The following is a 55370-nucleotide window of genomic DNA, read 5'->3' as shown; positions in this document are numbered from 1 at the left end:
GCCGGCGTCCAGCCCGCGCACCTTCTCGCGGAAGGCGGCCTCCAGGCCGTCCAGGCTTTCCACCAGCGGCAGCGCCATGTCGTACAGCAGCTGGCCCTCGCGGCTGGGCGCCAACCGCCGGCCGGAGCGTTCGAACAGCACCACCCCCAGGTCACGCTCCAGCGCCTGCAATTGCAGGGTCACCGCCGGCTGGCTCACATATAGCGCCTCAGCGGCGCGTGAGACAGAGCCCAGTCGCACGGTCTGGCAGAACGCCCGCAGCGGCTTGAGGCGGTCGGATTTGTAGGAAAACCGCGGGGTTGGCGCCATGGCTTTAGGGCTTAGCGACTAACTATAAGTTAGGCTTATTTACAGCATTGATAAAACTGCTTTGTCAAATAGATTGCCGAGGCGCAGGTTGGAGCTCCGGATCACACCAGGATTCCCCCAATGTCTGCCACCGCCGCTTCCGCCCGTCCCGCCGCCGCTCACCGTGCCACCCCCGGCGTGTCGCTGACCACCCAGCTGGCGGGCCAGGCCGAGCTGCTCCCCGCTGCCGCGCTGGCCCTGCTGGTGTCGCTGCACCGGGCGATCGAACCCGGCCGCCAGCAGCGGCTGGCGCAGCGTCGCAGCCGCCAGGCCGCGTTCGACGCCGGCCAGTTGCCCGACTTCCGCACCGACACCCGTACCATCCGCGCCGGCGACTGGCGCGTGGCCGAACTACCGGCCGCCCTGCAGGACCGCCGGGTCGAAATCACCGGCCCCACCGATCCGAAGATGGTCATCAACGCGCTGAACTCCGGCGCCGAGGTGTTCATGGCCGACTTCGAAGATTCCACCGCGCCTACCTGGCGCAACCTGCTGACCGGGCAGCGCACGTTGGCGGCGGCGGTGCGCGGCGAGCTCACATTCGATGCGCCCAACGGCAAGCACTACGCGCTGCGTCCGGAACACGAACGTGCGGTGCTGATCGTGCGCCCGCGTGGCTGGCACCTGGACGAAAAGCACGTGTTGATCGATGGCCAGCCGATGGCCGGCGGCTTGTTCGATGCGGCGCTGTTCGCCTTCCACAACGCACGTACGCTGATGGCCAAGGACCGCGGCCCGTATCTGTATCTGCCCAAGTTGCAGAGCATGGAAGAAGCCGCGCTGTGGGAGACCGCGCTGGCGCATATCGAAGCGATGCTCGGCCTGCCGCACGGGCAGATCAAGGTCACCGTGCTGATCGAAACGCTGCCGGCGGTGTTCGAGATGGACGAGATCCTGCACGCCTTGCGCGCACGCATCGTCGGGCTCAATTGCGGCCGTTGGGACTACATCTTTTCGTACCTGAAGACCTTTCGCGCACATCCGGACCGCGTGTTGCCCGAGCGTGGCCAGGTCACCATGACCCAGCCGTTTCTCAAGGCGTATTCGGAACTGCTGATCAAGACCTGCCATCGTCGCGGCGCGCATGCAATGGGCGGCATGGCCGCGCAGATTCCAATCAACCACGACGAGGCCGCCAACGAACAGGCCATGGCGCGCGTGCGTGCCGACAAGCTGCGCGAGGTCAGTGCCGGCCATGACGGCACCTGGGTGGCGCACCCGGCACTGATTCCGGTGGCGATGGCGGTGTTCGACGAGCACATGCCCACCGCGCATCAACACCATGTGCTGCGTAACGATGTGCAGATCACCTCTGAGATGTTGATTGCCACACCGCCCGGCAGCATCACCCGCGCCGGTTTCGAGGGCAATGTCGAGGTCTGCGTGCGTTACCTGGCCGCGTGGCTGGACGGCAATGGCTGCGTGCCCATCCATAACCTGATGGAAGATGCGGCCACTGCGGAAATCAGCCGCGCGCAGCTGTGGCAATGGCTGCATCACGGCCGCCATCTCGATGACGGCACCGCCATCGACCAGCACCTGCTCGACACCACTCTGCGGCAGTTGCCGGCGCGCCTGGGCACCACTGCTGGCATGCCGGGCGGCGCACGTATCGCCGAGGCCATCGGCTTGCTCGACCAACTGAGCCGCGCCGAGGAATTGGCCGACTTCCTCACGGTTCCAGCGTATCGCCTGATCGACTGACCGCCGCGCGCATGCGCCGGCTACGGCAGGCGCATGCGCAGGCACGCACACCGATGCACCCGAGAACACCCGCGTTGCAGCTGCGTGCTGCGCGCAACGGCAACGCCTTGCCTGCAATCACGCAGCACCGCACCACATCACACCGCCCAACACCGCTGCATTTGCCCCATCCCTGCCCGAGGAGACGCACGATGAGCACACCGCTGCAGACCGCCGAACAGATTCAGCATGACTGGGCCACCCACCCGCGCTGGGCTGGCATCACCCGCAATTACAGCGCCGCCGATGTGGTGCGCCTGCGCGGCACCGTGCACGTCGAGCATTCGCTGGCACGGCTGGGCGCGGACAAACTCTGGACATCGCTGCATGTCATGCCCTTCGTCAACGCCTTGGGCGCGCTCACCGGCAACCAGGCGATGCAGCAGGTCAAGGCCGGCTTGAAGGCGATCTATCTCTCCGGTTGGCAGGTGGCGGCCGACGCCAATCTGGCCGGGCAGATGTATCCAGACCAATCGCTGTACCCGGCCGATTCGGTGCCGGCGGTGGTCAAGCGCATCAACAACACCTTGCTGCGCGCCGATCAGTTGCACCATGCCGAAGGCGATGATGCGATCGACTTCCTGCAGCCGATCGTGGCCGACGCCGAAGCCGGTTTCGGTGGCGTGCTCAATGCCTTCGAACTGATGAAGGCGATGATCGAAGCTGGCGCAGCCGGCGTGCATTTCGAGGACCAGCTGGCCTCGGTGAAAAAATGCGGACACATGGGTGGCAAGGTGTTGGTGCCCACCCGCGAGGCGATCGAGAAATTGAATGCCGCGCGGCTGGCTGCCGATGTGCTGGGCGTGCCCACCGTCTTGATCGCACGCACCGACGCCGAAGCCGCCGACCTGATCACCAGCGACGTGGACGACAACGACCGCGGTTTCACCACCGGCGAGCGCACTGTGGAAGGCTTCTTCAAGACCCGCAACGGCCTGGACCAGGCCATCAGCCGCGGCCTGGCCTATGCGCCGTACGCGGATGTGATCTGGTGCGAAACCGGCAAGCCGGACCTGGAGTTTGCCCGCGCCTTTGCGCAAGCCATCCATGCCAAGTTCCCCGGCAAGCTGCTGGCTTATAACTGCTCGCCCAGCTTCAACTGGAAGAAGAACCTGGACGACGCCACCATCGCCAGGTTCCAGACCGAACTGGCCAGCTATGGCTACAAGTTCCAGTTCATCACCCTGGCCGGCTTCCACGCGCTGAATTACGGTATGTTCCACCTCGCCCACGGCTATGCGCGCAGCCAGATGAGCGCCTTTGTCGAGTTGCAGCAAGCCGAGTTCGCGGCCGCAGAGCGAGGCTTCACTGCGGTCAAGCACCAGCGCGAGGTGGGCACCGGCTACTTCGATGCAGTGACGCAGGTGATCCAGCAGGGGCAGTCCTCGACCACCGCGTTGCGTGGCTCCACCGAAGAAGCACAGTTTCACGGCGAGAAGGCGGCTTAGCCTGCAGCGGGCCGCCAGCGTGCCGACCCCGGGAGGGGGAAGGGTCCGGGAAACCGGACCCTTTTTTTGCGCTGAAAACCCGTCATTTCGTCTCTTTGCCGGTGAGAACAAGTGTGATCTGGTGCTGAACAAAACCCTCATGTACGATTCGACGACGGGCCGGCGCTGCAGGTCGGCCTAAGGGATCTGGATGACCTGCCATACCTCCAACGGCGCCGTCGAACCGACTGGAAGCGTTGCCAAAACGCTGTCCGACGGGCTGCATGCCTTGATGACCGCTGAAGAACTCGCGTTTTTCGCGCGTTTCGGCCGTATGCGCGAGATCGCTGCAGGCCAGGCCTTGTTCGAACGCGGCGCGGTGGGCACGCAGATGTTCATCGTGGTCACCGGCCAGATCGACCTGGATTTCGGCGAAGACCTGATGCTCAAGCATCTGGGCCCGGGCGAGTTCTTTGGCGAGCTCGGCCTGCTGATCGGCGACCACGCCCGCAGTGCCGGCGCCAGCGCTTCGGTCGACAGCCGCCTGATCGAACTGGCACATGACGATTTCCAGCGCCTGGTCGATCACGACCCGTCGATGGTGGCGCATTTCCTGCGCCGCTCCATCGTGCGCGTGGTCAATAACGAACAATTGCTGATCCGCCAGCTGCGCCGCCGCAACCACGACCTGGAAGCGGCGCTGGACAATCTCTACGTCACCTCGCATCAGCTCAACCACACCGAAGAACTCAGCCGCACCGACGAGCTCACCGGCCTGCACAACCGCCGCGGCCTCGCCCTGCATCTGCAGGAATGTCGCCGCGGTGGCGGCGCGCCGGGCGTGGGCCTGATCCTGATCGACTGCGACCGCTTCAAGCACATCAACGACGAGTACGGCCACCTGGCCGGCGACCGCGTGCTGCAGAACGTTGCACACGCGCTGCGCTCGGTGATCGCCGAAGGCGACCTGGTCTGCCGCCTGGGCGGTGACGAATTCTGCGTGCTGGTGGCGCAAGGCTCGATCGAGCTGGTGCAACACATGGGCGAATGCATCGTCAACGCAGTGCAGGCGCGCCAGGCCAGCAGCCCGGATGGCTGCCACAGTTGCTCGGTGAGCGTGGGCGTCTGCAGCATCGACGCCAGCACCTCCTACAACGACTGGTATACGCGCGCAGACACTGCGCTATACCAGGCCAAGCGCCAGGGCGGCAACAGCCTGTGCGTCTATGAAGCCTTGCCGTTGGACAACAGCTAAGCGATGACCACCCGCAGCCACGCACGCAAGGAGGCGTCGTCGGAAGCGATCCAGGCACCGCGTCTACGCACCCTGTTGTTGACCGACCTGTGCGATTCCACCGCGCTGGTCGAACGCATCGGCGACAACGCCGCTGCCGCACTGTTCCGCGAGCACGACCATCTGGTGGTCAAGCTGCAGCAGCACTGGCGCGGGCGATTGATCGACCGCTCCGATGGCTTGCTGCTGTTGTTCGATCGCCCGATCGACGGCCTGGGCTTTGCGCTGGACTACGCGCGCGGCCTCAAGCTGCTGGGCGAGACGCGCGACCTGGTCGTGCGTGCGCGCCAGGGCCTGCATGTGGGCGAAGTGCTCACCTGGCGCAATAGCGATGAAGCGGTGAGCATTGGCGCCAAACCGCTGGAAGTGGAAGGCCTGGCCAAGCCCACCGCAGCCCGCCTGATGTCGATGGCCCGGCCCGGGCAAATCCTGCTCTCGGCGGTGGCCGAATCACTCACCCACCGCGCCGCCCGCGAACTCGGCACGCCCAGCGAGCGCCTGCTGTGGAAATCCCACGGCCGCTGGCGCTTCAAGGGCATGCCCACGCCGATGGAGATCTACGAAGTCGGCGAAGTCGGCCTCACGCCGCTGCGCGCGCCGAAAAGCTCTGTCAAGGCGTGGCGGGATATTCCGTTGTGGCGGCGGCCGGCGGCGTTGGCGACCGAGGTCGCCTTGGTCCTGCTGACCGCCGGCATCCTGTGGGTCTTCGGGCGCCCGGAGCCTGCCATTGCCTTCGGCGAGCGTGACTGGGTGGTGGTCGGTGACCTGCATAACCTCACCGACAGCGCCATGTTGGATGAGCCCCTGCAACAAGCGTTGCGGCTCAGTCTGCAGCAGTCCAAGCACGTCAACCTCGTTTCCGAGAAGCGCGCGCACGATATGTTGCAGCTGATGCGACAAAGTGACCGCGCCACCATCGACCGCGCGCGTGGGGCGCAGATTGCGCTGCGCTCCGGCGCCAAGGCGCTGATATTGCCCAGCGTGGCCGATGTCGGCGGAAACCTGCGTGTCACTGTCGAAGTGGTCGATCCGGTCACGCAGGCGACGGTGTACATGTACAACGCGGAGGGCCGCGGCCAGCGCTCCCTGTTGTCGTCAATCGATACCGTCAGCTCCAACCTACGCGCCGGCCTCGGCGAAACGCTTGCCTCCATCAAGGTGAATTCTGCCCCGCTGCCGCGCGTGTCTACCGCAAACATAGATGCGTTGAATGCTTACGCACTGGCCCAGCGCGAATTCGGTACCGGGCATTATCTGCGTGCGCGCGACTACTACCTGCGGGCAGTCGAGCTTGACCCGACCTTTGCCCTGGCCAACGTCGGCGTGGCGCGCTGTAACTACTACCTGGAAAACCCGTCGCTCGGATTGCCCTACCTGGAGAAGGCTTTCAGCTTCAGGGCCAAGCTGCCTCCACGCGAGCAGGTCTATCTGGATGCCTGGTACGCGCAGATCAAGGATCCGAGCAACGCTTACGAAAAATGGATGCAGATGTCCAATCTGTATCCAGATGATTTCGCCGCCGCCGAAAACACTGCATACGCCCTTGAAGTGCGCAACCGCTACAGCGAAGCGCTCGTCTATGCCAAGAATGCAGCCGCATCCCGCTACGATTTCGATCCGTTGTCGTTGGAGATTGTGGGTCGAATGCAGTTGGCGTTAGGCAAGAATACCGAAGCGCTGGCAACGTTCCGCTCTGCCCGGACATCCGGTCTGGCATCGGCAGCGGTGTGGGAGGCGGTGACCCTGGCAGTGTTGGGTGATTTCCCGGCGGCACATGCGATCTGGCCCGACGAGAAACGTCTGGACGTTGCCTATTTCGATCATGTGTCCATCTATATCGATGAAGGGCGCAGTGACAAGGCGCTGCCTGAGATACAGCGGCTTTCCCAAGGCATCGCGCAGACATCCACACGCTACAGCCAATCGTTGGTCGCGAAGGCCGCCACGCAATATGCACAGGGCAAGCACGCCGACGCGCTTGCAACGATCGAGGCGACCGTGCCGATGGCCTTGTCGAGCATTGCAACAAGCGCCGATGCTTTTAGTCAGCGCTCCAATGCGGTGGTTGCCGGGTCTCTGGCGCTATTGGGTCAGCGACTGGGGCAGGGTGACACGGCGAAGGCTGTGCTCCAGACCATCATGGACAAGCCAGAGCTGGCCAAGATGCCGGCCGTGGCCGAGCTGCTCGTGCTTCTGCAGGCGCGGATGGCCCTTCTGGAGGGGCGCGCCGCTGAAACCGTCCAACTACTGAAGCCACGCCTGGATGGTCACGAGTTGTACCAATATCACGTCGTCCTCAAAGAGGCGTACACGTCCCTGGGCGACCAACGCGCGGCGGCCAATGAATCCAGATGGTTGAAAAATGCACACGGCCGCGCCTACGCCGAGTTCGGTGGATGCGGTTGGTGCCAGCAACCGATGAATGTCTTCGATGCGATGACCGCGAGCGGCAAATGAGTCAGTGCCTCATTTGCCGCAGCACGCTTATTTCTTGAGCTGGGGCGACGACCCGGACGGAACATTCAGCCGGATCGGCTGCATGCTGACCGAGGACGTCAGGTTGGCGTGGATGTCATCGCGCGCCTGTGCGATTGCGGCTTTGTCCGCCAGCGTTTCCACCTTGAGCTGGGCGGCGAGCAATTCGGCCTCCTCGGCGGGGTGACCCACTTGTATCAGTGCAGCCTTCGGGTCGTTCTTGAACAGATCGCGGAATTCGTCATCGGTTGCCAAAAGATCCAGCAGCTTGTGTGCGGCGTCCGGTTGCAGCGGGGCGGGGCGTTTATCGTTCTCGGTCATGCGCTTCAACAGTAGGGAGCCTTCAAGAAATCTAAGTCCAGACCGCTAGAAGATCAATCTAAAGATGAGTCCATGAGCATGCGGGTGAGGCGTTGCGCGGCTGTCTATCTCGAGCCGAGGGAATCGGTGGAGATCGATCTTCTCGATTTATGTGCAGGAGGCTCTGGTGCCGCGCGGGCACGGCGATGGGTGGCGCTTGCCCCGCATCTGGATGCGGAGTGTGTCTTGACCGAGGCGGAGGTGCTTGTATTGGGGCGCCTGAGCCCGAGCAACTGGCAGGAGGCCGGCGCTGCTGATGACGCGTCCGCTGTGCTGTCGCTACTGGACAAGGGCTTGCTGTTGGAAGATGGCGCGGGCGCGCATCCTGCACATCATCGCGATGCCGTTCAACGCAAGAGCCAATGGCATCCGCTGGCTGCGACCTATCATGCCTTTACGCGCTGGAACGATGTGGACTGTGCACAGGCAGCCAAGGATGCCGGGGCTGACACCGCCACCGGGTTGCTGCGGACCTTTGGTCCGCCGCCGCCTGAGCAGATTCTGCGGGGGGCGACTACCGCGATTTCGCTCGCGCGTGCCGATGACCACAGCTATCTGGATACCGTGCTCCGTCAGCGCACCACGTGCAGGAATTTCGACACTGATGCCCGCATGGCGTCCGCGGTGTTTGCCCGCATCATCGAGCGGACCTTTGCGGCCAATGCGGTGCTGGAAGCGGATGCGCAGACCGTCTTCCTCAAGCGCTCAAGCCCGTCGGGAGGCGGCCTGCATCCGCTGGATGCCTATCTGCTGATCAGGAACGTGGAAGGTCTTGAGGACGGTGTTTACCACTATCTGCCGATTGAGCACGCCGTCGAGCCGCTGCGTGTCGATGTCGGGAATCTGCAGGATGTTGCGCTTGCCATCCTGGCCGGGCAGGACTGGTTCGCCAACGCGCAGGTGATCGTGGCGCTCTGCCCGCGTTACTACCGCAACTTCTGGAAGTACCGCATGCATGCAAAAGCGTATCGCGCGCTTGCGCTGGAGGCGGGCCACTTCTCGCAAACGCTGTACATGGCAGCGACAGACATGGGGCTGGGCGCGTTCGTCACCTGCGCGATCAACGAGGTCCAGGTGGAGGCACTACTCGGCCTGGAGCCCATCATGGAAGGTGTCCTGGCGCTCTGTGGTTTTGGTGTGCGTGGCGATGTCATGCAAACCATGGAGCTGGACCCAAACAACGAAGTGTGGGCGACCAGTTAGTCAACTGATCCATGCGAGATACATTGCCGCGCCTGGGAAGCAGCGCTCTTCGGTGGCGATGTGCTCGCTGATAGTGCGCGGGTGGTTGGCTGCACTCCATCGGTCGTTGTCTGCCCAACACGAGTCAGGTCACGTGGGCGCATGGCTCACGTTGTTTGCACGCGGCGGCCTTCGTCGCAACCTTGGCGTGCACGTGAAGCGACGGGTCTTTCCTCGTGGCTGCAGTGCGTTCGGCGCTGAGGCCGAACGCACTGTGTGGCCAGCCAATCCCATGCTTGGCCATTGGATGGCTGCGGCAGACCTACTTCCGAATCGCCTGCGTATGCGTCTCCAACGCATCGGCCAGGCCAGTGATGCGGTCTGCGCCCTCGGGCACGGTGATGCTGGAGCCTTCGAAGTCCGCACCGATGGGTTGGGCGCGGCCGCCCAGGCATTGGCTCAGGAACCCTTCGGTCACTGCGTTGAACGCCTTGCTGTTTTCCGGGCGCTGGAAGCCGTGGCCCTCATCGGGGAACAGCACGTAGGTCACCGGGATGTTCTTGGCCTTCATTGCGTTGACGATCTGGTCGCTTTCGGCCTGTTTGACGCGCGGGTCGTTGGCGCCCTGGCCAATCAGCAGCGGTTTGCTGATCTTGTCGACGTGGCTGAGCGGCGAGCGTTCGGTGAGCCACTGCTTGCCGGCGGCGGTAGCCGGGTCGCCCATGCGCTTGGTCAGTTGCTTGTAGAAGCTGGCCCAATAGGGCGGCACGGTGCCGAGCAAGGTGTTGAGGTTGGCCGGGCCCACGATGTCCACGCCGCACTTGAACGCGTCCGGAGTGAAGGTCATGCCCACCAGCGTCGCGTACCCGCCGTAGCTACCGCCCATGATGGCGACGTCCTGCGGCGTGGTGACGCCCTGCTTGACCGCCCACTGCACGGCGTCGAGCAGGTCGTCGTGCATCTTGCCGGCCCACTCGCCGTTGCCGGCGTTGGTGAACGCCTTGCCGAAGCCGGTGGAGCCGCGGAAGTTCACCGACAGCACCGCGTAGCCGCGGTTGGCCAGCCATTGCTCGTACGCGCCATAGCCATAACTGTCGCGCGACCACGGGCCGCCGTGCACGAACAGCACCAACGGCACTGCTTTATCGGCCTTGCCATCATGGTTGCTGTCGGCCTCGGCCGGTAGCGACAGGTAGCTGACCAGTTTCAGGCCGTCGCGTGCGGCAATCTCCTGCGGCCACATCGGTACCAGTGGTTTGCCCTCCAGCGCCGGGCGCGCGGAGAACAGCTTGGTGAGCTTGCCGCCATCGGCACGGTCGTAGCGGTAGTAGGTCAGCGGGGTTTCGGCGGCCGAATAGGCGACGATCCAGGTGCGGTCATCGAGCGTGCGTGCGGCAATGCCGGCATCGCCTGGGCCGAGTGATTTGAGCTTCTGCAGGTCGGCGGCGATGCTGGTGTCCAGCGTCTTCCACTCTTCGCGCAGATAGTCGGTGGACACGGCCTGCACCACACCGGTCTTGGGGTCGTTCAAGGTGCTGCCGGCATCGGCGCGCGCGTCTTCGAACAGCAGCGTGCGTGCATTGCTGGCGGTGTCGATCGCGTACAGCGCGGCGGTATCGCGGTTACGCGAGTCCAGCATGTAGAGCGTCTTGCCGTCATCGGTGAGGCCGGCCGGCGCGGTGTTGGTGACATCCTCGAACGGGATGCGGTCCACGCTCTTCCAACCCTTGCCCTCGGGCACCAGTAACTCGCGGCCGGCGTCATCGGTGGCGCGGGTGGCGTAGCGCAGCTGGTAATTGCCATCGAGCAGGTAGCTGTCCAGGCTGTCGGTGTTCTTCTGCACCAGGGTGCGTGTGCCCGAGGCCAGGTCGACCTTGTACAGGTCGTGCCATTTGGCATCCCGATCGTTCATGCCGACCATGATCGCGTCCGGATGCTGGTCGCTGATGCCGTAGACCTCGGCATTGGTCTTCTTGAACGGGGTGAGGTCCTTGCTGCTGCCATCGCTGAGATTGACCGCGTAGAGGTGGAAGTCCTCATCGCCGCCGGTGTCGCGCAGATAGAGCAACGTGTCGCTGTGATAGGTCCAGTAGTAACTGCGGATGCCGCGTGCGGTGTCCTTGGTGATGGCGCGCGCCTTGTCCGGCGCGTCGACCGGCGCCACCCAGACGTTGAGCACGCCATCCAGTGGCGCGACCCAGCTGAGATATTTGCCATCGGGGCTGATGCGCACGCTGGCGCGCTCGGGATTGCCGAACAGGGCGTCGCGCGGGATCAATTCGGGCGCTGTGGCCGGCGCAGTCGCTGCCGGTGTCGCAGCGGGGGCGGCGGCGTCAGCGGTGTTGGCGGGCGCGGATTTGTCGCTGCAGGCGCTGAGCGCCAGGAGCAGGCTGGATGCGAGAAGCAGGCGTTGCATGAAAGCCTCCGGAGGGAACCTCGGCCAATCCAGCCGAAGCAGCCACGCTAGAGGCAGCGGCCGCCCCGGGGAACGTGCCGTTGGTCACGCTGGCGGATGCAACTACGCAGATGCGGACACGAATTCCACTAACGCGACACCGTCTGCGACCAGGTCGCCTTCGGCCACCAGATAGGCCTGCACGGTGCCGTCGGCAGGTGCATGCAGGGTGTGCTCCATCTTCATGGCTTCCAGCACCACCAGGGCCTGGCCACGGCGGACCGGCTCGCCGAGCGGCGCAACCAGCGCGACCACGCGGCCTGGCATGGGTGCGGTCAGGCCGCCTTCGGCCTGCGCCGGTTGCTCGGCTTCGATCAGGGCATCGTGATGCTGGAAATGCGCGCGCTGCGCGCCACTGAGCACGGTGATGGCAGCGCCATCGCGCAGTATCTGCGCGCGCCATTGGCGGCCATCCATGTCCACACGCAGGTGCTCGCCGTGCGCGTGATAGCGCAGCGTGTGGGTTTGATCGGCACTGTCCACCTGCCAGCCATCGGCGGTGGGCCGCACCGCCAGTGTGCGGCGCTCGCCTGCGGCCTCCAGCACCAGCGTACGCGCGGCATGTGCGCCGATGCGCCAGCCATCCGCGAGTTGCCACGGCGAGAACGGGTCGGCTGGGTCGGCGGCGGCGTGCGGTGCGGCTTCGGCCAGCAGCACGGCGGCCAGGCACCACCATGCCATGGGCGGCGGCTGCGGCGCGGGAAACAGCGCCGCCTGCTCGCGTTCGATCAGGGCAGTGTCCAGGTCGGCAGTCGCAAACGCCTGCGTGCTGACCAGCCGCGCCAGGAACGCGCTGTTGGTGGTCACGCCGATCGCATGGCAGTGCGCCAATGCGTCGCGCATGCGCGCCAGCGCGGCGGGGCGGTCGTGATCCCAGACGATCAGCTTGGCGATCATCGGGTCGTAGTACGGGCTGATGGTGTCGCCCTGTTCCACACCGGCATCGATGCGCACATGCGCGCTCGCGGCCGGCAGGCGCAGTTGCCGCAAGGTGCCGGTGGAAGGCAGGAAGCCGCGGTCGGCATCTTCTGCGTACAGGCGCGCTTCCAGAGCATGACCATGGATGCGCAATTCGTCCTGGCGCTTGGGCAGCGGCAGGCCGGCGGCCACGCACAGCTGCCAGTCCACCAAATCGGTGCCGGTGATCAGCTCGGTGACCGGGTGCTCCACCTGCAGCCGGGTGTTCATTTCCATGAAATAAAAATCGCCGTCCGGCCCGGCGATGAATTCCACCGTGCCGGCGCCCACGTAGCCCACCGCCCGTGCGGCATCCACTGCCGCCTTGCCCATCGCCGCGCGGCGCTGTTCGGTCATGCCGGGTGCGGGGGCTTCTTCCAGCACTTTTTGGTGGCGGCGTTGCACCGAGCAGTCGCGTTCGAACAGATGCACCACCGCGCCATGGGTATCGGCGAACACCTGGATCTCGATGTGCCGCGGGCGCTCGACGTATTTTTCCACCAGCACATGCGCATTGCCGAACGCCGATTGCGCTTCGCGCTGACAGCTGGCCAACGCGTCTTCGAATGCTGCGCTGGCATCCACGCGGCGCATGCCCTTGCCGCCACCGCCGGCGCTGGCCTTGATCAGCACCGGGTAGCCGATCGCATCGGCCTGTGCGCGCAGAAACGCAGGTGCCTGCTCGTCGCCGTGATAGCCCGGCGTCAGTGGCACGCCGGCGCGCTGCATCAGCGCCTTGGCAGCGCTCTTGTCGCCCATCGCGCGGATTGCCTGCGCGGGCGGGCCGATGAACACCACCCCTGCCTGCGCGCAGGCGTCGGCAAACCCGGCGTTTTCCGATAGAAACCCGTAGCCGGGATGGATCGCCTGCGCACCGCTGCCGCGTGCCGCGGCAAGGATGGCGTCGCCGCGCAGGTAGCTTTGCTGCGCCGGTGAGGCACCAATATGGATCGCTTCATCTGCCAGGCGCACGTGGCGCGCGTCGCGGTCGGCATCCGAATACACCGCCACGGTGGCGATGCCCAGGCGGCGGCAGGTGGCGATGACGCGGCAGGCGATTTCACCGCGATTGGCGATCAGCACCTTGTCAAAATACGGCTGGCCTTTGCCAGTGATGGAGGCGTGCTGGGGCGTGTCGTGCTGGGTCATGGCAAAGCTCTCTGCACGCCGCCGTGGTGGCGGGTGGAAGGACGAAGAAGAAACAACCGCTGCGGCAGGTCACTGCCCATCACGGCGCACCCCAAAGCTGCATCGTTGCACTGCACTGCACTGCGCCGGCACGACGCTGTGGTGCGCACGCACGTGGCGCGCTGCGGCCCCACAGCCGAAAACACTCCTGCGTGTATCCACGCGCATCGTGTCGTTTCGGCGAGGCCGGCGCGCCGCATCTGCATCACATCCGGAACACGCCGAAGCGCGTGGCTTCGATCGGCGCATTCAAGGCGGCCGACAACCCCAGGCCCAGCACGCGACGGGTATCGGCCGGGTCGATGATGCCGTCGTCCCACAGGCGCGCGCTGGCGTAATACGGGTGGCCTTGCTGTTCGAACTGCGCACGGATCGGCGACTTGAAGGCCTCTTCGTCGTCGCCCGACCATGCGCCGCCCTTGGCTTCGATGCCATCGCGCCGCACGGTTGCCAACACGCTGGCAGCCTGTTCGCCACCCATCACGCCGATCCGCGCATTCGGCCACATCCATAAAAAGTTGGGCGAATACGCGCGGCCGCACATGCCGTAATTGCCGGCGCCGAACGAGCCGCCAATCACCACGGTGAACTTGGGCACCTTGGCGCAGGCCACGGCCATCACCAGCTTGGCGCCATCCTTGGCGATGCCGCCGTGCTCGTATTTGCGGCCCACCATGAAGCCGGTGATGTTCTGCAGGAACACCAGTGGAATGCCGCGCTGCGTGCATATTTCGATAAAATGCGCACCCTTGAGCGCAGACTCGGAAAACAGGATGCCGTTATTGGCGATGATGCCAATCGGGTATCCATGCAGGTGCGCAAACCCGGTCACCAGGGTGCTGCCGTAGCGCGGCTTGAATTCGTCCAGGCGCGAATCGTCGACGATGCGCGCGATCACTTCGCGCACGTCGTAGGGCTTGCGTGTATCGGCGGGAATCACGCCATACAGCTCGTCGGCGGCATGCCGCGGCGGCAGCGGTGCCTGCACTGCCATGGTGAGCGCCGGCTTGCGCCAGTTGAGTTGCGCAATGATCGCGCGCACCCGCGCCAGGGCCTGCAGATCGTTGTCGGCGAAATGGTCGGCCACCCCGGAAATGCGTGTGTGCACATCCGCACCGCCCAATTCTTCAGCGCTGACTTCTTCACCAGTGGCGGCTTTGACCAGGGGCGGGCCGCCGAGGAAGATGGTGCCCTGCTCGCGCACGATCACCGTTTCATCGCTCATCGCCGGCACGTACGCGCCGCCAGCGGTGCACGAGCCCATCACGCAGGCGATCTGCGGGATGCCTTGCGCAGATAGATTGGCCTGGTTGTAGAAGATGCGGCCGAAGTGATCGCGGTCCGGGAAGACCTCGTCCTGCAGCGGCAGGAACGCACCGCCGGAGTCGACCAGATAGATGCACGGCAGCCGGTTCTGCTGCGCGATCTCTTGCGCGCGCAGATGTTTCTTCACCGTCATCGGGTAATAGGTGCCGCCCTTGACGGTGGCATCGTTGGCAACGATCACACATTCCACGCCGGACACGCGGCCGATGCCGGCCACCACGCCGGCGCAGGGCACCTGATCGTCGTACATGCCATGCGCAGCCAGCGGCGCAATTTCCAGCAGGGCACTGCCCGGATCCAGCAATGCATCGATGCGCGCACGCACCAGCAATTTGCCGCGCGCGGTGTGCTTGGCACGGGCCGCCTCGCTGCCACCCAGCGCGGTGAGCGCCAGCGTGGCACGCAAGTCCTCGACCACCGCGCGCATCGCTGCCGCGTTGTGCTGGAAGCTCTCGCCGCCCACCTGCAGCTGGCTGTTGATCACACTCATGATGGCTCCGTCAGGCAGTGCGTTCGAACAACTCGCGGCCGATCAGCATGCGCCGGATTTCCGAAGTGCCGGCGCCAATCTCGTACAGCTTGGCATCGCGCCACAGCCGCCCGGTGGGGTACTCGTTGATGTAGCCGTTGCCGCCCAGCACCTGGATCGCCTGGCCGGTGAGCCAGGTGGCCTTCTCGGCGGCATACAGAATCGCGCCAGCCGCATCCTGGCGCGTGGTGCGGCCCGCATCGCAGGCGCGTGCCACGGCATAGACATACGCACGGCACGCGTTGAGCCCCACGTACATGTCGGCCAGCTTGGCCTGCATCAGCTGGAAGGTGCCGATCGGCTCGCCAAACTGCTTGCGCTCGTGCACGTACGGCAGCACCACGTCCATGGCCGCGGCCATCAACCCGAGCGGGCCGCCGGCCAGCACCACGCGTTCGAAATCCAGCCCGGACATCAACACGCGCACGCCGCCGTTGAGCGTGCCCAGCACGTTCTCGGCCGGCACTTCGCAATCGGTGAACACCAGCTCGCAGGTGTTGGAGCCGCGCATGCCGAGCTTGTCGAGCTTCTGCGCGGTGGAAAACCCGTGCATGCCCTTTTCAACGATGAAGGCGGTGATGCCGCGCGCACCGGCGCTGGGGTCGGTCTTGGCGTACACCACCAGCACATCGGCATCGGGGCCGTTGGTGATCCACATCTTGCTGCCGTTGAGTACAAAGCGGTCGCCGCGTGCTTCGGCGCGCAGCTTCATCGACACCACGTCCGAGCCCGAACCGGCCTCGCTCATCGCCAGTGCGCCGACGTGCTCACCGGTGCACAGCTTGGGCAGGTAGCGCTGTTTCTGTTCGTGGGTGGCGTTCTTGCGCAGCTGGTTGAGGCACAGGTTGGAGTGCGCGCCGTAGGACAGCCCGATCGCGCCGCCGGCGCGCGAAATTTCTTCCATCGCCACGACGTGCGCCAGGTAGCCCATGCCGCTGCCGCCGTATGCTTCTTCCACGGTCAGGCCCAGCAGGCCCTGCTCACCGAACAGCCGCCACAGCTGCGCGGGGAAGACGTTGTCGTGATCGGCCGCCGCGGCGAGCGGGGCGATATGGTGGCTGGCGAAGGCGGCCACGCTTTCGCGCAGCAGATCGATGTCTTCGCCAAGCTCGAAATTCAAGGACGGCACATGCATGAAACGGCTCCGCTAAGGATCGGGACGTGCCGGTGGGAGCGGGCAGGGCCGCGCGGCGTGGTGACCAGCGTAACGGTCCTGATCGAAGAAGTGAACTAAAATTCAACTATTGAACTCGAACTCATCTCATGGCTTATCGACGCTCCGCCCTGATGGAAGAACGCCTGGCCGGCAACCGCGAACGCATCCTGCAGGCGGCCCGTGCCCTGATTGCCGAGGGCGGTTACCGCAATGCGCCGGTCACCGCCGTGGCCGCGGCTGCCGGGGTTTCCACCGGGCAGATTTACCGGCATTTCCCCTCCAAAGCCGACTTGTTCGTGGAAGTTTTGAATGCCGCCGTCCAGCATGAAATGGGCATCCTGCGCGCCATCAGCGCCGAGCCGGTGAGTGCGGCCGAGCGCCTGCGCAAGGCGATCGCCGCCTTCGTGCGGCGCGCGCTGGCCGGCCCGGCGCTGGCCTATGCCTTCATCGCCGAGCCGGTGGAGGGCGAAGTGGATGCCGAGCGCATCCGCGGTCGGCGCCTGTTTGGCGAGGTCTTTCGCCAGTTGCTGGCCGAAGGCGTGGCGGCCGGCGAGTTTCCCGAGCAATCGCTGGACGCCGCCGCTGCCTGCATCGTCGGCGCCTTCACCGAGGCGCTGGTCGGCCCGGTGGCGCCCAGCCGGCACGACCCGCAGCAGGGCGAGCAACTGGTGGAAGCCATCTGCGGTTTCTGCCTGCGGGCCGTGGGAGCGCGCGGGCCGGGCTGACAGCGCACTAACTGTGCCGCGGCTGTGCTTCACCAGTGCGGTTTGCTGTGCATATACTGTGCACTCACTTTGCCGGAGCCGCGCGATGGTCGCTGTCCTCAACCCCCTGGCCCTGACCGAACGCCTACGCGTGCCGGACCGGACCATCCTCTCGCCATCGGCGATGGCCGGCCTGCTGGATCTCTCCCAACAGGAACTGGCCGAACTCGCCGGGGTGCACCGCAACAGCCTGCGGGTGCACCCGGAAAGCCCCCGCGTGCAGGACTTGCTACGCAATCTCTCGCGCCTGCTGGTGGCAATGGCGCAGATCCAGCCCGATGAGCGCCAACTGGTGTTTCACTTGAAAAATACCCCGATCCCGGCGTTCGAATTCGCCACCTTGCTGGAGGTGGTCAAGCAGGGCCGCACCGACGATGCGCTGACCTATCTGCGCACCGTGGCTGCCGGAGCGGCTGGTTGAAGCTGAGCGCCCCGGCGCAGTGCACGTTGTATCGCGCGTTCACCCCGCGCTGGGCGGCCGAGCCGCTGAGTGGCGCCGGCGCGGCGCGCTCGGGTGGACGCTTCAACCGCTTTGGCCAGCCGGCGCTGTATCTGTCGCTGCACCTGGACACCGCCGCCGCCGAGTACGCCCAGGCCGCATCGTTCCTGCCGCCCTTCACCCTGGTGAGCTATCGCGCCGACCTGCCGGCACTGGCCGATGTGCGGCTGCTCGACGCGAGCTGGGATGCGCTGTGGGCCGACTGGACCGATGACTGGCGCAAGGCGCTGGTCAACAAGGTCGAACCGGTCAGCTGGGTGCTGGGCGACCTGCTGCGCGAGGCGGCGATTCCCGGGGTGATCTTTGCCAGCATGGCGCAGCCTGGCGGCGTCAACGTGGCGCTGTTCCTGGACATGCTGCAGCCCGAGCAGGTGTTGCACGTGCTCGACGATGGCCGGCTGCCGCGTGATGGGCGCAGCTGGGCAGATCCGGCGGCGGAACATTCCCCGGAATAACCCGGCGCTCGGCCCTGCCCGCTGATCGATACTGGGTGCGGAACAGGTTATGGATTATTTGGCGACATGAGCCTGGTGTGGTTCGACCAAGCCTCTCGGCAACGCGGCACTGCCATACCGCCCGGCGACGTCGTGCTGAGACGCGGCACTGCATGCAGTGCGCCATGGCCTAACCACTACGCGCCTTTGCCGAGCCAAGGTGTGGCCTGCACGATCGCCATGGCCGTGACGCCTGTGCCATTCGAAGTCACCCAGGCTTTCGCAACCGCCGCTCTGCTGCAGCAGCGCCACGCGTCAGTGCAGCAGCGCGAACGCCATCCCGGCGACGACAGGTGCAGCAATGGCTGCCGGCAAGATCAGGCCGCGCCGGTACGGCAGCAACCACAGCGACAATACCGCCGCGCCTGCAGTCAGCGTGCCCAGCCATAGCACGCTGCCGATGCCCCAGCCTTGCGCCGACACCGCCAGCGCAAAGGTGATCAGCAACAGCAGCCATCCCAGCGCGCGCAACTGACGTGAGCGGGTCATGCCCAGCGCGCGCCCACGCACCTCGTGCTGGTGTTTTTCCATCGCCAGGCACAAGGCCGCGAAGCCGGAAAAATTCAAGGCCAGCAACAGCAGTACGCTCATGCGCCTTCCTGCACCGGCAAGGCGTTTTGCGGCGCAGGCGTGGCTTGCGCGCGGGCCTTGCGTGCCGCGGCGGATTGCGGCGCCTTCCAGTGCTGCAGGCGCCAGCCCGCGATGCCCAGGCACACGCCCAGGCCCAGGCACACCAGATCCACGCCGGCCAATGCCCATTGGCCGGCCGGCACGGTCACGCCCAGGTGCAGGTCGGTGGTCAGCGCGTTGAGCAGCGGCACCAACGCGAACAAGCCTGCGCCCAGGTATAGCTGCCAGCTCCACATCGCACGCCGCGGCCACACGAAGGCGGCGAGCAAGGCGCCACCCCAGGCGGCGAAGAACAGATGTGCTTCCATTGCTGCACGCGCTTCCAGCGCCACCGGCACCAGCCGGTTGGCCCAGAAAAACGCGGCGAACGCGATTGGCAGGCCGGCCACCGTGCCGATGTTGAGCGCGTCCACCAGGCGCAGCCCGAACCCGATGCGTCCGGCCTTGGCATGCTTGGGGCGTTCTTTCACGGCCCACATCACCACGCCGCTGGCCACCATCAGGCAGCCAAGCAGGCCGGAGCCGAAGAACAGCGCGCGCATCCAGCCACCGGCGAAATGAGCGATATGCAGGCCCACCATCACGCCGCGGGCCTGGCTGGCGCCGCCGGGCGCACCGCTGTACTGCAGGCGTTGCCCGCTGACGGCGTCATAGAGGATGGACGGCGCATCGTTGGATAGGTCGTCCGCCCGCTGGGTTACGCCCACCGCCGCATGCGCATCGTTGGGCAGCGATACCGCCACCGTGCCCACATCGTCGCCACGCCAGTCGCTGCGCGCGCGCGCCACAAACTCCTCCAGCGGCCGCATGCGCGCCGGCGTGCCTGCCGCGGTGCGCGTGTCCGCGACGCGATTGGCGGACTCTTCGTAGAACCGCATTTCGTTGTCGGGGTACTGCGCCTTGATGCCCCACGGCAGGTACATGAACATCAAGGTCACGATGCCGGTGTAGGTGATCATCGCGTGGTATGGCAACGCGGTCACCGCGCTGACGTTATGAAAATCCAGCCACGAACGCAGGCCTTTGCCCGGGCGGAAGGTAAAGAAATCCTTGAAGATCTTTTTGTGGGTGATCACGCCGCTGATGATCGCCACCAGCATGAACATCGCGCAGAAGCCGACGATGTAACGCGCCCACACCACCGGCAGGTAATGCAGGTCGAAATGCAGCCGGTAGAAGAAATCCCCGCCCAGCGTGTCGCGCGCGCTGATCGGGTTGCCGGTGGCCGGGTCGATGATGGCGTTGCCATACAGCTCGCGCCGGCTGAGCGTCTTGCCCGGCGGCGGCGCGGGATTCTGCCAATACATGGTCACCACCGGCGTGCGCGCATCCGGCAGCGTGATGTTCCAGCTTTGCGCATCGGGCGCGTGCGTTTGCAGATAGCGCTCGGCGCTGCGCATTGCCACCGCGCTGCTGACCGTGGTGGTGGGCAGTTCCGGGCGCATCCAGCGGCTGAGTTCGTCGCGGTAATAACTCGCGGTACCGCCCATGAAGATCAGCAGCAACACCCAGCCCACCAGCAGCCCGGTCCAGGTGTGCAGCCATGCCATCGATTGGCGAAACCCCTGCTTCATGCCGCGCCCCGTTGCAGCCACGCAGCGGCTGCGAACATGGCCACGGCCGGCACGCCGATGCCGACCCAGGCGCGCAGCACGGTGGCAGTGGCAAACGCCCACAGCGGCGCGCAGGCACACACCACGATGCCCACCAGCATGCTGGTCAGCACCGCCTCGCTGCGCGGCATCGGCAGCACCACTGCGAGCAGCAGGTTGGTCGCGCTGGCCAGCGCATAGCCACCGCCGATTGCGGCCACGCTGCGCCCAAGCACACCCAGCCAGGGGCGCTTGAACCAGGGAGCGGGCAGGGGCGAAGCCATGGACATGCACAGGACGGTGGCCGGATTACTCGGCCAGGAAGGTCAGCGTGGTGATGTGGTGCACCACCGACACCGGCTTGCCGGCGATCTCACGCTTCACCGGCTCCTTGTTGGTCACCACCATGATGTGGCGGCCCGCACGCAGCGTCGGCAGCGTCACCTGGCCCTGTGCATCGGAGGTCAGCGTCTTCTGCCACTTCTGCGGGTCGATCAGGGTGACCTCGGCCTTGGGCAGCGGCTTGTTGCGATACATCACCGTGAACGTCTTGCCGTTGGCGGTGGTGGGCACCAGCTCGAAGTCGAGTTTGGCGCTGGTGCTGCTGCGGCCGGCGCGCGCGTAGTAGCTCACCGTCTCGAAGGTCTCGCCTTCGCCCTTCCACGGCTCGAACACCGCATCGTCCTTCAGCCAGGCATCGCCGGCGCCGGACAGCGGCGCGGTCAGGTACTCACTGCCGCGCTGCAGGGCACCGGCCTTGCCGGCGGCGCCGAACACGGTCGGCTTGACCACGCGCTTGATTTCGTCCTGGCCATGGTCGAGGGTTTCCTGCGCCGGCTCACCGAAATAGATGCGGACCGGGCCGCTGCCGTCGCGCTCGATCCAGATCTCGTGGGCCTGCGCGGGGGACAGGCTGAGGCTGGCCGCGGCCAGGCAGGACAGCAGGAAGGATTTCATCGGACACCTCTTCGAACGCGGGAGTGAGCGCGCTAACCGCGCCATCAGTGGATGGGAATGATACGCAATTCCCGCAACCGAGACCAATGCACATGCGGCGCTGCGGCATTTTTCGAGCGGCCGCGAGCGTGTCGCAACCTTGGATGCAACGCGTGCCCAGTCATTGCAAGGGGTGTTGCACAGAGCGCGACGCCGGGCGCGCAGAGCGGCGCAAACTGTGCTCTATACTCCGGCGCTAGCAGAGGTCTTCGACCAACAGCCAGGGGTGAGCGCGTGCGGAATTACGACCTCGAGTTCCTGAAAAAATTCTCGATGGTGATTGGCTTGCTGGTAGTGATCACTCTGGGCTTGATCGCCCTGGCGGCCTATCTGCAACGTGCAGTCCCCGATGAAGTGTCGCCCACGGCCGCAAAGCGCCTGCAGCAACGCATTGCGCCGGCCGGCGCAGTCTATGCAGGAACCACTGGCGCCGCGGCGCAGGCCGCCGCCCAGGCTGCGGCACTGGCCAAGGCCTCGTCGCAATCCGCCTACGGTGGCAGCACCGACGGCAAGACCATCTTTGACAACCTGTGCACCGCCTGCCACACCACCGGCGTGGGCAAGGCGCCGACGCTGGACCACTCGCATTGGGACGCGCGCATTGCGCAGGGCAAGGACACGCTCTACAAGCACGCGATCGAGGGCTATACCGGCCCGGATGGCGGCATCATGCCGGCCAAGGGCGGCAACCCCGCGCTCACCGAAGAACAAGTGCGCGCCACCGTGGACTGGATGCTGTCCAACCTGAAATAGGGGCGTTCCGCGGCGAAGCGCCACGTGGCATCGCGCGCAGCATGCTTGGGCTAACGACAGCGGGTGCGTAACATTCGCTGCGGCGGTATGCGCACGCCGCGATGGCTGGCCCACTGGGTCATCTTGCCCCTGCCGTTGTCCTGCCTGCGCCGCCGTCCTGGCGGCGTTTGTGTTTGTCTTCCCTTGAACGTGTGGAGTGTCTCGATGCTGCGTTGTCCGCTTGTCGTGCTCGGCCTGATCGGCCTGCTGGCGCCCGTGTTGTGCCGCGCCGCCGAAGGCGCGCCACAGCGCCTGACCATTGCCGACGTGCAGGGCGAGGACACCCGCAGCCCGTTCGACGGCCGCCTGGTCGAGGTGGAAGGCATCGTGACCGCCGATACGCGCGTGGGTCTGGCGGGCCTGTTCGTGCAACAGCCCGGCACCGAGCCGCGGCGCTCGCACGGGGTGTTCGTGACCGGCGCTGGCGACGCGCAGGTGGCAGTGGGCGACCGCGTGCGGATCGTGGGCACGGTGCGCGAGGTCGGTGCCGGCGGCGACGCCAGCCTGACCACGCTGCAGGCCACCACGCTCGAGGTGCTGGCCAGCAATCAGCCGGTGCCGGTGCGCATGCTCAGCGGGCCGCCGGCCAATTGGGAAGCACTGGAAGGCGAGCACGTGCGCCTGGCCGCGGTCACGCTCAATGGCAGCGACCGCCTGGCCAGCAACGGCGAGCTGATCGCCGCCTTCGGTGGCCGGTTGTGGCAGCCCAGCGAAGTGGCCGCGGCCGGCACGCCCGCCTTCGCGCAGACCGAAGCCGACAACGCGCGCCGCCGGGTGTTGCTGGACGACGCGCGCAACGGCCGCACGCCGAAGGCCGTGTCCTACCTGCCGGCCGAGGCGAACTTACGTGTGGGCAGCCTGCTCAGGCAGGTCGATGGCATCGTCGATCAGCGCTACGACGGCCAGTACCGCATCCAGGTGCTGGCGCCGCTGACGCTGCCTGCACTGCCTGCGCCGGTGGCACCGCAGGTGGGCGGCGATCTGCGCATCGCCTCGTTCAACCTGGAGAACTTCTTCAACGGCAACGGGCGCGGCGGCGGCTTCCCGACCAAGCGCGGGGCGCGCACGCACGAACAGTTCCAGGCGCAGCTAGCCAAGCTGGTCGCTACCATCGTGCCGCTGCAGGCCGATGTGGCCGCGCTGATGGAGCTGGAAAACGACGGCAACGACGGCGACACCGCCGTGGCGCAGCTGGTGGCTGCGCTCAACGCCGCCGGCAAGGACAAGGATTGGCGTTTCGTGGACAGCGGCAGTGGCCCGGGCGACGACGCGATCCGCGTCGGCATCGTTTATCGCAGCACTCAGGTCACCCCGGTCGGCAAACCGGCCACGCTGACCGGCGGGCCGTTCGACAGCCATAGCCGGGTGCCATTGGCGCAAGCGTTCCGCAGCAGCCGCGGCGCGACCTTCGTGGTGGTGGCCAACCACTTCAAGTCCAAGGGCTGCGGCACCGCCAGTGGCGCCGATGCCGATCAGCACGACGGCCAGGCCTGCTGGAATGCCACCCGCACCGAGTCGGCCAAGCGCCTGCACCAGTGGCTGCAGAGCGACCCCACCGGCGCGCAGACCAAGCTGGCCGTGTTGCTGGGCGACTTCAACGCCTATGCGATGGAAACCCCCATGCGCAGCCTGCGCGCCAGCGGCTGGCAGGACGCCTTTGCCGTGGTCGGCGTGAAGCAGCCTTACAGCTACGTCTACGACGGCATGAGCGGCCGGTTGGACCACGCCCTGCTGAGCCCGGCGATGGCCAAGCAGCTGCGTGGCGCAGCGGAATGGCACATCAACGCCGACGCGATGGACGATGCCGGCTATGCCAAGCGCAACCTGCCAGGCCCGTGGCGCAGCTCCGATCACGACCCGGTGCTCTTGGGATTCGCGCTCTGAGCGCACTTCCACGCGCGGCAGCAGCGCGCGCTGGTGATCGCAAACGCTGTTCGATCACCCGCCGGCTGGGTTAGGCCAGCCCGCGGTGCGCCGCGGCCGGCACGCGTGCAGGCTTGCCCAGTGGACCTGCGTATGCGGGCGGGGAGCGGGGCGTCGCCGGCCCGGCCTTGCCGAGCCGCGGCGAGCCGATTGCCCAGGGCGTGCCGCGCTTAGCGGGCGCAATGCACATGACGGCGCAAGCGCAGGTTGACCAGATGGGCGCCGGCCAGCAGCAGGCTGCCGGCAACCGTGACCGGCGTTTCCAGCGCGGCGGTCAATAGCCCGCTGGCGCCCAGCACCAGCCCGGCCAGTCCGAACACCGCCAGCCCCCAGAGCGGTGCCGGCAACCGGTGGCGGCGATGGCTGCTCCAGAGCGCGTAGCCACTGAGCGGCACCGCGGCGGTGGCGAAGACTACATGCACCCATTCGGCTTGCTCCCAGCGCCCCAACAGCGGCAGCGCCGCCGCCAGCAGCGGCAAGGCCAGGCAGTGCAGCAGGCACAGGCTGGACAGGGCAATGGCCGAGCTGTCCAGCGCAGACGCAGAGGCGCGCATCAATCGTTCTCTGAAATGGCGAATTGTTATACAGTAACATTTCTAGCCACGAGAGTTCGCCATGCCTGTCCTCGCTCCCCGCGATTCGCGCCTGCCCGTCACCGTGTTGTCCGGCTTCCTGGGCGCCGGCAAGACCACTTTGCTCAACCGCATCCTGCACAACCGCGAGGGGCTGCGGGTGGCGGTGATCGTCAACGACATGAGCGAGATCAACATCGATGCGCAGCTGCTACGCGAGGGTGGGGCGGCGCTGCGGCGCACCGACGAGACGCTGGTGGAATTCAGCAATGGCTGCATCTGCTGCACGCTGCGCGACGACCTGCTGCAGGAAGTGAAGCGCCTGGCCAGCGAGCGCCGCTACGACTATCTATTGATCGAATCCACCGGCATCGCCGAGCCGATGCCGGTAGCGGCCACCTTTGCGGTGCGCGATGCCGACGGTTTCAGCCTGTCGGATATCGCCCGGCTGGACACCATGGTGACGGTGGTGGATGGCAGCCGTTTTCTCGAGGATTTCGGCTCTGCGGCCACGCTGGCCGAGCTCGGCCAGCAGGCCGGCCCGGACGATACGCGCGGGCTGGTGCAACTGCTCGGCGACCAGGTGGAGTTTGCCGACGTGCTGGTGATCAGCAAGTGCGATCAAATCGACACGCAACGTCTGCACCGCCTGCATGCCGTGTTGCGTGCGCTCAATCGCGATGCGGCGATCGTCGATGCCGCGCATGGCGAGGTGCCGCTGCGGCAGCTGCTGGACACCCGGCGCTTCGACTTCACCCGCGCGCAGCTGGCGCCGGGCTGGATGCAGGAGTTGCGCGGCCAGCACACGCCGGAGACCGAGGAATATGGCATCACCAGTTTCGTCTATCGTGCGCGCCGGCCGTTCCATCCGCAGCGCTTCGCACGCATGGTGCAGGACGGCCTGCCGCAGGTGATCCGCAGCAAGGGCTTCTTCTGGCTGGCCAGCCGCATGGACTGGGTGGGCGAATTGTCCAGCGTCGGCGGCGCGACCCAGACCACGGCTGCCGGCTTCTGGTTCGCCGCGCGACATCGTGTGGATGCGCAGATCATCGGTGAGGCACCGCAGATCCCGATCACGCCGCTGCCGTACACCGACATCGGCTGGCAACGTCAACAAGCCACCTGCTGGAGCGCACCGCTGCCGCAGCTGCACGAGGTGGGCGATGCCAGCGAATACGCCGCGATGCAGCGGCTGTGGCACCCGCTGTGGGGCGATCGCCGCCAGGAGCTAGCGGTCATCGGTGTGGAGATGGATACCCCGCGCACACGTGCCGCACTCGATGCCTGCCTGTTGAGCGACCAGGAACTGCGCCAGGGCCCGGCCCACTGGCAGTTGCTGGACGACCCGTTCCCGCATTGGGAGCGGTGACGCCCATGCACAACGCGTACGCGCTGCGCTGTCGCACCGCTGCTATAACGCCGAGCGCGAGCCCCAGGCAATCAGTGCGATGGCCAGCACCGCCATCGCCAGGCCCAGGCGGTTCCAGCGCGTGGTGCGTTCGCCGAAGACCACGATGCCTACCAGCGCACCCAATGCCACCACGCCGATATTCATGCTGGCGAAGACGGTCGCCGGGCTGTGCGGTAGCGTCTGGTGCGCGCGCACGTAAAACAGGATGTTGCCGAAGTTGAGTACGCCCAGCAGCACGCCCGCGGCGAGATTGCGCAGCTGCAGGCGATTGCCGCGGCGCAGGCGCACGCATTGCACGCACAGCAGCAACACGAACGCCAGCGCAAAGCACACCGTCAATGCCGTCAGCGACGGCGTGCCCGACAGTGCCAGCGATTTGAGCAGAATGTCGATCACCGCAAATCCCGCCCAGACACCGAGCAACCACGGCCAGGTGCGCGCTGCGGGTGCATTAACACTGCCGCTCACCACAGCAGCGCCTGCCCGCGGCCGCTGCACGATGGCGACGATCGCCAACAGGCCCACGCCCAGTCCGGCCAGCTTCCAGCCACCGGCGCGTTCGCCGAACACGGTAAACGCCGCCGCCAGCGACAACAGCAGCGACAGCCGCTGCGCCACGTCGGTGCGCACGATGCCGGCCACCCGCACCGAGCGTGCCAGCACCAGAAAAATGCCCGGCAACGCGACCGCCAGGCCCAGCAATGCCAGCCACGGTGTGTGCGCGGCGGTGAGGCTGGCAAAGGACGGTTTGAGGATGGCAACGGCCAACGCGCTGGCGGTGGCGTAGTTCCAGGTGATGGCCTGAAACACGTCGATCTGGCGGCGTGGCGCAAGCTTCAGCAGCACCGACACCAGCACACTGCAGACAACGGCAAACAACAAAAAATGCATGGGCAACACAACGATGTGTGCAGGCAGGGCGATGAACGCGGCCGGCGGGGCGGCTATTATGACCGTATGTCCAATCCCCCATTCCCCACCGAATCCTCGACGTTGGCGCTCGACGGGCCGGTCGGTCCGCTCGATGTGGCAGTCGACCTGGCCGAGCCGGACGTCACCGCGCAGCCGGTCACCGCCATCGTCTGCCACCCGCTCTCCACCGAGGGCGGCAGCATGCACAACAAGGTCGTGACCATGGCCACGCGCGCGCTGCGCGAGCTCGGCATCACCGTGGTGCGCTTCAATTTCCGCAGCGTCGGCACCTCGGCCGGCAGCTTCGATCACGGCGATGGCGAGCAGGACGATCTGCGCGCCGTTGCCGAGTGGGTGCGTGCACAGCGCCCGACCGACACGCTGTGGCTGGCCGGTTTCAGCTTCGGCGCGTATGTCTCGCTGCGTGCAGCCGCCGCGCTCGAACCGCAGGTGCTGATTTCGATCGCGCCGCCGGCCGGGCGTTGGGATTTCAGCGACGTGCAGCCGCCGGCACACTGGCTGGTGATCCAGGGCGATGCCGACGAGATCGTCGACCCGCAGGCGGTCTATGACTGGCTGGAGACGCTGGAACAGCAGCCCACGCTGGTACGCATGCCCGACACCAGCCACTTCTTCCACCGCAAATTGATCGACCTGCGCGGTGCGCTTCAGCACGGTGTGCGGCGCTGGCTACCGGCCACGCCCTGAGTGCGACAGCTTGCAGGCGCATTGCCAGACGGTGCGCCGTTGAACGGCGCCGGCTACGGCCGGCCCGCGGAGAAACACGATGAGTGAGATGACCCCGTCGCAGCGCTACGCCGCCGGCGTACAACGCGGCGACTGGCGCGCCGATCCTGCGCAGCAGGCGGCCCTGGCCGAGCTGGACCGGATCCACGAAGCACTGGTGGACAGCGCGCAGGACGGCTGGCTGGATCGGCTGTCGGCGTTCTGGAAAAAACCCGAGCCGGTGCGCGGGCTGTATTTCTGGGGTGGTGTGGGGCGCGGCAAGACCTTCCTGGTCGACCTGTTCTACGACGGCCTGCCGATCAAGCAGAAGTACCGCACCCACTTCCATCGCTTCATGCGCGGCGTGCATGAACGCCTGCGCGAGCATGCCGGGCAGAGCGACCCGCTGGCCAAGATTGCCCAGGAATGGCGCGAAAACCTGCGCGTGCTGGTGCTGGACGAATTCTTCGTCACCGACATTGGCGATGCGATGCTGCTGGCGCGCCTGCTCGAGCGCCTGTTCGCCGAAGGCGTGACCTTGGTAACCACCTCCAATACCGCACCGGAAAACCTGTACGCCAACGGCTTGCAGCGCGACAGTTTTCTGCCGGCGATCGGCTTGCTGCAGAAGTTCTGCGTGGAGCTCTACGCCGAGGGCACCGAGGACTACCGCATGCGCGCGCTGACGCGGTCGCCGGTGTACCGCGCGCCGCTGGATGCGCAGGCCGATGGCTGGCTGGCGCAGCGCTGGGCGGAGTTGAGCGGCAATGCCGAGGCGCGCAGCGGCAACATCGAGATCGAAGCGCGCAAGATCGCCGTGCGTGCGCGTGGCAAGAGTATTGCCTGGTTCGATTTTGCCGCGTTGTGCGAAGGCCCGCGCGGGCCTGCCGACTACATCGAGATCGCGCGTGAATTCACCACCGTGCTGTTGGGCGGCATCCCGCATTTCGACCGCATGAACGAAGACGCCGCCCGCCGCTTCGTCAACCTGATCGACGAGTTGTACGACCGCCACGTCAATCTGGTCTGCACTGCGCAGGACGCACCGCCGGCGTTGTACAGCGGCCAGCGCCTGGCCGGCGCATTCGAGCGCACCGCCTCGCGCCTGATCGAAATGCAGAGCGCCGAATATCTGGCAACCGCGCATCGCGCATGAGTGCGCACACGCGCCCTGCGCCGGGTCGCTACACGATCCGCATCAGCGAAGACGACTGCGGGCTGGGCCAGTTTGGCGGTGGCGCGTGGTTGAGCGATGCGGCGTTGTGGCCCAGCGATCCGTCGAACGGCCGGCCCATGACGCCGATTGTCATGCTGACCGATCTGTTCCTGCCCAGCGTCTGGTTGGCCGACGACATGGCTGTGACGGTCTTCGCGGCACTGGGCCGCGAAGGCGACGCGTACAACCGGACAGCGCTGCGCACGTTCACCATCCACCAGCAGAGCGAGCTCGAAAAAATCGACGCTGGCCATAGCAAGGTGGTGTTGCACCGACGTGCCGCGCGCGAACTGGTGCGCGACACGGTGATGCTCCCGCGGCATTTTGTGGGACTGCAGCCCTTCGACGAACGCGATGCTGAGGAAGAGGCCGAAGACGCCGACAACGGTGCGGGCATGAGCAAGCAGCTGGGCCGCCCGTGCTGGCTGCAAGATCCCATCCACGAGCATCCGCGTCATTACTTCCTTGCCCAGTTCGTCGAGTCGAACCTGCGTCAGCAGGACCCGGCCTACGATGGCCTCTTCGCCGACGGGACGGGCTACCTGTTTGCAGAACAGCGCGCGAAGGTACTGCACGAAGGCGATACGGCTGGGTATTTCTTCATCCAGTTCACCTGAGCCCAGCCAAGCCCGGGCACTCGGGCTAGAGCTGCGCCACTAATGCGGTGATAGCCATCCGCGCTGGCATCCTGCGAAAGACACAGGTGCGCCGACGCACTGCCACCGGATGACGGAGGGCAGGATGGTGCGGATGTGTGCCCCGATCCACAGCCCGAAGTTTTCCCGAACACAGACACAGGTCCAGTTCGCTTGCGGCCACGCCCCAGTAGCTGCGGCGAGCCCAATCCTTCATTCAGAAAAATCGCTTGCAATTAAATCGCGCGCTATGTAAATTGCAGCCCATGGACACCGCAACGCCCACCACTGATCGCACCAACGCCCTGCTGCAGCTGGACAGCCAGCTCTGCTTTGCGCTGTATTCGGCCAACCTGGCGATGCATAAGCTCTACCGCGGGCTGCTGAAGGATCTGGACCTGACCTATCCGCAGTACCTGGTGATGCTGGTGCTGTGGGAGAACGATGGCCGCAGCGTGTCGGAGATCGGCGAGCGGCTGTACCTGGATTCGGCCACGCTGACCCCGCTGCTCAAGCGGCTGGAAAGCGCCGGTCTGCTGACCCGGACCCGGGCCGAGCACGACGAGCGCCAGGTCATCATCGGGCTTACCGATGCGGGCCGCACGCTGCGCAGCAAGGCAGGCGCGGTGCCGGAACAGGTCTTCTGCGCCTCGGCCTGTTCGCTGGAGGAACTGCGTCAGCTCAAGCAGGAACTGGAAAAGCTGCGCACCAGCCTGGGCGCCGCCTAACCGAGCCCCGTCATTAATTGTTCTGCCGAATATGTAGTGCACGATTTAATAACTCGCTATTCAATGCGCAATCCGCGCTCACTCAGGAGAACCACCATGGCCTCACCCGAAAAAGTCCTCTACACCGCCCACGCCACTGCCACCGGTGGCCGCGAAGGCCGCGCCGTGTCGTCCGACAGCGCCCTGGACGTCAAGCTCTCCACCCCGCGTGAGCTCGGCGGTGCCGGCGGCGATGGCACCAACCCGGAGCAGCTGTTCGCAGCCGGTTATTCGGCCTGCTTCATCGGCGCGATGAAAGCCGTGGCTGCGCAGGACAAGCTCAAGTTGCCGGGCGAGATCAGCATCGACGGCAGCGTCGGTATCGGCCAGATTCCGGGCGGTTTCGGTATCGCGGTGGAACTGAAGATCGCCGTGCCGGGCATGGAGCCAGCCGAGCTGCAGGCGCTGGTCGACAAGGCCCACCAGGTGTGCCCGTACTCCAATGCCACCCGCGGCAACATCGACGTCACCCTGACGCTGGCCTGATCCTTTCCCGGATATCCCCATGAAACGCTACGCATCGTTGCTGCTGTTGGGCACGTTGGCGTCGGCAATCGGCGGCGCGCTTGCCGCGCCGACCGGTCCTGCCGCACCGGCCGCCTCCCCGAAAGTCCAGGCCCTCCTGGACGTCCTCAACTCCGCCGGCGGCAAGCCGATGGAGCAACTCACCCCGCAGCAGGCCCGCAAGGTGCTGGTGGACGCGCAGGCTGGCGCAACCCTGCCGGCCGCCGAGGTGACCCGCAAGACGATCACCGTCGACGGCAAGCCGCTCGGGCTGGTGGTGGTCAAGCCGCCGGGCAGTGCCGGCAAGACGTTGCCGGTGTTCATGTTTTTCCACGGCGGCGGTTGGGTGCTGGGCGATTTCCCCACCCATGAGCGGTTGATCCGCGATCTGGCGCGGGCCTCGGGTGCGGCGGCGGTGTATGTGGACTACAGCCCTTCGCCGGAGGCGCGCTATCCGGTGGCGATCCACCAAGCCTATGCCGCGACCAAATGGGTGGCTGCACATGGTGCCGAGATCGGCGTGGACGGCACGCGGTTGGCGTTGGTGGGCAACAGCGTCGGCGGCAACATGGCGGCCTCGGTCGCCCTGCAGGCCAAAGCGGCCGGCACTCCGGCCATCCGCTATGAAGTGCTTCTGTGGCCGGTGACCGATGCCGCGTTCGATAACGGCTCTTACCAGCAGTTTCAGCAGGGTTATTTCCTCAGCCGCAACATGATGCGCTGGTTCTGGGACAGCTACATCACCGACCCGGCACAGCGCCGCGAGATCTACGCCTCGCCATTGCAGGCCAGCGTGGAGCAACTCAAGGGCTTGCCGCCGACCTTGATCCAGACCGCCGAACTGGATGTCTTGCGCGACGAAGGCGAAGCCTACGGCCGCAAGCTCGACCAGGCCGGCGTGGAGGTCACCGTGACCCGCTACAACGGCCTGATTCACGACTACGGCTTGCTCAACGCACTCAGCGATGTGCCGGCCGTCCGTACCGCGATCCGTCAGGCCGGCGACGCGTTGCAGCAGCACTTGGCCGACTAAGAGCGGCTAACAAAACGTAGCGAGCAGTCGTCAGTTGGATGCGGACGGCGCGGAGGAACCGGAATGCACCTGGGTACATGCCGATTCAGAGCACCGGCCGCGCCCGCCTGGCGGCTGCGCAGCAATTTTGATAGCTGCTCTAAGCGCCGGTGTTGCTGGACTGTCAGGAGCACACATCCGCTGCAGCTGCAGTGGGCGTGCTGCATTCTGGTGTCTGCGCATCACCCATCCTCTGCGTGGCGGTGAACACACTGCGCGCGGTATGCCTCCACGTCGGCCGTGTGCTGGCAAGCGCGCACACACTCGCGGCACACTGATGCAATGACTGCAGCACTCGCACGCCAACCCGTTTCTTGCCTCTCTGCATTCGCCCTGTGCGGCGCGGCACGCAGATGAGCACCGATCGTCCCACGCTATTGCTGCTGCCCGGCCTGCTCAACGATGCCGAGTTATGGCATGCGCAACGCGCAGACCTGGCCGATGTGGCCGACTGCGTGGTCGGCGATCTCACGCACGGTGACAGCCTGTCTGCGCTGGCCACGCAGCTGCTCGCACAGATGCCACCACAGTTCGCCCTGGCAGGCTTCTCGTTGGGTGGCTACGTGGCGCAGGAACTCCTGCGGATCGCACCCGAGCGGGTGGAGCGGCTGGCCTTGCTGGACACCTCGGCGCGTGCCGATTCTCCCGAGCGGGCCGCGCAACGCCGCGCGCAGGAAGCCAGCGTGCGTGCGGGCAGCACCTTCGTCGGCTTTGGCGAGCGGCTGATGCGGCAGTACGTGCATCCCTCGCGCTGGCAGGATGCGGCGCTGCTGGCACGCGTGCGTGACATGACCCAGCGCCTGGGCGTGGAGGTGTTCCTGCGTCAGAACCGGCTGGAGCGCGAGGACGGACGCGCGCTGTTGCGTGCCTACACGCGCCCGGTGCTGGTGCTGTGCGGCCAGGACGATGTCATCACCCCGCCGGCGCTGCATGAGGAAATGGCGGCGCTGGCACCGCACGCGCAACTGGTGCAGGTGCCCGAGTGCGGGCATCTGTCGCCGCTGGAACAACCGCAAGCGGTGACGGCAGCATTGCGTGCGTGGCTGCTGGCCTGAGTACGGAGGCGTGTGCTGCGTGCTACGTGGTTCGCTGCAAGGCAGGAGCGCTGTCAGTGTCGCTGCGCGGATCAAGCCATCGAAGATATCAGCCGGTGCGCGTGCCGTGCCGAACCACGCGTCTGTCAGTGCCTCGCCGCAGCGATCACGCTGGCGCTAGCGGGTGCGTCGTCCTGACCCGGCGGCAGAGCGCGCGGCATCTCCGGCCGCGTCATTTCCAGCAGCTGCAATGGCTTGCCGTCGAAGCGGTAGTCCAGCGCCTGTTGCAGTGCGTACAGCGCCTGCACCTGGGTGCACAGCGCCTTCGCCTGGGCTTCCAGCACCTCACTGCGTGCGCGTAACTGCTGATCCATGCGGGCGTCCAGCTGGGCGCCGCGCCGTTCCAGCGCGTCGGGCGGCCGGTGACCACGGTCCACAGCACGCTGCGGGTGAGGCTACCGGCCAGCGCTTCGGCGGCGTGCTCCACGCTGGCTTCGAACCGCGCATCGAATAGTTCCTGCTCCCAGCGCCCACGCCCCAGGGTGCCCTCCACCTGGGCAAGCGCGGTGCCGCGCAAGCGCTCGACCTTGCGTGCCTGGCGGGCACTGCCGGTGAGCATCTGCACCACGCCACCGAGCGCATCGAAGCTCAGGTCCACCACCGAGCGCGCAATGGCGGTGACCGCCGGCATCAAGGCGCGGGTGCCGTGCTCGAGCGCACGCAGGCGCTGCGCATCGGCATCGCTGACCGGCTGCGGCCGGTGGTCCACATTCAGTTCGCCACCATGGAAAAAGATCTCCCGCGGTGCGCCCTGTTTGCGGCGCAGCCAGATGCCGCCGGTATCGGCCAACACGTCGTAGGAGGTACTGATGCCGCACTGCTGGGCCGATAGCTGCGGCGTGGGCGTGTCTGCCTGCGCGGCGCAGGCCACCAGCCACAGAAGCGGGAGCAGGAAAACGCTGGGACGCATCGGATGCGCTTCCGGGTCGGGGATTGCAGCATCGGGCAGTGGGCGCCGCCGCGCCATGGCCAGAAAGTCAGGGTGCCGACAGGAGGCCCGGCCAACGGTGGGCGTGAGACCAACGATCAAGGCGACCGGGCAGCCGCAAGGCGGGCGCGGCCGGCGCTTGGACCTTCATGGGATCCCCGTTCCTCCGTGCCGCCTGCACCGATAACGCCCGCCATGTTTTGTCAGCTGCTCTAAAGCGTGAACCGGGTCGAGCATCTGCGTCATGACATCGCGCAAACGACTGGATCACTGGATTCTCACGGCGTATGGTGTGAATTATGTTGCACAGCAGCATCGGAGCCCCGCAATGCTCGACTCACGCATCGAAAAGGTTGACCTGGCACTGACCGAGATCGCCCAGGACCCATCGGAGAAGGTGGCGCTGTGGCAATGGGCCTGCCGCGAAATGCTGCATGAGACGCTGATCGGCATGCACCAGCTCTCGCATCTGGCCGGCATCGCACGGCACGTGGCCAATGACTGGCGCGCACCGGTGGATGTGATCGCACCCGCGAAGCCCTACCTGGCGCCGTCGGCACTGGCCGACCGCCGCCTGCCGCAGGTGCTCGATGGCCTGGGCAGCACCCAGGACGACGCCGACCGCGCCAACCTGTGGCGGCTGCGCTACGCCAGCCTGATTGCCTCCACGCTGCAAGGCATGCAGGCGCTGGCCGAAAAGCACCGCATCGATCGCCAGGCGATGGCGATCAGCCAGTTGAATTGATCCACAGCAATAACGGTCGGCGCGCTGCGCCGACAGCTGTATTCCAGGCACTACGCATGTTGGCGAGTCAAACGCACGCGCAAGCCGCTAGAGCACAACGCAGTGCGCAGCCTGCGCACTAGCGCGCCCTGCAACGTCCAAACGCGACGCGCTTGAGGTGAGTGACGCGCGCAATGCGCCTAGTGACGCACCGCAGCGTCTTCCATATGCCGCCATGCCTGCCGCACGATCCAGCGCGCCTGATCCCAGGGCACCGATAACGTGGGTTGATACCGGTAGTAGCCGTCCTGAAGGACCCGATACAGCTGCGCCTCGGTGGCGCGCGGGTAGGCCAGGTAGATGTCGTAGCCGAGCGTGAGCACGCGTGCGTAATCGGCGAAGTCGTAACCGCCCAGATGCCCTTCGGCGTGGATGCCGCGCCAGTAGGAAATCTCGGCGTCGACATTGACGACGCGCTGGGTCGAAACAGATGCGGTGTGCATGGGTAGGACTCCGTGGTCGAGACTACCCCCCTGTTTTTGCACCCTAGCAGCGGCTTGGCCGCGCAGCCAGCGCATGGCGACGAGCGGTGCAGCAATGCCGCAAAACCCACACCGGCGGCGTGCCGGTGCGGATATAAGCCATCGCGTGTGTCGCAGTCAGGCTCAGTCCCAGTCGGGCGCAATCGCTTTCGGGTTGGCCAGGCGTTCGCCACGGTCCAGCGCGGCGATCTCGGCCATGTCCTGCTCACTCAGGTGCAGGCTCTGCGCCTTGAGGTTGCTTTCCAGATTCGCCCGCTTGGTCGAGGACGGAATCACCGAATAGCCCTGCTGCAGCGCCCAGGCCAGCGTGACCTGCGCCGGCGTGGCGTCGTGGCGCTTGGCGATCGCCTGGATTACCGGATCCTTGAGCACTTCGCCCACGGCCAGGGTCATGTACGAGGTGACATGGATGCCGTGCTCTTGCAGGAACGCGATCAGCGTGCGGTTCTGCAGGTACGGATGCACTTCGATCTGGTTGGTGGCAATCGCATCGGCGCCAAGGATCTCGATTGCCTGGCGGGTGAGCGCAATGGTGAAGTTGGAGACACCGATCGCGCGGGTCAGCCCCTGCGCCTTGGCATCAGCCAGCGCCTCCAGATACTCGCGCATTGGCACCTGGTCCTTGGGTGAGGGCCAGTGGATCAGGGTGAGGTCGACATAATCGGTGCCGAGCTTGCGCAGGCTTTCCTGCAGGCTGGGCTGCAGTGTGTCGCGGCTGAATCGGTCCACCCAGATCTTGGTGGTCACAAACAGCTGCTCGCGCGGGATGCCGGCATCGGCAATGGCCTGGCCAACCTGCGCTTCGTTGTCGTAGATCTGTGCGGTATCGATGGCGCGATACCCCAGCGCCAGCGCATTGCGCACCGAGTCGATGACAACCTGGTCCTTGAGGCGAAACGTACCGAGGCCAAATGCGGGGACAGTCATGGGGTTCCTTGCGTGTTGGGAGGTGGTAAGTGAGGCAGTGATACGGAGGCAGGTATGGCAGCGCGACTCAGTCGAGTGCGACCACGGCCTTGCCGAAGTTTTCGCCGCGCAGCAGGCTGATCAGCCCTTGTGGTGCGCTGTCCAGGCCGTGCAGCACGTGCTCGCGGTACTGGATCTTGTCCTCGCGCAGCCACTGGCCCATTTCGCGTAAAAACGCAGGCATCAGGCGGATGAAATCGTGCTGGATGAAGCCGCGCACGGTCAGGCGCTTGCGCAGCACCTGGCCGATGAAATCAGGTAGCCGATCCGGCCCGGGCGCGACCTGGCCGCGGCTGTTGTAGGTGGCCACCACGCCGCACACCGGGATGCGCGCGAAATCGTTGAGCTGCGGCACCACCGCATCGAACACCTTGCCGCCGACGTTTTCGAAATAGACGTCGATGCCGTCCGGAGTGGCGGCGCGTAGTTGCGTAGCAAAATCCTCGGCGCGGTGATCCAGTGCCACGTCGACACGCAGCGTGTCGCGCAGGTAGCGGACTTTTTCTTCGCCACCGGCGATGGCCACCACGCGCAGCCCTTGCAGGCGCGCCAGCTGGGCCACGGTGGCACCGACCGGCCCGCTGGCCGCCGCCACTACCAGGGTTTCGCCGGCTTGCGGCTTGCCGATCTCGTGCAGGCCGGCGTACGCGGTGAACCCGGGCATGCCGTACACACCGAGCGCGGTGCTCAACGGCAGCGCATCGTCCTTGGGCAGCTTGCGCAGCGGCGCGGTGGGCTCCAGCACGGTGTGGGTCTGCCAGCCGCCGCCCAGCACCAGCAGCTCGCCTGGGTGGTAATCGGGATGGTTCGATTCCAGCACCTCGCCCACGGTGCCGCCTTCCATGACCGCATCGATGGCGACCGGCGCGGCGTACGAGGGGCCCTCGTCCATGCGACCGCGCATGTACGGGTCCAGTGACAAAAAGCGATTGCGGACCAGGATCTGGTTGTGCCCGGTTGGCGGCACCGGAGCGTCTTCGATGCGGAAGTTGTCGGCGCCGGGTTCGCCGTGCGGGCGTGAGGCCAGCACGATGCGGCGGTTGGTGAGCGATGTCATTGCGAATTCCTCGCGGAAGGGACCGCGCAAGGCGCGGTCGTGGGGGCACAGCCGCGGTGCGGCTGCGCGAGGTGAGCGAAAGGCGAGCGCGGTGGCGCAGTGGCTGATGCGGATCAGGCGCCGACCGCTTCCGCTGCGCTGGCCTCGTCGAGCTGCGCGATCTGCGCCTCGCTGAGTGTGATCTGCCCGGCCGCCAGCACGTCCTGCAACTGGGTCACGCTGGTGGCGCTGACGATCGGCGCGGTGACACTGGGGCGCGCGATCAACCACGCCAGCGCAATTTGTGCGGGTGTTGCTGTGTGGGTGGCGGCCAGATCATCCAGCGCCTGCAGGATGCGCAAGCCACGCGGGTTGACGTATTGCTTCACCACCGAGGCGCCACGCGCGCTGCTCTTGCCGGCGTCATTGGCGCTGCGGTACTTGCCGGTGAGAAAACCGCTGGCCAGCGAGTAGTAACTGATCACGCCCAGGCCGCGTTCCTGCACCAGCGGTTCCAGCTCGTCTTCGAAGCCGGCGCGGTCGTAGAGGTTGTATTCGGGCTGCAGGCTTTCATAGCGCGGCAGGTTGTATTGCGCCGACACATCCAGCGCATCGCGCAGGCGCGCGGCCGTGTAGTTGGAGGCGCCGATCGCACGCACCTTGCCCTGTTCGATCAGGCGGCCGAATGCTGCCAGCGTGGCTTCCAGCGGAATCGATTCGTCGTCTTCGTGTGCCTGGTACAGATCGATCACATCGGTCTGCAGGCGCGACAGCGAATCTTCCACCGCCGCTGCGATGTTGTCCGGCGACAGGCCCGGGTGTTCGCTCCACTTGGCGACCTTGGTGGCGATCAGCACCTTGTCGCGTTTGCCGCTCCGCGCCAGCCAGCGGCCGATGATGGTTTCCGATTCACCACCGCGATTGCCGGGCACCCAACCGGAGTACGCGTCGGCGGTATCGATCATGTTGAAGCCGGCATCGACGAAGGCGTCGAGCAACGCGAACGAGGTGGCCTCGTCGGCGCTCCAGCCAAACACGTTGCCACCGAACACGATCGGCTGGACTTGCAGGCCGGAGCGGCCAAGCGCACGGGAGTGGGGCATCACAGGGCTCCTGTTTCGAACTGGCCACAGGATAGTCATGCCCGGTGCTGTTGCGTGTGACATCGGTGTGGATTCAGCGTTCCGCACACCGCGCTGCCGCGCTCACGGAAATTGAACACACCGCGCCAGGCGTGCGTGGTGCGGTGCAGCCTGCATGCTAGGCTCGCGCTACTTTTCCCGGAGGAGGGCGCTGCGATGATCCGCAACAAACTGGCCTGTGCATGCGTGGTAGGTGTGACATTGGCGATGAGCGCGCCGTTGGTGATGGCGATGAAGCCGGCGGACACCGCCACGCTTCCCGCCCCCGACGCGGCGTTGCAGGCGGCTATTGATGGCACGTGGCGCGACCGCGTGTACGTGCAGCGCGACGTGTACCGCCACCCGGGCCAGACGCTGGCCTTCTTCGGCATCAAGCCCACCCAGACCGTTATCGAGATCACCCCCGGTGGTGGCTGGTATTCGGAAATCCTGGCGCCGTACCTGCGCGAAAAGGGCAAGTACGTGGGTGCGGTGGTCGACCCGGCCGCGGTGCCGGAAGGGCGCAGCCGCGACTACGCGCAGCGTGCACGCGACGGCTTGGAAAAGAAGTTCACCGCAAAGCCGGACGTCTACGGCAAGCCCACGCTGGTGGCGTACAACCCGACCGCGCCCAGCTTCGGTGCGGACAATTCTGCAGACCTGGTGCTGACCTTCCGCAACGTGCACAACTGGCGCATGGCAGGCCAGGCCGAGTCGATGTTCAAGAGCTTCTACAAGGTGCTCAAGCCCGGCGGCGTGCTCGGTGTGGTCGAGCACCGTGCCAAGACCGATGTGCCGGCCGATGACAAGAGCGGCTACGTGGGTCAGGCGCAGGTGATCGCCATGGCCGAGGCGGCCGGCTTCACCCTGGCCGGCAAGAGCGAGCTCAATGCCAACCCGCGCGACACCAAGGACTACCCGGGCGGCGTGTGGACCCTGCCGCCGAGCAACAGCCACGACGCAGCCGACGCTGCCAAGTACAAGGCGATCGGTGAGAGCGACCGCATGACCCTGAAGTTCGTCAAGCGCTGATCGCGGCGATGCGGTGGCTGCGCCGGTCAATGGGCTGGCGCAGCTTCTGCTGGGTTGATTGCAGTTGGTACGTGGCGCGGCGCTGTGCGTGTCTGCGTTTTTTTTGCTTTGAGTTGGCTCAGAGCGTGGTGAGTACTGCGCATTGCGGTGTACTTTTTGACGCATCAGTGCGCCGATGTAAGGCGTCTTGCAATGAGATCGACGAATTGCTCACTGATGCAAGTCGTAATTCGCAACTAGCGAAGCGCGAACCGTGAATCGCAAAAGCCTAGATATTGGTGCACGTGCAGAGCGTCGAGCAACGCCGTACCTGTGTCGCCAACTCCGCCAAGGCATCGGCAATGTGGGGTAACGGTGGGCCAGCCGCCGCAAGCACGAGTGCGTGATCGAAGCGATCGCACATGCAATACATCCAGAGAACATCCCAGAGGGAGTAGTGCCTTCGGGACCCAGAGAACAGCCGCTGCATCGCTGTCGTCAGCGCGTTCCCTGAGATGTTGTTTGCGCGACGCAGCTCCTGCGCTGCCCGCGATTTCCCACGCGCTGCCGATTGCCCGATCATGTCGCCTTCCGCGATCTGCCTGGATGGGCTCCTGATGTTGGTGCTGTTGAACAAGCCGTACGGTGTGCTGTCGCAATTCAGTGACCGCTCCACGCCGCCCAAGCGCACGCTGGCCGAGTTCGGCCTGCCGCCGCAGGTGTATGCGGCCGGGCGCCTGGACCACGACAGCGAAGGCCTGCTGCTGCTCACCGACGATGGCCCGCTGGCGCATCGGCTGACCGACCCGCGCCACAAGCAGCCCAAGACGTATTGGGTGCAGGTGGAAGGCGACCCGGATGCCGCACAGCTGCAGACGCTGTGCGATGGGGTGCTGCTCAACGACGGCCCGACGCGCCCGGCCAACGTACGCAGGCTGGAGTGCGCACCGACGTTGTGGCCGCGCGATCCGCCGGTGCGTGTGCGCAAGACCGTGCCCGATGCCTGGCTGGAAGTGCAGATCACCGAAGGACGCAACCGCCAGGTGCGCCGCATGACGGCGTCGGTGGGCCTGCCTACCTTGCGCCTGGTGCGGGTGGCTATCGGTGCGTGGTCGCTGGCGTCGCTACAGCCCGGGCAATGGCGCATGGACGACGCGCGTGCGGTGCGGCCGGCGCGTTGATCGGTCGAGGCCTGCGTCATGCTGGTTACGTCCAGCCGCTGCGCTGAGAAGTCCGCGGGCGTACAGGCGCGAACAGTGCTGATTGCGCCATCGATGCACGACGCTGCTCCGCGGTGCCACTGCCGTACGGTCACCGGATGACGCTCGGTCGCGCAAATGGCTGCCAGCTTGCATGCGGTGTCTAGCGACTCACTGCTGAGTTGAAGACGCATGACGCACGAACCACGACGTACGAACCAAGAACCAAGAACCAAGCCGCATGTGCATCCGGACATCGCCCAGAAACATCCGGTGCCACAACGAAAAACGCCACGGTGTCAGCCGTGGCGTCAAAGGGTATTACAGCGCGGCTGCTTATTCGATGCCGTCGCTCGGTGTCACTGCACCGCGGCGTTGGTACGCGGCACGACGGGCATTGGCATTGCTCGCGTGTTCACGGTCCAGACGATGCACGTTGCCGCCCAGCACTTCCTGATCACGCTTGCGCTTGCGATACACCGCATAACCGATCAAGCCGAGGCCGGCGACCGCTGCGGCGACCGTGACGGCCGGATTGCGCTTGACCAGCCGCGTGGCAACCTTGCCGCCGGTGCGTACGGCACCGAGCGCTGCGCCCGTCTTCAACCACTCGCTGGCACCGGGGCCGAAGTGGCGCAGGCTGCTGCCGGCATGACGTGCCTGGTCGCCCGCATTGGAAGCCGCGTGACGCAGGTGGTCGCCGGCATTGCCTGCCAGTTCCAGGGCACGCTCCAGGGCGCGTTCGGTGATCACTGTCAGCTTGCTCATTGGGGGCGTTTCCTTTCTGAGTATCGTGGGGCGCAGTCTGTGCGTTGGCGCGTATAGGCAGTGTTAGCGCGGCCGCGCGCGTTTTGCTCGCGGTTAGGATTGGTACGCGGCGGGCTGCTCGGCAGCGCTGGCCGGGCACGGCGGTTGGCGTGGGGCACAGCACGCTGCGGATCGCAGTTTTATCGCGGCAAGCGCTGCGCTCTGCAGCTGCACACGGGTACGTGGCGCTATCCGCGTGGCGGTGCCAAAACAAAACCGAGGCTTCGCGCACGGGCAAAGTCCGGGACTTGTCCTGCGTGCCGTATGGCCTGGTGCCAGGCCGCAGTTTTGCCGGGGTTTGCGCACGCATCGCACGGCACGCATCCCTGCGCCCATGCAGCCGCACGATTGCCTCAGGTGCCCCGGGGTTTGGCCCGATGCGTGGCGTTGGCGGTCCAGGGATCGTCTGGCCAGGGGTGCCGCGGGTAGCGGCCCTTCATTTCCTTTTTGACGTCCGGGTAGGTGGTGGCCCAGAAACTCTTCAGGTCCTGGGTCACCTGCAACGGCCGCCCGCCCGGGGAGAGCAAGTGCAGGGTGAGCGGGATGCGGCCATCGGCCACGCGCGGGGTTTCGGCCAGGCCGAACAGCTCCTGCAGTTTGACCGCCAGCACCGGCGGCAGCGGCTGCTGGTCGTGATCCAGCGCGTAGGTGATGGCGCGTTCCATGCCCGAGGGCACGCTGATGCGGGTGGGCGCGTGGCGGTCGATGGCCTGCCGGCGCTCCCAGGGCAGCGCGGCCTTGAGTGCTTCGCCCAGGCTGGCTTCGTCCAGGGCATCCAGCCGGGTCTTGCCGGCGAACGCCGGGCGCAGCCAGTGGTCGAGCGAGGCCAGCAGTGCGGTGTCGGAGAGGTCCGGCAGGGCGAGTTCCGGCATCCAGGCACGCAGCGACACCACCCGCGCGCGCCATTGGCGCAGCCCATCGGTCCACGGCAAGGCGTCCAGCCCGAGCTGGCGGACCGCCTCGGTGAGCGCGGCGGCGGCCTGGGCCGGGTCGACGCGGCCGGCCGGGCGGCTGTCGAGCACGATGCGGTCGAAGCTGGACTGCCGCCGTGCAACCAGTGCGCGTTTGTCGGCATCCCACTGCACCACGTGCTGCTGCACGAAGCGCTCGGGCACGCTCTGGCGCAGATAGCCTTCGTCCACCGGTGCGGCGCGCAGCAACAAGGCGTCCTTGGCTTCGTAACGCAATTCGCTGGCGACCAGCCAGGGCTCGCCGCGCAGGTCGCTGTGGTCGAACAGGCGCGCGCTGCGGCCATTGGCCAGCAGGTAGCGCAGCGGGTCAGTGGGGTGGCGTGCGGCGATGCGGTCCGGAAACGCATGCGAGAGCAGATCGCCCAGCGCATGCGCCTCCACGCTGGTGGGTGGGGTGGCATCGCAGCGCAGGCGGCGGCGCCACTGTTTGGCGGCGGCATCGATCGCGGCCAGCGCACCGCGGTTGGCGTCTGCGCCAGTGCGGCCCTGGCGGAACGCGGCCAGCGCCCGCCAGCGCGCGGCCAGCCCGTCGCCGCCCTGGCGGAGGGGGTCGCGGGCTTCCAGCAGCGCGGCCAGGTCGCAGGCCAGCGCCAGCCGTGCTCGCGCGCCGGCCTGTGCCAGCAGTGCGGCCAAGCGCGGGTGCGTGCCCAGGGCCAGCATTCGCCGGCCCAACGCGGTGATGCCGCCCCCTGCGTTCAAACCGCCCAGCCGCTGCAACAGCTCGCGCGCGGCGGCCAGTGCGCCGCTGGGCGGGGCATCGACGAAGCGCAGCGCATCGCTGCCCCAGGCGGCCAGCTCCAGCGCCAGGCCGGTCAGTTCCACCTGGGTGATCTCGGCGCGGCGCTGCGGCTCCAGCCGCTGCGATTGCGGCCACAGCCGGTAGGCCCAGCCGCTGGCCACGCGCCCGGCGCGGCCGGCACGTTGATCGGCCGAGGCCTGCGCGATATTGGTCACGTCCAGCCGCGAAAAGCCGCTGTTGGGGTCGTAATGCGGCTCGCGCGCCAGCCCGCTGTCGATCACCACGCGCACGCCCGGCAACGTCACCGACGACTCGGCCACGTTGGTGGCCAGCACCACGCGGCGCCGGCCCTGCGGGTCGGGCTGCAGCACCTGGCTTTGTGCCTCCACCGGCAGCTCGCCGTGCAGCGGCAGCAGCTGCATTGCCGGATCCAGCGCGTCCTGCAAGGCCGCCTGCACGCGTGCGATCTCGCGTTGACCGGGCAGGAACACCAGCACGTCGCCAGGATGCGTGGCCAGCGCATGTTCCACCGCGCGGCGGGTCTGCGGCTCCAGCGCTTCGTCGCGACGCGCCGGAAAATGCGCCACTTCCACCGGGTAGCTGCGCCCAGCACTGCTCAGCCGCGGGGCATCGAGAAAACTGGCCAGGCGCTCGCCATCCAGCGTGGCCGACATCGCCACGATGCGCAGGTCCTCGCGCACCTGGCTCTGCACATCCAGCGCCAACGCCAGGCCCAGGTCGCCGGCCAGGTGCCGTTCGTGGAATTCGTCGAAGAGCAGCGCGCCCACGCGTTCCAGCATCGGGTCGTCCTGCAGCATGCGGGTCAGGATGCCCTCGGTGACCACCTCGATCCGTGTGCGCGCGGAGGTCTTGTTCTCGAAGCGGATGCGGTAGCCCACGGTCTCGCCGACCGGCTCGCCGAGCTGGCGCGCCATGAACAGCGCGGCGCTGCGCGCGGCCACCCGGCGCGGTTCCAGCATCACGATGCTGCGGCCCGCCAGCCAGGGCGCATCCAGCAGCGCCAACGGCACCTGGGTGGTCTTGCCGGCGCCGGGCGGCGCTTCCAGCACCAGGCGCGGATGGGCGGCGAGGCTGTCGCGGATCTGCGGCAGCAGCGGGGAAATCGGAAAGGCGGGGTCACTCATGCGCGGCAAGGATACTGGGGGCGGGGTGGCGCGGGCGATGACCGGCCGTGTCCGGGATTGACCCACACGGTGTCCGTGGTCCGTCCGCCGTGGCCTGCCGCAGACTTCAGTGCCAGGCAGGCGCGTCGATATCAACAAGACATCCTCCACTGGATCTCCGATATGTCCTCCCCGTCCCCCCGCTTCATCAGTCTGCAAAGCAAATTGCTTGGCGCGCTCGCGCTGGGTCTATCGATCATCCTGCTGTGCGCGCTCGGGGGCCTGGGAACCGCGTGGTTGAGCCTGTCCGGCAAGGTGCCGCTGGAAGTGGCGCAGGCATCGGCGAGCGAAGAGGTCACCCGCGATTTCCGCATGCAGGTGCAGGAATGGAAGAATGTGTTGATCCGCGGCCGCGACCCGGCGCAGCTGGACAAGCACTTTAGCGCCTTCCGCGCGCAGGGCAGCAAGGTGCAGGCCGGTACCGAAGCGCTGGCCAAGACCCTGTCGGATGCGCAGGCGCGCGCGCTGGCACAGGAATTCGCCACGGCGCATCTGACTCTGCAGGCGAATTACGAAGCCGCATTGGGCAAGTTCGCCGATGCCGGCTATGACACCCAGGTCGGCGATGCGCTGGTGAAGGGGCAGGACCGCGCGCCCAGCCAGACCCTGGAGGCACTGGTGACCCGTGCCAAGGCGCTGGCCGACGCCGCGGTGCTCGCCAGTGCCCAGGCAGCGCAGCAGAAGCTGGTGTATGCCGGCGTGGCGACGATCGCCGCGGCGCTGTGCCTGGTGGTGGTGCTGGGCTGGTGGATCCGCCGTTCCATCGTGCGCCCGATCGAAACCGTGGCGCGGGCGGCGCGTTCGGTGGCGGCCGGCGATCTGGCCGCACGTGCGGTGATCAGCAACCGCGATGAAATCGGCCTGCTGGGCCAGGCCATGACCCAGGTGGTCAGCACGCTCACCGATGTTTCCAGCGCGCAGGCCGACATGGCGCAGCGGCATGAAGCCGGCGAAATGAGCTACCGGATGGACGCCGACGCATTCCCGGGCGCCTACGGCCGCATGGTGGGCGACACCAACGGCCTGGTGGGTGCGCAAGTGGGCCTGATCGGCGACATGTTGCAGGTGATGCAGCATTACGCGGTGGGCGACATGTCGGTGGACATGCCGCGTTTGCCGGGCGAAAAGGCGCGCATCACCGAAGCCATGGACACCACCAAGCACAACCTGGCCGCCATCAACGGCGAAATCCGCGGGCTGGTCGAGGCCGCGGCAGCCGGCGACTTCGCCACGCGCGGCAATGCGCAGGCGTATCAGTTCGAATTCCACGGCATGGTGGACGGCCTCAATGGTTTGATGCACAACGTGGACCACAACCTGGGCGAGCTGTCGCAGTTGCTCAAGGCCATTGCCGACGGCGACCTGACCGCGCGCATGCACGGCAACCAGCAAGGCGTGTTCGCGCGCATGCGTGACGATGCCAACGCCACCGTGCAGCGGCTCACCGACATCGTCGGCGACATCACGCTGGCGGCGCAGACCATCCGCACCGCCTCGGCGGAAATTGCCGCCGGCAATGCCGACCTGGCCCAACGCACCGAACAACAGGCCGCCAACCTGGAAGAAACGGCCGCCTCGATGGAGGAACTTACCTCGACCGTGCGGCAGAACGCCGACACCGCGCAGCAGGCCAGTCGCGGCGCGCAGGCGGCAGCCGACATCGCCGGCCGTGGCGGCGACATGGTGGGCAGCGTGGTGGAGACGATGGGTGAGATCGAAGTGTCGTCAAAGAAGATCGCCGAGATCATCAGCGTCATCGACGGCATCGCGTTCCAGACCAATATCCTGGCCCTGAACGCCGCGGTAGAAGCGGCGCGCGCCGGCGAGCAGGGCCGTGGATTTGCGGTAGTGGCCTCGGAAGTGCGTGCGCTGGCGCAGCGCTCGGCCGGTGCCGCCAAGGAGGTCAAGCACTTGATCGACGCCTCGGTCGACAGCGTCGAACGTGGCAGTGCACGGGTTGAGCAGGCCGGGCAGACGATGCAGCAGATCGTGCAGTCGGTGCAGCAGGTCACCACCTTGATCGCGGAGATTTCTGCGGCGTCGCGCGAGCAGTCGTCCGGCATCGAACAGGTGGCACGCACGGTCAACGACATGGACGAAACCACCCAGCGCAACGCCGCGCTGGTGGAAGAAGCCTCGGCCGCGGCACGTGCGATGGAAGAACAGGCCGTGGAACTGAGCGAAGCGGTCTCGGTGTTCCGCCTGGATGCACGACGCCCGCGTCTGGTGGCGGCTGCCTGAGCAAGCGCATCGACCTGGCGATGTGGCCGTGTCATCAGCTGCATCGAGGTCATGCGGGTCGCAGCGCGGGTGCATTGCTACCCTCTCGCACGCTGCGATGCGTGCAGGTGCGGCGCACTGGCGAGCCGAGCTTCATCACCCGCAACGGCCGTTGCACGGCAGGTCGCGTTGGGGCGGCCGCGAGACGCCGTCAGCGGCGGTCAGAGGGTGCAACTGCTGCGAAGGGACCGGAACGTACGCGTCGTCCATGCCGGTTCCATGCACATGGCCGCCTGCCGGTTGAGCAGGCGCCTGCTGGTCGGAGGCTTAGCCGGCTTCGCGCATGCGGGCGGTGAGGCCCTTGAGGAAGGCGCGTAGCAGCTGGTCGCCGCAGGGGCGGAAGTTCTTGTGGCCGGGTTGGCGGAACAGCGCCGACAGTTCCGGCTTGGACAGCGGGAAGCCGGCGTTGGCGAAAATGGCGTGCATGTCCACGTCCTTCAGTTCGAAGGCCACGCGCAGCTTCTTCAGCACCAGGTTGTTGCCGACGCGAGTTTCCAGCGGGCGCGGCGGCTGGGTTTCGTCGCGGCCGCGGAAGCGCAGCACCAGGCCATCCAGAAAGCGCGCCAGCATCGCATCGGTGCAGGGCTCGAAACCGGGCTCGTCTTCCTTCTTCAGCCAGGCCTGCACTTGCGGCTTGTCGAGCGCGAACGCGGGGTCGGCCAGCTGGGCGATCTCCACCACCTTGTCGTCGCTGAGGTCGAGCATGTAGCGGATGCTGCGCAGTACATCGTTGTGAATCATGGCGGTTCCGGAGCTCCGGCGCGGTGCCGGAAAGCGGCCATTCTACGGGCGCGCGGTGAAACCGGGCGTGTGGTTTGTGCCGCTTGCGCCGGTGACGCGGCCCACACCGGCGCAGATCAGCTGCCGCGATAGGTGGAATAGCCGTACGGCGACAGCAGCAGCGGCACGTGGTAATGGCCATGCTCGCCCAGGTTGAAGACGATCGGCACCATCTCCAGGAACGGCGGGTCGGCCAGCGCGGTGCCGCTGGCCTGCCAGTAGCCGGCCACGTCGAATTCCAGCCGGTAACGGCCCCCGGCCAGGTGCAGCGTGGCCAGGGCCGGGCAGCGCCCGTCGGCATCGGTGGCCGCCTCCAGGCACAGGGTGTCGCCGGCGAACAGGCGCAGCGCGACGCCCGCAGCCGGGCGGCCGGCGGCGGTGTCGAGCACATGGGTGGAGAGCGTGCTCATGCCACCGCCTGGGTGGGCTGCGGCCATTGGCCGACGAATTCGGCCTGGTCGTAGCCCAGATAGGCCTCGACCATGGCCTGGCGGTCGTCCAGAAACAGCTGGTCGGCCACCGCACGTGCCAGCCGCGGCAGCGCCACTTTCAGCCCCGACAACGCCGCTGCGGACAGGCCGTGGTTGATCAACGCCGAATAGTTGAAGGCGAACAGCCCGTGCACCGCGGCGGCATCGTCGGGCGTGCGGGGCAGTAGCTCGAATCCAGGGCCCAGGTAGGGGTGCGCGTCCAGCACCGGATTGGCCTGGCCGGGCGGGGCCTGGTAGCGGTCGGCCCAGCAGGCGATGCGCCCGGATAGCGCGGCCAGCTCCGGGCGCAGCCGCGGGTCGGTGACCAGGCCGGTGGCGATGGCCAGGAAGTCGAAACGGTGCTCGCCCTGCGGGGTGCGCACCACCACCACGTCATTGTGTTCTTCCACGCCCAGCCATGGCGCGTCCAGGTGCAGCGCAAAGCCGGCATGCGCGCAGGCGCGCTGGAAGGTGTCGTTGGTGGGCGGTTGGTTGCGGCCGAAGAAGCTGGCCATCATGCGGTACTTGTCGGCGTCGGGCAGGGCGGCGAAGCGCGGAATGATGCCGGCCTGTTCCATGTGTCGGATCGGGTTGACCCGCGGCAGCGCGGCGCGGCGCACGAACACCTCCGCACGCGCCACGCCCTGGTCCAGTGCGAAGCAGGCGTTGTCGAACGCCGAGGCGCCGCCGCCCAGGATGCCCACGCGCCTGCCGGCCAATGCGGCGTAATCGATGGGCCCGGAGGTATGCGCGTAGCGCTGCGCCGGCAGGGCCTGGGTGATCCACTCAGGTACCTGCCATTGGCCGCCGCCCTGGATGCCGGTGGCCAGGATGATCTTGCGCGCCATCAGCGGCGCGCCCATCGCCAGGTGCAGGCGATGGATGCCGGGCGCGGCGTCTGGCTCGATGCGCACCAGCTGGGTGGCATTGCGCACCGGCAGCCGCAGCGCCGCGCGGTACCAGCGCAGGTAGTCCATCCAGGTGCCGCGCGGAATCTTGTCCAGCGCGTCCCAGCCGGCGGCGCCGTGCTGCGCCTCCCACCAGGCGCGGAAGGTGAGCGTGGGCACGCCCAGGTCGATCGAGGTGATCTGCTTGGGTGTGCGCAGCGTCTGCATGCGTGCGTAGGTGACCCAGGGGCCTTCCTGCCCGGGCGGGTTTTCGTCGATCACCAGTACGTTATGCACGCGCTCGCGTTGCAGGGCGAAGGCGGCGCCCAGGCCGCTCTGCCCGGCGCCGACGATGACCACGTCGTACACGTGGCCGGCCGGGTGGACGCGCGGGCGCACCCAGGGTTCGCCGCCGTGGGCGAGGCGTTGCAGGTCGTGTTGCAGCGCGTGTTCGAGTTGAGCCAGGCTCATGGCAATGCCTCCAGGCGCAGGTGCACGATCTTGCCGATCTCGGCGAGGGCGGTGGCGATTTCGTCGTTGCGTGATGCGTCCAGGCGACGCTGCAGTTCGGCCAGGATCCCGGCCTTGTCCTGCAGGCGCACGCAGATCACGAAGGGGAATCCAAAGCGCTGCCGGTAGGCGTGGTTGAGTGCGTGGAAGCGGTGGAATTCGTCTTCGTCGAGCCGGTCCAGGCCGGCCGAGGCCTGCTCGGCGGCGGAGGCGGCAGTGAGGGCGCGGTCGATTGCGGCCTTGCCGGCCAGCTCCGGATGCGCGCGGATCAGCGCCAGCTGATCGTCGGGTGAGGCGTCGTACACCACCTGCATCAATCCGCTAAACACATCGTCGAACGGGCGGCGGCGCGCAGCGCGTTCGACCACCCATGGCGAATGCTCGAATAGCGCGCGGTAGCGCGCCACGAAAGCGGCAGTGTCGAGCGCGTTGGCATCGATCACGCTCATGCGTGGCTGCCTTGCAGCGAGACGTGCGCAGCCACCACTTTCCAGCCATCGGCAAAGCGCACCCAGGTCTGGCTCTGACGGCCGTGCGCGGTGCTGCCCTCGCGCACGAACTCCGCATGCGTGGTGGCAAGATCCTGGCCGAAGCCGTGCACCGCAACGCGCACGAGCTGGCGCTGCGGCGAGCCGCCACGACCGATGCGAAATGCACGGATCGCCTCGCTGCCGTACAGCACTTCACCCACGCCATAGCGCACCGTGCTTGGCGCGGCATGGAACAGCGCATCCATCGCGGCGATATCGTCGTGCATCAAGGCGTGCTCATACGCGTGGAACGCCGCGGTGACCTCGGTGATCACCTCCGGCAGATCGATGCTGGCCGTGTCGATGCTCATGCCGGGTGCACCTGTAACCAGTGACGCGCGATGTCGATACGGCGTGCAACCCAGGCATCGCCACTGGCCAGCACGTGATCGACAAAGCGTGCCAGCGCTGCGGCACGCGCCGGCTTGCCGACGATGCGCCCGTGCAGGCCGATGGAGAGCATGCGCCCGCCTTCGCTGCGCAGTTGTTCGAAGCTGTCGTGCAGATAGCGGAAGAACGGCTCGCCATCGGCAAAACCGTTGTAGGCGACGAATTTCATGTCGTTGACATCGAGCGTGTACGGCACGATCAGCTGCGCACGGCCGTGGCGCCGGTCGTAGTACGGCACGTCGTCGGCATAGCTGTCGGCGTCGTAGACAAAGCCGCCTTCCTCGGCCACCAGACGCGCGGTATTGGGGCTGGTGCGGCCCTGATACCAACCAAGCGGGCGGCTGCCGGTCACTTGCGTATGCAGGGTGATGGCCTGCGCCAGATGTGCGCGCTCGGTGGCTGCATCCACGTGCTGGTAGTCGATCCAGCGCAACCCGTGGCTGGCGATTTCCCAGTCGGCCGATTGCATCGCCGCCACCGCCTCGGGATTGGCCGCAAGCGCGGCGGCGACACCGAATACGGTGACCGGCACGCCGCGCGCGCTGAACAGCCGATGCAGCCGCCAGAACCCGGCGCGGCTGCCGTATTCGTACAGGCTTTCCATCGCCATGGCGCGTGCGCCCGGATGCGACGGCGCGCCGACCATTTCCGACAGGAACGCTTCCGAACCGGCATCGCCGTTGAGCACGCAGTTTTCCGCGCCTTCTTCATAGTTGATGACGAACTGCACTGCGATGCGCGCGCCACCTGGCCATTGCGCCGGCGGCGGCGTGGCGCCATAACCGACCAGGTCGCGCGCCGCACTCATGCAGCCGGCTCCGCATGCCAGGCGGCGCGTGCGGCTTCGACCGCCAGGCCTTGGGTACACGCGTAGCCCTCGGCGCGCAGCACCGCTTCCAGTGCGGCCAGGGTGAGCAGCACCTTGTGCTTCATCGCGTTGTAGCCCATCGCACCGATGCGCCAGATCCTGCCTTGCAGCGGGCCGAACGCGGTGCCGATCTCGATTTCGAAATCCTCGCGCATGCGCCGACGCACCGCTTCGCTGTCGACGCCGTGCGGGATGACCACGCCAGTGACATTGCTCATGCGGTGCGCATCGTCGCCGAACACTTCCAGCCCCAGTGCGCGCACGCCGGCACTGACCGCGCGGCCGGCAGCCGCATGCCGGGCGTAGCGCGCCTCCAGGCCTTCCTGCAAGGCCACGCGTGCGCATTCGCGCGCGCCGTACAGCATGGTGGTGGCTTCGGTGTGGTGATTGAGGCGCTTGTCGGACCAGTAATCCATGATCATCGCCAGGTCGAAATAATTGGAGGCGATGCGTGGGCCGCTGCCGTTGGCGATGTCATCGCGCACGATGCCGCGTTCGACATGCCGCCGCGCAAAGATCGCCTCCGCTGCCGCGGCAGAGACAGTGATCGGCGCCGAGCCGGACGGGCCGCCCAGGCATTTCTGCAGCCCCGCGGTGACCACGTCCACCTCCCAGCGGTCGCTGGCGATGTCCATGCCGCCGATGGTGGCGGTGGCGTCCACGTAAGACAGCGCGCCCGCTGCGCGGCACAGCGCGCCCAGGCCATCGAGCGGCTGCGCCATGGTGGTGGAGGTGTCGCCGTGCACGGTGGCCACCAGCTTGGGTGCCACGCGTGTGATCGCCTCGGCAATCGCCGCCAGCGGCACCACCTCGCCCCACGGCGCATCGACGGTGTGGACGTCGGCGCCGAGCCGGCCAAGGATTTCGGTCAGCAACAAACCGAAGCGGCCGAAGTTGATCACCAGCACGCGGTCGCCCGGCTGCACCAGCGACACCAGTGCGGCTTCGATGCCGGCGCGCGCCGTGCCATCGACCAGAAAGGTCCAGCGGTTCTGGGTGCCGAACAAGGGGCGGTACAGCGCCATCACCTCGTTCATGTAGGTGGTCATTTCCGGGTCGAACTGGCCCAGCAGATCGGCCGCCATCGCACGCAGCACGCGAGGATGCGCATTGACCGGGCCGGGGCCCATCAACAGGCGTTGTGGCGGATCCAGTTCGCCGAAGGTGTGCAGGTGGCGCAGGTCAGGTGCCAATGGGAGCTCCGAAGTGTTCGATGAAATGGCGCATCACCGCCAGGGCGACCTCGGCATCGGCCGGGTCGACGTGTTCGTCCGGATGATGGCTGATGCCGCCGGCGCAGCGCACGAACAGCATCGCGGTGGGGCAGAGCGCCGCCATCACCATCGCATCGTGGCCGGCACCGGAGACCAGCGGCCGTGGTGTGATGCCCTGCGCGGCGACCGCTTGCGTCAGGCGGGCGATCAATGCCGGCGCGCAAGGGCTGGCCGCCAGTGCTTGCAGCGGTTCGACGGCGATGGCAACGCCGCGCGCGGCGGCCACTTGCTTCAGGGCGCGTTCGATCTGCGCCACTGCAGCGTCGCGGCGGTGGTCATCGCCGGCGCGCACGTCCAGCGTGCAGTCCACGCGGCCGGGCACCACGTTGATGGCGCCGGGGGCGACCTCCAGCTTGCCAACGGTGGCAACCAGATCGTCGCCGCCACTGCGCGCAATCTGCTCGATCATCAGCAGCGCTTCGGCGGCCGCGCTCAAGGCATCGCGGCGCAGCGCCATGGTGGTGGTGCCGGCGTGGCCGGCGCGGCCGTCGAAGCGCAGCCGAAAGCGCCGTTGCGCGGCGATGCCGGTGACGATGCCAACCGGCAGCTGTGCGGCTTCCAGCACCGGGCCTTGTTCGATATGCGTTTCCAGATACGCCAGCACGCTGCTTGGCACACGCGCGGCCTCGTGCAGGCGTGCAGCGTCCAGGCCCCACGCGGCCAGCGCGGTGGCCACGTCGACGCCGTCTGGATCGCGCACGGCCAGGGCGGCCGCATCCAGCGTGCCGGCCACCGCGCGGCTGCAGAACATCGATGCCGGAAAGCGCGAGCCTTCTTCATCGCCGAACCCAACGACTTCGATCGCAAACGGCAGCCGGCGCCCTTGTGCGTGCAGCGCGGCCACGCATTCGATGCCGAGCAGCACGCCCAGCGGGCCGTCATAGCGCCCGGCCGCGCGCACGCTGTCCAGGTGGCTGCCGATCAACAGCGCCGGTGCGTGCGCATGCGCGCCTTCGTAGCGCCCGACCAGATTGGCGGCCGCATCCAGGCGCACCTGCATGCCGGCCTGGCGCATCCACGTGCCCACCTGCTCGGTGGTGGCGCGATGCGCCGGGCTGAGCCAGCTGCGGAACAGACCGGTGGGGGTGTCGCTGAAAGGCGCCACGCCCAGCGCATCGCAGCGCGCCACGGCCCGTGCGCCGGAGGCAACGGGGGCGCTGCTGGCTACCGCACTCAGCATGCGGCGACCCGGGAGCGGTATGGCAGGGCGAACGCAGCGGTGTGCTGTGGCATGTCTGCGTGCTCGATGTGGTGGCCCGTGTTGCGGGGCGGGAGGGGGCGTCTCGACTATACGAACGCGGTCGTGTCGCCCCAAAGCGGTTTTTTTCGAGGTTGGCGTTGCAAAAAATGCGACGGGCCTGGAGCGAGCACCTGCACAGAGGAGCGCGGGGTATGCAGTAGCCGAATCCCGTGCTGCGCGCATCGCCGACCGGGCGTGCCAGGCCCATTGCCGGACTGTTACAGTCGGTGCGGGGCATGAATCGGATTCACCAATGGCGCGCGATAATTTCAAGGACCTGCTGGCACTGATCGCCATCGTGCGGGAAGGCAGCTTCACCCGGGCCGCGGCAAAGCTGGGGGTGTCGCAGTCGGCGCTCAGCCACACCATCCGCGGGCTGGAAGCGACGCTCGGCTTGCGCCTGCTCACCCGCACCACCCGCAGCGTGGCGCCGACCGAGGCCGGCGAGCGCCTGATCCAGACGGTGGCGCCGCGCTTTGCCGAGATCGAAGAGGCGCTGTCGGCGCTGAGCGAGATGCGCGACACCCCGGCTGGCAGCGTGCGCATCACCGCCACCGACTATGCCGCGCGCGAAATCCTGTGGCCCAAGCTGGCGGTGCTGCTGCGCCAGTACCCGGACATCAAGGTGGAACTGGTGGTGGACAACGGCCTGACCGACATCGTGGCCGACCGTTACGATCTCGGCGTGCGCCTGGGCGACCAGGTGGAAAAAGACATGATCGCCGCGCGCATCGCCCCAGACATGCGCATGGCATTGATCGCCTCGCCGGCCTACCTGGAACGCCGGCCGCTGCCCAAGACCCCGCAAGACCTCACCGCGCACCTGTGCATCAACCTGCGCATGACCAGCGCCGGCGGCATCTACGCCTGGGAACTGGAAAAGGACGGCCGCGAGATCGCGGTGCGCGTGGAGGGCCAGCTCACCTTCAACAGCATCTACGAAGCACTGGATGCGGCGCTGCAGGGGTTCGGCATTGCCTTTGTGCAGGAAGACCTGGCCCGGCCGCACATCAAGGCCGGGCGGCTGCGCTGGGTGATGAAGGACTGGTCACCCACCTGGCCCGGCCTGCATGCGTTCTACCCCAGCCGCCGGCATTCCTCGCCCGCGTTCAACCTGGTGCTGGAGGCGTTGCGGCATAAGGGCTGAGGGTTGCGCTGGTGTTGGGACGCGGTCGAAATCCTGACCGTGTATCTGGCCAGGGAGCTGGGCCCACGCGGTATCCGGTCAACACGGTGGCGCCCGGAGCCATTGCCACCGACTTTCTCGGCGGCGCGGTGCGCGACACGCCGGACTACACCAAAGCCTTTGCCGACATGACCGCGTTGGGCCGGGTGGGCGTGCCGGACGACATCGGCCCGATGGTCGCCAGCCTGTTGTGCGAGGACAACCGCTGGGTCACCGGGCAGCGGATCGAGGTGTCTGGCGGCCAGACGATCTGAGCTGGCCGAGGCGGGGGAATCAGCATGTGTTTGTTCGACCGCTTCGTTGGGATTCGTCAGTCGTTTCAATGGGAAGCGCCGCGGATGAGCGCGATAGTGCGTGGAGCCCGCGCACCGCGAGGGTCTTCAACCACGGGAAATCTATAGTCGGCGTATCCGAATGCAATCGCAATCGCTGACGTCATCACGTCACGTAGGAGCGCGCTTGCGCGCGATGAAGCTGTCCCGGTGACGCCCCATCGCGCGCAAGCGCGCTCCTACGACCGCCGACGCGTGCGGAAGTGTCGTGACATCAGACCAGCCACAACAGATTCGCCTGTTTGGCAGAGGTGTCGTATGCGTGATTGTGACCGCCATCCGTGACGGCGGCACACAGCATGTAGGAGCGCGCTTGCGCGCGATGAAGCTGTCCCGGTGACGCCCCATCGCGCGCA

At 66.7% G+C, this 55370-nt stretch carries 50 protein-coding genes, 1 other RNA gene and 1 pseudogene (1 of these 52 running past the window's edge); 24 read left to right on the top strand and 28 right to left on the bottom strand.

The features are described 5' to 3' along the window. Positions 1 to 309, bottom strand: the 5' portion of a protein-coding gene (locus QRM60_RS21105; protein ID WP_103700494.1) for a LysR family transcriptional regulator. Its footprint begins 648 nt before the window's first position; the window shows 309 of its 957 coding nt (coding positions 1-309); its start codon is at positions 307 to 309; the stop codon falls past the left edge of the window. A 120-nt stretch (positions 310 to 429) separates the two neighbouring features. Here QRM60_RS21105 and aceB point away from each other — a divergent pair, with 120 nt between their 5' ends. From aceB to QRM60_RS21085, 4 genes are all read left to right on the top strand, one after another. Then, positions 430 to 2052 carry a malate synthase A gene (aceB, locus tag QRM60_RS21100; protein ID WP_115557041.1) on the top strand — a complete coding sequence of 541 codons (1623 nt, stop codon included), beginning with the start codon at positions 430 to 432 and terminating at the stop codon, positions 2050 to 2052. A 191-nt stretch (positions 2053 to 2243) separates the two neighbouring features. Next, the gene (aceA, locus tag QRM60_RS21095; RefSeq protein ID WP_115557040.1) at positions 2244 to 3539 is read left to right on the top strand and encodes an isocitrate lyase; all 1296 of its coding nucleotides are present in this window, start codon (positions 2244 to 2246) and stop codon (positions 3537 to 3539) included. Positions 3540 to 3729: 190 nt separating this feature from the next. Continuing rightward, positions 3730 to 4773, top strand: a complete 1044-nt coding sequence (locus QRM60_RS21090) for a GGDEF domain-containing protein (protein ID WP_011035494.1) — start codon at positions 3730 to 3732, stop codon at positions 4771 to 4773. Positions 4774 to 4776: 3 nt separating this feature from the next. Continuing rightward, on the top strand, positions 4777 to 7269 hold the full coding sequence (locus QRM60_RS21085) for a putative peptide modification system cyclase (RefSeq protein WP_285446981.1): 2493 nt from the start codon (positions 4777 to 4779) through the stop codon (positions 7267 to 7269). A gap of 27 nt (positions 7270 to 7296) precedes the next feature. On the opposite strand, the gene QRM60_RS21080 is transcribed toward QRM60_RS21085, so the two are convergent. Continuing rightward, complete coding sequence (locus QRM60_RS21080; protein WP_116922748.1) at positions 7297 to 7608, bottom strand: NHLP-related RiPP peptide; 312 nt, start codon at positions 7606 to 7608, stop codon at positions 7297 to 7299. A 72-nt stretch (positions 7609 to 7680) separates the two neighbouring features. On the opposite strand from QRM60_RS21080, the gene QRM60_RS21075 reads away from it, so the two are divergent. Continuing rightward, positions 7681 to 8850, top strand: a complete 1170-nt coding sequence (locus tag QRM60_RS21075) for a putative peptide maturation dehydrogenase (RefSeq protein WP_238595544.1) — start codon at positions 7681 to 7683, stop codon at positions 8848 to 8850. A 301-nt stretch (positions 8851 to 9151) separates the two neighbouring features. On the opposite strand, the gene QRM60_RS21070 is transcribed toward QRM60_RS21075, so the two are convergent. The 4 genes from QRM60_RS21070 to QRM60_RS21055 all read right to left on the bottom strand — a co-directional run bounded on the left by QRM60_RS21070 (position 9152) and on the right by QRM60_RS21055 (position 16419). Next, positions 9152 to 11245 carry a S9 family peptidase gene (locus QRM60_RS21070; protein WP_115557036.1) on the bottom strand — a complete coding sequence of 698 codons (2094 nt, stop codon included), beginning with the start codon at positions 11243 to 11245 and terminating at the stop codon, positions 9152 to 9154. A gap of 102 nt (positions 11246 to 11347) precedes the next feature. Beyond that, positions 11348 to 13390 carry an acetyl/propionyl/methylcrotonyl-CoA carboxylase subunit alpha gene (locus tag QRM60_RS21065; RefSeq protein WP_115557035.1) on the bottom strand — a complete coding sequence of 681 codons (2043 nt, stop codon included), beginning with the start codon at positions 13388 to 13390 and terminating at the stop codon, positions 11348 to 11350. A gap of 244 nt (positions 13391 to 13634) precedes the next feature. Next, complete coding sequence (locus QRM60_RS21060; protein WP_285446980.1) at positions 13635 to 15245, bottom strand: carboxyl transferase domain-containing protein; 1611 nt, start codon at positions 15243 to 15245, stop codon at positions 13635 to 13637. A 10-nt stretch (positions 15246 to 15255) separates the two neighbouring features. Further along, positions 15256 to 16419: an isovaleryl-CoA dehydrogenase gene (locus tag QRM60_RS21055; protein WP_225043220.1), complete on the bottom strand. Its 1164-nt coding sequence runs from the start codon at positions 16417 to 16419 to the stop codon at positions 15256 to 15258. Positions 16420 to 16547: 128 nt separating this feature from the next. Between QRM60_RS21055 and QRM60_RS21050 the strand changes: the two genes are divergently transcribed. The 3 genes from QRM60_RS21050 to QRM60_RS21040 all read left to right on the top strand — a co-directional run bounded on the left by QRM60_RS21050 (position 16548) and on the right by QRM60_RS21040 (position 18158). Beyond that, positions 16548 to 17165, top strand: coding sequence for a TetR/AcrR family transcriptional regulator (locus QRM60_RS21050; protein WP_225043221.1), 618 nt, complete (start codon positions 16548 to 16550; stop codon positions 17163 to 17165). Between the two features lie 85 nt (positions 17166 to 17250). Beyond that, positions 17251 to 17625 (top strand): hypothetical protein, encoded by a 375-nt coding sequence (locus tag QRM60_RS21045; protein ID WP_014509401.1) that lies wholly within the window; start codon positions 17251 to 17253, stop codon positions 17623 to 17625. After that, entirely contained in the window at positions 17622 to 18158 is a 537-nt protein-coding gene (locus QRM60_RS21040; RefSeq protein WP_285446979.1) for an RES family NAD+ phosphorylase, read from the top strand. Before QRM60_RS21045 ends, QRM60_RS21040 begins: the two co-directional genes overlap by 4 nt. A 294-nt stretch (positions 18159 to 18452) precedes the next feature. Here the strand turns inward: QRM60_RS21040 and QRM60_RS21035 are convergent, their stop codons facing one another. From QRM60_RS21035 to QRM60_RS21020, 4 genes are read right to left on the bottom strand one after another with little or no spacing between them, the layout of a single operon-like run. Next, a complete protein-coding gene (locus tag QRM60_RS21035) occupies positions 18453 to 18788 on the bottom strand; it encodes a DUF3325 domain-containing protein (RefSeq protein WP_116902542.1) in 336 nt (111 codons plus the stop codon). After that, positions 18785 to 20401, bottom strand: coding sequence for a PepSY-associated TM helix domain-containing protein (locus tag QRM60_RS21030; RefSeq protein WP_285446978.1), 1617 nt, complete (start codon positions 20399 to 20401; stop codon positions 18785 to 18787). The genes QRM60_RS21035 and QRM60_RS21030 overlap by 4 nt, the downstream gene beginning before the upstream one ends. Then, positions 20398 to 20709: a DUF3649 domain-containing protein gene (locus QRM60_RS21025; protein WP_228437547.1), complete on the bottom strand. Its 312-nt coding sequence runs from the start codon at positions 20707 to 20709 to the stop codon at positions 20398 to 20400. The genes QRM60_RS21030 and QRM60_RS21025 overlap by 4 nt, the downstream gene beginning before the upstream one ends. A 19-nt stretch (positions 20710 to 20728) precedes the next feature. Then, positions 20729 to 21376, bottom strand: coding sequence for a DUF4198 domain-containing protein (locus QRM60_RS21020; RefSeq protein ID WP_115557028.1), 648 nt, complete (start codon positions 21374 to 21376; stop codon positions 20729 to 20731). Positions 21377 to 21649: 273 nt separating this feature from the next. Here QRM60_RS21020 and QRM60_RS21015 point away from each other — a divergent pair, with 273 nt between their 5' ends. Beyond that, entirely contained in the window at positions 21650 to 22168 is a 519-nt protein-coding gene (locus tag QRM60_RS21015; protein ID WP_011035509.1) for a c-type cytochrome, read from the top strand. 204 nt (positions 22169 to 22372) lie between these two features. Next, positions 22373 to 24091 carry an ExeM/NucH family extracellular endonuclease gene (locus tag QRM60_RS21010; protein ID WP_192884045.1) on the top strand — a complete coding sequence of 573 codons (1719 nt, stop codon included), beginning with the start codon at positions 22373 to 22375 and terminating at the stop codon, positions 24089 to 24091. A 209-nt stretch (positions 24092 to 24300) separates the two neighbouring features. Here the strand turns inward: QRM60_RS21010 and QRM60_RS21005 are convergent, their stop codons facing one another. Then, positions 24301 to 24684: a MerC domain-containing protein gene (locus tag QRM60_RS21005; protein ID WP_285446977.1), complete on the bottom strand. Its 384-nt coding sequence runs from the start codon at positions 24682 to 24684 to the stop codon at positions 24301 to 24303. Between the two features lie 61 nt (positions 24685 to 24745). On the opposite strand from QRM60_RS21005, the gene QRM60_RS21000 reads away from it, so the two are divergent. Then, complete coding sequence (locus QRM60_RS21000) at positions 24746 to 26071, top strand: GTP-binding protein (RefSeq protein ID WP_285446976.1); 1326 nt, start codon at positions 24746 to 24748, stop codon at positions 26069 to 26071. A gap of 42 nt (positions 26072 to 26113) precedes the next feature. Here the strand turns inward: QRM60_RS21000 and QRM60_RS20995 are convergent, their stop codons facing one another. Beyond that, positions 26114 to 27004 (bottom strand): EamA/RhaT family transporter, encoded by an 891-nt coding sequence (locus QRM60_RS20995; RefSeq protein WP_285446975.1) that lies wholly within the window; start codon positions 27002 to 27004, stop codon positions 26114 to 26116. A gap of 66 nt (positions 27005 to 27070) precedes the next feature. Between QRM60_RS20995 and QRM60_RS20990 the strand changes: the two genes are divergently transcribed. From QRM60_RS20990 to QRM60_RS20965, 6 genes are all read left to right on the top strand, one after another. After that, positions 27071 to 27733 carry an alpha/beta hydrolase gene (locus QRM60_RS20990; RefSeq protein WP_225043228.1) on the top strand — a complete coding sequence of 221 codons (663 nt, stop codon included), beginning with the start codon at positions 27071 to 27073 and terminating at the stop codon, positions 27731 to 27733. 79 nt (positions 27734 to 27812) lie between these two features. Further along, positions 27813 to 28907: a cell division protein ZapE gene (zapE, locus tag QRM60_RS20985; RefSeq protein WP_014509389.1), complete on the top strand. Its 1095-nt coding sequence runs from the start codon at positions 27813 to 27815 to the stop codon at positions 28905 to 28907. Continuing rightward, a complete protein-coding gene (locus QRM60_RS20980) occupies positions 28904 to 29584 on the top strand; it encodes a hypothetical protein (protein ID WP_285446974.1) in 681 nt (226 codons plus the stop codon). Before zapE ends, QRM60_RS20980 begins: the two co-directional genes overlap by 4 nt. Positions 29585 to 29868: 284 nt before the next feature. Next, positions 29869 to 30330 (top strand): MarR family transcriptional regulator, encoded by a 462-nt coding sequence (locus QRM60_RS20975; RefSeq protein WP_285446973.1) that lies wholly within the window; start codon positions 29869 to 29871, stop codon positions 30328 to 30330. 96 nt (positions 30331 to 30426) lie between these two features. Next, positions 30427 to 30855, top strand: coding sequence for an organic hydroperoxide resistance protein (locus QRM60_RS20970; protein ID WP_011035519.1), 429 nt, complete (start codon positions 30427 to 30429; stop codon positions 30853 to 30855). Between the two features lie 19 nt (positions 30856 to 30874). Beyond that, positions 30875 to 31906, top strand: a complete 1032-nt coding sequence (locus QRM60_RS20965; RefSeq protein ID WP_161962852.1) for an alpha/beta hydrolase — start codon at positions 30875 to 30877, stop codon at positions 31904 to 31906. A 4-nt stretch (positions 31907 to 31910) separates the two neighbouring features. Here the strand turns inward: QRM60_RS20965 and QRM60_RS20960 are convergent. Further along, positions 31911 to 31985, bottom strand: a non-coding RNA gene (locus QRM60_RS20960) — sX9 sRNA. A 313-nt stretch (positions 31986 to 32298) separates the two neighbouring features. Here QRM60_RS20960 and QRM60_RS20955 point away from each other — a divergent pair. Further along, complete coding sequence (locus QRM60_RS20955) at positions 32299 to 33000, top strand: alpha/beta fold hydrolase (RefSeq protein ID WP_115005436.1); 702 nt, start codon at positions 32299 to 32301, stop codon at positions 32998 to 33000. A gap of 125 nt (positions 33001 to 33125) precedes the next feature. On the opposite strand, the pseudogene QRM60_RS20950 reads toward QRM60_RS20955, so the two are convergent. After that, a pseudogene (locus QRM60_RS20950) lies at positions 33126 to 34006 on the bottom strand (DUF2884 family protein). A gap of 289 nt (positions 34007 to 34295) precedes the next feature. On the opposite strand from QRM60_RS20950, the gene QRM60_RS20945 reads away from it, so the two are divergent. After that, entirely contained in the window at positions 34296 to 34712 is a 417-nt protein-coding gene (locus tag QRM60_RS20945; protein ID WP_042597834.1) for a hypothetical protein, read from the top strand. 179 nt (positions 34713 to 34891) lie between these two features. Here QRM60_RS20945 and QRM60_RS20940 read toward each other — a convergent pair whose 3' ends face one another. From QRM60_RS20940 to QRM60_RS20925, 4 genes are all read right to left on the bottom strand, one after another. Beyond that, on the bottom strand, positions 34892 to 35194 hold the full coding sequence (locus QRM60_RS20940; RefSeq protein ID WP_011035523.1) for a hypothetical protein: 303 nt from the start codon (positions 35192 to 35194) through the stop codon (positions 34892 to 34894). A gap of 162 nt (positions 35195 to 35356) precedes the next feature. Beyond that, a complete protein-coding gene (dkgB, locus tag QRM60_RS20935) occupies positions 35357 to 36160 on the bottom strand; it encodes a 2,5-didehydrogluconate reductase DkgB (RefSeq protein ID WP_285446972.1) in 804 nt (267 codons plus the stop codon). Between the two features lie 67 nt (positions 36161 to 36227). Beyond that, the gene (locus tag QRM60_RS20930; RefSeq protein WP_042597829.1) at positions 36228 to 37256 is read right to left on the bottom strand and encodes an NADP-dependent oxidoreductase; all 1029 of its coding nucleotides are present in this window, start codon (positions 37254 to 37256) and stop codon (positions 36228 to 36230) included. 113 nt (positions 37257 to 37369) lie between these two features. Beyond that, a complete protein-coding gene (locus QRM60_RS20925) occupies positions 37370 to 38338 on the bottom strand; it encodes an aldo/keto reductase (RefSeq protein ID WP_285446971.1) in 969 nt (322 codons plus the stop codon). Between the two features lie 195 nt (positions 38339 to 38533). On the opposite strand from QRM60_RS20925, the gene QRM60_RS20920 reads away from it, so the two are divergent. Next, positions 38534 to 39388, top strand: a complete 855-nt coding sequence (locus QRM60_RS20920) for a class I SAM-dependent methyltransferase (RefSeq protein WP_114996851.1) — start codon at positions 38534 to 38536, stop codon at positions 39386 to 39388. A gap of 596 nt (positions 39389 to 39984) precedes the next feature. After that, positions 39985 to 40548 (top strand): pseudouridine synthase, encoded by a 564-nt coding sequence (locus QRM60_RS20915; RefSeq protein WP_115541269.1) that lies wholly within the window; start codon positions 39985 to 39987, stop codon positions 40546 to 40548. Between the two features lie 354 nt (positions 40549 to 40902). On the opposite strand, the gene QRM60_RS20910 is transcribed toward QRM60_RS20915, so the two are convergent. Both QRM60_RS20910 and hrpB read right to left on the bottom strand, forming a co-directional pair. Next, on the bottom strand, positions 40903 to 41334 hold the full coding sequence (locus QRM60_RS20910; protein WP_011035529.1) for a hypothetical protein: 432 nt from the start codon (positions 41332 to 41334) through the stop codon (positions 40903 to 40905). A 392-nt stretch (positions 41335 to 41726) separates the two neighbouring features. Further along, positions 41727 to 44228, bottom strand: coding sequence for an ATP-dependent helicase HrpB (gene hrpB, locus QRM60_RS20905; protein WP_285446970.1), 2502 nt, complete (start codon positions 44226 to 44228; stop codon positions 41727 to 41729). 162 nt (positions 44229 to 44390) lie between these two features. Between hrpB and QRM60_RS20900 the strand changes: the two genes are divergently transcribed. Further along, positions 44391 to 46508, top strand: a complete 2118-nt coding sequence (locus QRM60_RS20900; RefSeq protein ID WP_285446969.1) for a methyl-accepting chemotaxis protein — start codon at positions 44391 to 44393, stop codon at positions 46506 to 46508. A gap of 306 nt (positions 46509 to 46814) precedes the next feature. Here QRM60_RS20900 and QRM60_RS20895 read toward each other — a convergent pair whose 3' ends face one another. From QRM60_RS20895 to QRM60_RS20860, 8 genes are all read right to left on the bottom strand, one after another. Continuing rightward, positions 46815 to 47288, bottom strand: a complete 474-nt coding sequence (locus tag QRM60_RS20895) for a DUF1456 family protein (protein ID WP_042597816.1) — start codon at positions 47286 to 47288, stop codon at positions 46815 to 46817. A gap of 116 nt (positions 47289 to 47404) precedes the next feature. Next, positions 47405 to 47764 carry a hydroxyisourate hydrolase gene (gene uraH / locus QRM60_RS20890; protein ID WP_285446968.1) on the bottom strand — a complete coding sequence of 120 codons (360 nt, stop codon included), beginning with the start codon at positions 47762 to 47764 and terminating at the stop codon, positions 47405 to 47407. Further along, entirely contained in the window at positions 47734 to 49155 is a 1422-nt protein-coding gene (gene hpyO, locus QRM60_RS20885) for an FAD-dependent urate hydroxylase HpyO (RefSeq protein WP_115557012.1), read from the bottom strand. Before hpyO ends, uraH begins: the two co-directional genes overlap by 31 nt. Then, entirely contained in the window at positions 49152 to 49643 is a 492-nt protein-coding gene (uraD, locus tag QRM60_RS20880) for a 2-oxo-4-hydroxy-4-carboxy-5-ureidoimidazoline decarboxylase (protein ID WP_285446967.1), read from the bottom strand. Before uraD ends, hpyO begins: the two co-directional genes overlap by 4 nt. Then, positions 49640 to 50035: an oxalurate catabolism protein HpxZ gene (gene hpxZ / locus QRM60_RS20875; RefSeq protein WP_285446966.1), complete on the bottom strand. Its 396-nt coding sequence runs from the start codon at positions 50033 to 50035 to the stop codon at positions 49640 to 49642. Before hpxZ ends, uraD begins: the two co-directional genes overlap by 4 nt. Beyond that, positions 50032 to 50922: an allantoinase PuuE gene (puuE, locus tag QRM60_RS20870; protein ID WP_285446965.1), complete on the bottom strand. Its 891-nt coding sequence runs from the start codon at positions 50920 to 50922 to the stop codon at positions 50032 to 50034. The genes hpxZ and puuE overlap by 4 nt, the downstream gene beginning before the upstream one ends. Next, on the bottom strand, positions 50919 to 52175 hold the full coding sequence (locus QRM60_RS20865) for an alanine--glyoxylate aminotransferase family protein (protein ID WP_014509370.1): 1257 nt from the start codon (positions 52173 to 52175) through the stop codon (positions 50919 to 50921). Before QRM60_RS20865 ends, puuE begins: the two co-directional genes overlap by 4 nt. After that, positions 52165 to 53436, bottom strand: a complete 1272-nt coding sequence (locus QRM60_RS20860) for an allantoate amidohydrolase (protein ID WP_285446964.1) — start codon at positions 53434 to 53436, stop codon at positions 52165 to 52167. Before QRM60_RS20860 ends, QRM60_RS20865 begins: the two co-directional genes overlap by 11 nt. Before the next feature lie 313 nt (positions 53437 to 53749). On the opposite strand from QRM60_RS20860, the gene QRM60_RS20855 reads away from it, so the two are divergent. Further along, on the top strand, positions 53750 to 54643 hold the full coding sequence (locus tag QRM60_RS20855; RefSeq protein ID WP_075287042.1) for a LysR family transcriptional regulator: 894 nt from the start codon (positions 53750 to 53752) through the stop codon (positions 54641 to 54643). Between the two features lie 86 nt (positions 54644 to 54729). Continuing rightward, complete coding sequence (locus tag QRM60_RS20850; RefSeq protein ID WP_285446963.1) at positions 54730 to 54936, top strand: SDR family oxidoreductase; 207 nt, start codon at positions 54730 to 54732, stop codon at positions 54934 to 54936. The last annotated feature ends 434 nt before the right edge of the window (positions 54937 to 55370 follow it).

It is taken from the genome of Xanthomonas sp. fls2-241-TYG-148, from assembly GCF_030208815.1.
In the GTDB taxonomy this organism is placed as follows: Bacteria; Pseudomonadota; Gammaproteobacteria; order Xanthomonadales; family Xanthomonadaceae; genus Xanthomonas; species Xanthomonas campestris.
This window is presented reverse-complemented; position numbering and strand designations above follow the sequence as displayed.

What these genes read in the sequence shown, in the direction of transcription:
- QRM60_RS20920 (WP_114996851.1), top strand. Translation starts at nt 38,534, where the DNA reads ATGATCCGCAACAAACTGGCCTGTGCATGCGTGGTAGGTGTGACATTG.
- QRM60_RS21050 (WP_225043221.1), top strand. Translation starts at nt 16,548, where the DNA reads ATGGCTTATCGACGCTCCGCCCTGATGGAAGAACGCCTGGCCGGCAAC.
- QRM60_RS20955 (WP_115005436.1), top strand. Translation starts at nt 32,299, where the DNA reads ATGAGCACCGATCGTCCCACGCTATTGCTGCTGCCCGGCCTGCTCAAC.
- QRM60_RS21060 (WP_285446980.1), bottom strand. Translation starts at nt 15,245, where the DNA reads ATGAGTGTGATCAACAGCCAGCTGCAGGTGGGCGGCGAGAGCTTCCAG.
- hpxZ (WP_285446966.1), bottom strand. Translation starts at nt 50,035, where the DNA reads ATGAGCATCGACACGGCCAGCATCGATCTGCCGGAGGTGATCACCGAG.
- hrpB (WP_285446970.1), bottom strand. Translation starts at nt 44,228, where the DNA reads ATGAGTGACCCCGCCTTTCCGATTTCCCCGCTGCTGCCGCAGATCCGC.
- QRM60_RS20970 (WP_011035519.1), top strand. Translation starts at nt 30,427, where the DNA reads ATGGCCTCACCCGAAAAAGTCCTCTACACCGCCCACGCCACTGCCACC.
- QRM60_RS21090 (WP_011035494.1), top strand. Translation starts at nt 3,730, where the DNA reads ATGACCTGCCATACCTCCAACGGCGCCGTCGAACCGACTGGAAGCGTT.
- QRM60_RS20995 (WP_285446975.1), bottom strand. Translation starts at nt 27,004, where the DNA reads ATGCATTTTTTGTTGTTTGCCGTTGTCTGCAGTGTGCTGGTGTCGGTG.
- QRM60_RS21075 (WP_238595544.1), top strand. Translation starts at nt 7,681, where the DNA reads ATGAGCATGCGGGTGAGGCGTTGCGCGGCTGTCTATCTCGAGCCGAGG.
- QRM60_RS20855 (WP_075287042.1), top strand. Translation starts at nt 53,750, where the DNA reads ATGGCGCGCGATAATTTCAAGGACCTGCTGGCACTGATCGCCATCGTG.
- QRM60_RS21065 (WP_115557035.1), bottom strand. Translation starts at nt 13,390, where the DNA reads ATGACCCAGCACGACACGCCCCAGCACGCCTCCATCACTGGCAAAGGC.
- QRM60_RS20975 (WP_285446973.1), top strand. Translation starts at nt 29,869, where the DNA reads ATGGACACCGCAACGCCCACCACTGATCGCACCAACGCCCTGCTGCAG.
- QRM60_RS21030 (WP_285446978.1), bottom strand. Translation starts at nt 20,401, where the DNA reads ATGAAGCAGGGGTTTCGCCAATCGATGGCATGGCTGCACACCTGGACC.
- uraD (WP_285446967.1), bottom strand. Translation starts at nt 49,643, where the DNA reads ATGAGCGTGATCGATGCCAACGCGCTCGACACTGCCGCTTTCGTGGCG.
- QRM60_RS21005 (WP_285446977.1), bottom strand. Translation starts at nt 24,684, where the DNA reads ATGCGCGCCTCTGCGTCTGCGCTGGACAGCTCGGCCATTGCCCTGTCC.
- QRM60_RS20910 (WP_011035529.1), bottom strand. Translation starts at nt 41,334, where the DNA reads ATGAGCAAGCTGACAGTGATCACCGAACGCGCCCTGGAGCGTGCCCTG.
- QRM60_RS21085 (WP_285446981.1), top strand. Translation starts at nt 4,777, where the DNA reads ATGACCACCCGCAGCCACGCACGCAAGGAGGCGTCGTCGGAAGCGATC.
- QRM60_RS21025 (WP_228437547.1), bottom strand. Translation starts at nt 20,709, where the DNA reads ATGTCCATGGCTTCGCCCCTGCCCGCTCCCTGGTTCAAGCGCCCCTGG.
- aceA (WP_115557040.1), top strand. Translation starts at nt 2,244, where the DNA reads ATGAGCACACCGCTGCAGACCGCCGAACAGATTCAGCATGACTGGGCC.
- QRM60_RS21045 (WP_014509401.1), top strand. Translation starts at nt 17,251, where the DNA reads ATGGTCGCTGTCCTCAACCCCCTGGCCCTGACCGAACGCCTACGCGTG.
- QRM60_RS20915 (WP_115541269.1), top strand. Translation starts at nt 39,985, where the DNA reads ATGTTGGTGCTGTTGAACAAGCCGTACGGTGTGCTGTCGCAATTCAGT.
- hpyO (WP_115557012.1), bottom strand. Translation starts at nt 49,155, where the DNA reads ATGAGCCTGGCTCAACTCGAACACGCGCTGCAACACGACCTGCAACGC.
- QRM60_RS20990 (WP_225043228.1), top strand. Translation starts at nt 27,071, where the DNA reads ATGTCCAATCCCCCATTCCCCACCGAATCCTCGACGTTGGCGCTCGAC.
- QRM60_RS21020 (WP_115557028.1), bottom strand. Translation starts at nt 21,376, where the DNA reads ATGAAATCCTTCCTGCTGTCCTGCCTGGCCGCGGCCAGCCTCAGCCTG.
- QRM60_RS21080 (WP_116922748.1), bottom strand. Translation starts at nt 7,608, where the DNA reads ATGACCGAGAACGATAAACGCCCCGCCCCGCTGCAACCGGACGCCGCA.
- QRM60_RS20930 (WP_042597829.1), bottom strand. Translation starts at nt 37,256, where the DNA reads ATGACATCGCTCACCAACCGCCGCATCGTGCTGGCCTCACGCCCGCAC.
- QRM60_RS20980 (WP_285446974.1), top strand. Translation starts at nt 28,904, where the DNA reads ATGAGTGCGCACACGCGCCCTGCGCCGGGTCGCTACACGATCCGCATC.
- QRM60_RS20860 (WP_285446964.1), bottom strand. Translation starts at nt 53,436, where the DNA reads ATGCTGAGTGCGGTAGCCAGCAGCGCCCCCGTTGCCTCCGGCGCACGG.
- QRM60_RS20895 (WP_042597816.1), bottom strand. Translation starts at nt 47,288, where the DNA reads ATGATTCACAACGATGTACTGCGCAGCATCCGCTACATGCTCGACCTC.
- QRM60_RS21000 (WP_285446976.1), top strand. Translation starts at nt 24,746, where the DNA reads ATGCCTGTCCTCGCTCCCCGCGATTCGCGCCTGCCCGTCACCGTGTTG.
- QRM60_RS20965 (WP_161962852.1), top strand. Translation starts at nt 30,875, where the DNA reads ATGAAACGCTACGCATCGTTGCTGCTGTTGGGCACGTTGGCGTCGGCA.
- QRM60_RS20945 (WP_042597834.1), top strand. Translation starts at nt 34,296, where the DNA reads ATGCTCGACTCACGCATCGAAAAGGTTGACCTGGCACTGACCGAGATC.
- dkgB (WP_285446972.1), bottom strand. Translation starts at nt 36,160, where the DNA reads ATGACTGTCCCCGCATTTGGCCTCGGTACGTTTCGCCTCAAGGACCAG.
- QRM60_RS20925 (WP_285446971.1), bottom strand. Translation starts at nt 38,338, where the DNA reads ATGCCCCACTCCCGTGCGCTTGGCCGCTCCGGCCTGCAAGTCCAGCCG.
- aceB (WP_115557041.1), top strand. Translation starts at nt 430, where the DNA reads ATGTCTGCCACCGCCGCTTCCGCCCGTCCCGCCGCCGCTCACCGTGCC.
- zapE (WP_014509389.1), top strand. Translation starts at nt 27,813, where the DNA reads ATGAGTGAGATGACCCCGTCGCAGCGCTACGCCGCCGGCGTACAACGC.
- QRM60_RS20900 (WP_285446969.1), top strand. Translation starts at nt 44,391, where the DNA reads ATGTCCTCCCCGTCCCCCCGCTTCATCAGTCTGCAAAGCAAATTGCTT.
- uraH (WP_285446968.1), bottom strand. Translation starts at nt 47,764, where the DNA reads ATGGCCGCAGCCCACCCAGGCGGTGGCATGAGCACGCTCTCCACCCAT.
- QRM60_RS21010 (WP_192884045.1), top strand. Translation starts at nt 22,373, where the DNA reads ATGCTGCGTTGTCCGCTTGTCGTGCTCGGCCTGATCGGCCTGCTGGCG.
- QRM60_RS21055 (WP_225043220.1), bottom strand. Translation starts at nt 16,419, where the DNA reads ATGCATGTGCCGTCCTTGAATTTCGAGCTTGGCGAAGACATCGATCTG.
- puuE (WP_285446965.1), bottom strand. Translation starts at nt 50,922, where the DNA reads ATGAGTGCGGCGCGCGACCTGGTCGGTTATGGCGCCACGCCGCCGCCG.
- QRM60_RS21035 (WP_116902542.1), bottom strand. Translation starts at nt 18,788, where the DNA reads ATGAGCGTACTGCTGTTGCTGGCCTTGAATTTTTCCGGCTTCGCGGCC.
- QRM60_RS20940 (WP_011035523.1), bottom strand. Translation starts at nt 35,194, where the DNA reads ATGCACACCGCATCTGTTTCGACCCAGCGCGTCGTCAATGTCGACGCC.
- QRM60_RS21070 (WP_115557036.1), bottom strand. Translation starts at nt 11,245, where the DNA reads ATGCAACGCCTGCTTCTCGCATCCAGCCTGCTCCTGGCGCTCAGCGCC.